This window comes from uncultured Candidatus Kuenenia sp. (assembly GCF_900696675.1).
Taxonomy (GTDB): Bacteria; Planctomycetota; Brocadiia; order Brocadiales; family Brocadiaceae; genus Kuenenia; species Kuenenia stuttgartiensis_A.
Window position 1 is genome coordinate 1 of the sequence record NZ_CAADGZ010000002.1, and the last position, 57,671, is coordinate 57,671.

At 42.9% G+C, this 57,671-nt stretch carries 45 protein-coding genes and 1 pseudogene (1 of these 46 running past the window's edge); 17 read left to right on the forward strand and 29 right to left on the reverse strand.

The genetic code is table 11. The features are described 5' to 3' along the window. Window positions 1-362: 362 nt before the first annotated feature. From QZT26_RS00490 to QZT26_RS00505, 4 genes are all read right to left on the reverse strand, one after another. Complete coding sequence (locus QZT26_RS00490) at window positions 363-1,388, reverse strand: ABC transporter substrate binding protein (protein ID WP_295099981.1); 1,026 nt, start codon at window positions 1,386-1,388, stop codon at window positions 363-365. 14 nt (window positions 1,389-1,402) lie between these two features. Further along, on the reverse strand, window positions 1,403-3,619 hold the full coding sequence (locus tag QZT26_RS00495; RefSeq protein ID WP_164994385.1) for a TonB-dependent receptor: 2,217 nt from the start codon (window positions 3,617-3,619) through the stop codon (window positions 1,403-1,405). A gap of 480 nt (window positions 3,620-4,099) precedes the next feature. Beyond that, on the reverse strand, window positions 4,100-7,798 hold the full coding sequence (locus QZT26_RS00500) for a mechanosensitive ion channel domain-containing protein (protein ID WP_295099982.1): 3,699 nt from the start codon (window positions 7,796-7,798) through the stop codon (window positions 4,100-4,102). A gap of 211 nt (window positions 7,799-8,009) precedes the next feature. Next, a complete protein-coding gene (locus QZT26_RS00505) occupies window positions 8,010-8,777 on the reverse strand; it encodes a hypothetical protein (RefSeq protein WP_169704061.1) in 768 nt (255 codons plus the stop codon). A gap of 553 nt (window positions 8,778-9,330) precedes the next feature. On the opposite strand from QZT26_RS00505, the gene QZT26_RS00510 reads away from it, so the two are divergent. From QZT26_RS00510 to argC, 8 genes are all read left to right on the forward strand, one after another. Then, on the forward strand, window positions 9,331-10,032 hold the full coding sequence (locus QZT26_RS00510) for a carbohydrate ABC transporter permease (RefSeq protein ID WP_164994388.1): 702 nt from the start codon (window positions 9,331-9,333) through the stop codon (window positions 10,030-10,032). Then, window positions 10,029-11,108 (forward strand): ABC transporter ATP-binding protein, encoded by a 1,080-nt coding sequence (locus tag QZT26_RS00515; RefSeq protein ID WP_295099985.1) that lies wholly within the window; start codon window positions 10,029-10,031, stop codon window positions 11,106-11,108. Before QZT26_RS00510 ends, QZT26_RS00515 begins: the two co-directional genes overlap by 4 nt. A gap of 100 nt (window positions 11,109-11,208) precedes the next feature. After that, window positions 11,209-11,469, forward strand: coding sequence for a type II toxin-antitoxin system HicA family toxin (locus QZT26_RS00520; protein ID WP_295099987.1), 261 nt, complete (start codon window positions 11,209-11,211; stop codon window positions 11,467-11,469). Further along, the gene (locus QZT26_RS00525; protein ID WP_295099989.1) at window positions 11,466-11,804 is read left to right on the forward strand and encodes a type II toxin-antitoxin system HicB family antitoxin; all 339 of its coding nucleotides are present in this window, start codon (window positions 11,466-11,468) and stop codon (window positions 11,802-11,804) included. Before QZT26_RS00520 ends, QZT26_RS00525 begins: the two co-directional genes overlap by 4 nt. Before the next feature lie 524 nt (window positions 11,805-12,328). Next, window positions 12,329-13,966 carry a chaperonin GroEL gene (groL, locus tag QZT26_RS00530; RefSeq protein WP_295099990.1) on the forward strand — a complete coding sequence of 546 codons (1,638 nt, stop codon included), beginning with the start codon at window positions 12,329-12,331 and terminating at the stop codon, window positions 13,964-13,966. Between the two features lie 194 nt (window positions 13,967-14,160). Next, window positions 14,161-14,613: an Hsp20/alpha crystallin family protein gene (locus QZT26_RS00535; RefSeq protein ID WP_099325071.1), complete on the forward strand. Its 453-nt coding sequence runs from the start codon at window positions 14,161-14,163 to the stop codon at window positions 14,611-14,613. Between the two features lie 38 nt (window positions 14,614-14,651). Beyond that, window positions 14,652-17,069, forward strand: coding sequence for an endopeptidase La (lon, locus tag QZT26_RS00540; RefSeq protein ID WP_295099993.1), 2,418 nt, complete (start codon window positions 14,652-14,654; stop codon window positions 17,067-17,069). 181 nt (window positions 17,070-17,250) lie between these two features. Beyond that, window positions 17,251-18,282 (forward strand): N-acetyl-gamma-glutamyl-phosphate reductase, encoded by a 1,032-nt coding sequence (argC, locus tag QZT26_RS00545; protein WP_099325069.1) that lies wholly within the window; start codon window positions 17,251-17,253, stop codon window positions 18,280-18,282. A 443-nt stretch (window positions 18,283-18,725) separates the two neighbouring features. Here argC and QZT26_RS00550 read toward each other — a convergent pair. The 12 genes and pseudogenes from QZT26_RS00550 to QZT26_RS00605 form a co-directional block, all read right to left on the reverse strand. Then, window positions 18,726-19,985, reverse strand: a pseudogene (locus tag QZT26_RS00550) (DEAD/DEAH box helicase family protein); the annotation flags it as partial. Window positions 19,986-20,035: 50 nt separating this feature from the next. Further along, a complete protein-coding gene (locus QZT26_RS00555; RefSeq protein ID WP_197705388.1) occupies window positions 20,036-20,299 on the reverse strand; it encodes a hypothetical protein in 264 nt (87 codons plus the stop codon). After that, window positions 20,296-21,732 carry an RNA-binding domain-containing protein gene (locus QZT26_RS00560; RefSeq protein WP_295099995.1) on the reverse strand — a complete coding sequence of 479 codons (1,437 nt, stop codon included), beginning with the start codon at window positions 21,730-21,732 and terminating at the stop codon, window positions 20,296-20,298. The genes QZT26_RS00555 and QZT26_RS00560 overlap by 4 nt, the downstream gene beginning before the upstream one ends. After that, window positions 21,729-22,610 (reverse strand): Fic family protein, encoded by an 882-nt coding sequence (locus tag QZT26_RS00565; protein WP_099325067.1) that lies wholly within the window; start codon window positions 22,608-22,610, stop codon window positions 21,729-21,731. Before QZT26_RS00565 ends, QZT26_RS00560 begins: the two co-directional genes overlap by 4 nt. Before the next feature lie 107 nt (window positions 22,611-22,717). Beyond that, complete coding sequence (locus QZT26_RS00570; RefSeq protein WP_295099998.1) at window positions 22,718-22,897, reverse strand: hypothetical protein; 180 nt, start codon at window positions 22,895-22,897, stop codon at window positions 22,718-22,720. A 16-nt stretch (window positions 22,898-22,913) separates the two neighbouring features. Next, window positions 22,914-24,074, reverse strand: coding sequence for a restriction endonuclease subunit S (locus QZT26_RS00575; protein ID WP_295100000.1), 1,161 nt, complete (start codon window positions 24,072-24,074; stop codon window positions 22,914-22,916). Continuing rightward, the gene (locus QZT26_RS00580) at window positions 24,064-25,104 is read right to left on the reverse strand and encodes a RelA/SpoT domain-containing protein (RefSeq protein WP_295100001.1); all 1,041 of its coding nucleotides are present in this window, start codon (window positions 25,102-25,104) and stop codon (window positions 24,064-24,066) included. Before QZT26_RS00580 ends, QZT26_RS00575 begins: the two co-directional genes overlap by 11 nt. Continuing rightward, entirely contained in the window at window positions 25,101-26,555 is a 1,455-nt protein-coding gene (locus tag QZT26_RS00585; RefSeq protein ID WP_099325063.1) for an N-6 DNA methylase, read from the reverse strand. Before QZT26_RS00585 ends, QZT26_RS00580 begins: the two co-directional genes overlap by 4 nt. Before the next feature lie 206 nt (window positions 26,556-26,761). Next, entirely contained in the window at window positions 26,762-27,628 is an 867-nt protein-coding gene (locus QZT26_RS00590) for a DMT family transporter (RefSeq protein WP_099325062.1), read from the reverse strand. Continuing rightward, window positions 27,625-28,113, reverse strand: a complete 489-nt coding sequence (locus QZT26_RS00595) for an adenosine-specific kinase (protein ID WP_164994393.1) — start codon at window positions 28,111-28,113, stop codon at window positions 27,625-27,627. Before QZT26_RS00595 ends, QZT26_RS00590 begins: the two co-directional genes overlap by 4 nt. Before the next feature lie 39 nt (window positions 28,114-28,152). Then, window positions 28,153-29,640 carry a pitrilysin family protein gene (locus QZT26_RS00600; protein WP_099325060.1) on the reverse strand — a complete coding sequence of 496 codons (1,488 nt, stop codon included), beginning with the start codon at window positions 29,638-29,640 and terminating at the stop codon, window positions 28,153-28,155. Next, window positions 29,637-31,142: a pitrilysin family protein gene (locus QZT26_RS00605; RefSeq protein WP_295100003.1), complete on the reverse strand. Its 1,506-nt coding sequence runs from the start codon at window positions 31,140-31,142 to the stop codon at window positions 29,637-29,639. The genes QZT26_RS00600 and QZT26_RS00605 overlap by 4 nt, the downstream gene beginning before the upstream one ends. 815 nt (window positions 31,143-31,957) lie before the next feature. On the opposite strand from QZT26_RS00605, the gene QZT26_RS00610 reads away from it, so the two are divergent. Beyond that, window positions 31,958-32,902, forward strand: coding sequence for a TlpA disulfide reductase family protein (locus QZT26_RS00610; RefSeq protein WP_099325057.1), 945 nt, complete (start codon window positions 31,958-31,960; stop codon window positions 32,900-32,902). Between the two features lie 169 nt (window positions 32,903-33,071). On the opposite strand, the gene QZT26_RS00615 is transcribed toward QZT26_RS00610, so the two are convergent. The 5 genes from QZT26_RS00615 to hisS form a co-directional block, all read right to left on the reverse strand. After that, window positions 33,072-33,524 carry a hypothetical protein gene (locus tag QZT26_RS00615; protein ID WP_197705387.1) on the reverse strand — a complete coding sequence of 151 codons (453 nt, stop codon included), beginning with the start codon at window positions 33,522-33,524 and terminating at the stop codon, window positions 33,072-33,074. A 20-nt stretch (window positions 33,525-33,544) separates the two neighbouring features. Further along, window positions 33,545-34,627 (reverse strand): tetratricopeptide repeat protein, encoded by a 1,083-nt coding sequence (locus QZT26_RS00620; RefSeq protein WP_295100006.1) that lies wholly within the window; start codon window positions 34,625-34,627, stop codon window positions 33,545-33,547. A 43-nt stretch (window positions 34,628-34,670) separates the two neighbouring features. Next, window positions 34,671-35,075, reverse strand: coding sequence for a tetratricopeptide repeat protein (locus QZT26_RS00625; RefSeq protein WP_099325055.1), 405 nt, complete (start codon window positions 35,073-35,075; stop codon window positions 34,671-34,673). 121 nt (window positions 35,076-35,196) lie between these two features. Next, complete coding sequence (gene aspS / locus QZT26_RS00630; protein WP_295100008.1) at window positions 35,197-36,960, reverse strand: aspartate--tRNA ligase; 1,764 nt, start codon at window positions 36,958-36,960, stop codon at window positions 35,197-35,199. Between the two features lie 214 nt (window positions 36,961-37,174). Next, entirely contained in the window at window positions 37,175-38,485 is a 1,311-nt protein-coding gene (hisS, locus tag QZT26_RS00635; RefSeq protein WP_099325053.1) for a histidine--tRNA ligase, read from the reverse strand. 908 nt (window positions 38,486-39,393) lie between these two features. On the opposite strand from hisS, the gene QZT26_RS00640 reads away from it, so the two are divergent. From QZT26_RS00640 to QZT26_RS00670, 7 genes are all read left to right on the forward strand, one after another. After that, window positions 39,394-39,603: an addiction module protein gene (locus QZT26_RS00640; protein ID WP_099325052.1), complete on the forward strand. Its 210-nt coding sequence runs from the start codon at window positions 39,394-39,396 to the stop codon at window positions 39,601-39,603. Continuing rightward, complete coding sequence (locus QZT26_RS00645) at window positions 39,600-39,896, forward strand: type II toxin-antitoxin system RelE/ParE family toxin (protein WP_099325051.1); 297 nt, start codon at window positions 39,600-39,602, stop codon at window positions 39,894-39,896. The genes QZT26_RS00640 and QZT26_RS00645 overlap by 4 nt, the downstream gene beginning before the upstream one ends. A gap of 88 nt (window positions 39,897-39,984) precedes the next feature. Continuing rightward, a complete protein-coding gene (locus tag QZT26_RS00650) occupies window positions 39,985-40,578 on the forward strand; it encodes a hypothetical protein (protein WP_164994398.1) in 594 nt (197 codons plus the stop codon). A gap of 105 nt (window positions 40,579-40,683) precedes the next feature. Next, complete coding sequence (locus tag QZT26_RS00655; protein ID WP_205713354.1) at window positions 40,684-41,031, forward strand: hypothetical protein; 348 nt, start codon at window positions 40,684-40,686, stop codon at window positions 41,029-41,031. Next, window positions 41,003-41,422, forward strand: a complete 420-nt coding sequence (locus tag QZT26_RS00660; protein ID WP_295100014.1) for a hypothetical protein — start codon at window positions 41,003-41,005, stop codon at window positions 41,420-41,422. Before QZT26_RS00655 ends, QZT26_RS00660 begins: the two co-directional genes overlap by 29 nt. A 30-nt stretch (window positions 41,423-41,452) precedes the next feature. After that, on the forward strand, window positions 41,453-41,767 hold the full coding sequence (locus tag QZT26_RS00665) for a hypothetical protein (RefSeq protein WP_295100015.1): 315 nt from the start codon (window positions 41,453-41,455) through the stop codon (window positions 41,765-41,767). Next, on the forward strand, window positions 41,752-41,976 hold the full coding sequence (locus QZT26_RS00670) for a DUF2283 domain-containing protein (RefSeq protein WP_295100016.1): 225 nt from the start codon (window positions 41,752-41,754) through the stop codon (window positions 41,974-41,976). The genes QZT26_RS00665 and QZT26_RS00670 overlap by 16 nt, the downstream gene beginning before the upstream one ends. Window positions 41,977-42,484: 508 nt before the next feature. On the opposite strand, the gene QZT26_RS00675 is transcribed toward QZT26_RS00670, so the two are convergent. The 8 genes from QZT26_RS00675 to ppcA all read right to left on the reverse strand — a co-directional run bounded on the left by QZT26_RS00675 (window position 42,485) and on the right by ppcA (window position 56,453). Next, window positions 42,485-44,503: an ABC transporter ATP-binding protein gene (locus QZT26_RS00675; RefSeq protein ID WP_295100017.1), complete on the reverse strand. Its 2,019-nt coding sequence runs from the start codon at window positions 44,501-44,503 to the stop codon at window positions 42,485-42,487. A gap of 206 nt (window positions 44,504-44,709) precedes the next feature. Further along, window positions 44,710-45,918 (reverse strand): ABC transporter permease, encoded by a 1,209-nt coding sequence (locus tag QZT26_RS00680; RefSeq protein WP_295100018.1) that lies wholly within the window; start codon window positions 45,916-45,918, stop codon window positions 44,710-44,712. Between the two features lie 370 nt (window positions 45,919-46,288). Further along, window positions 46,289-48,829 carry a hypothetical protein gene (locus QZT26_RS00685; protein ID WP_295100020.1) on the reverse strand — a complete coding sequence of 847 codons (2,541 nt, stop codon included), beginning with the start codon at window positions 48,827-48,829 and terminating at the stop codon, window positions 46,289-46,291. A gap of 327 nt (window positions 48,830-49,156) precedes the next feature. Beyond that, window positions 49,157-51,448, reverse strand: coding sequence for a glutamine amidotransferase (locus QZT26_RS00690; protein WP_295100021.1), 2,292 nt, complete (start codon window positions 51,446-51,448; stop codon window positions 49,157-49,159). 254 nt (window positions 51,449-51,702) lie between these two features. Then, window positions 51,703-52,263, reverse strand: coding sequence for a phospholipase D-like domain-containing protein (locus QZT26_RS00695; protein WP_164994401.1), 561 nt, complete (start codon window positions 52,261-52,263; stop codon window positions 51,703-51,705). Window positions 52,264-52,406: 143 nt separating this feature from the next. Further along, entirely contained in the window at window positions 52,407-53,825 is a 1,419-nt protein-coding gene (gene mtaB / locus QZT26_RS00700) for a tRNA (N(6)-L-threonylcarbamoyladenosine(37)-C(2))-methylthiotransferase MtaB (protein WP_295100023.1), read from the reverse strand. 287 nt (window positions 53,826-54,112) lie between these two features. Then, a complete protein-coding gene (locus QZT26_RS00705) occupies window positions 54,113-54,775 on the reverse strand; it encodes a DUF2959 family protein (protein WP_157820501.1) in 663 nt (220 codons plus the stop codon). A gap of 205 nt (window positions 54,776-54,980) precedes the next feature. Then, entirely contained in the window at window positions 54,981-56,453 is a 1,473-nt protein-coding gene (gene ppcA, locus QZT26_RS00710; protein WP_099325039.1) for a phosphoenolpyruvate carboxylase, read from the reverse strand. A gap of 812 nt (window positions 56,454-57,265) precedes the next feature. Between ppcA and QZT26_RS00715 the strand changes: the two genes are divergently transcribed. Continuing rightward, window positions 57,266-57,671 carry the 5' portion of a hypothetical protein gene (locus QZT26_RS00715; RefSeq protein ID WP_164994255.1) on the forward strand. The gene runs 26 nt beyond the window's last position, so the window shows 406 of its 432 coding nt (coding positions 1-406); it begins with the start codon at window positions 57,266-57,268; the stop codon falls past the right edge of the window.

Sequence of the window (57,671 nt, forward strand, 5' to 3'; positions counted from 1 at the left end):
CATTAAGTTAAGCAAACGGCCGCAAAAGTCCCACTTAATAAAGGGGGGGGGAAAAGGGGGTTGTTTTTGATCAAATAATTCATAGCACCTTAGTTATTTGAAAAATCCAAGTGGACATAAAAAGCAATGTAGCCCCTTTAGGGGCGGTCTGTTTGTAGCACAATAAAATTCAACAGGTAAATAGCTCCGCAGGAGCGGCCTGTATATGATTGACAGGAAGACAGGCCGCTCCTGATTATAGAGACAGGTTTCAAACCTGTCTCTACGATCTGTTATGGTATCCTATCTACAAACAGGTTGCTACTACGGAGCTTATCGGTAATACGCTTTTTTTAAAAACCAAAGTGTTACTCATTTTTAGATTACTTGTATATCACCACGTCGGGTAATGAAAAAAACTGCGATATATCTATTTTCAGCATTTCCGCTGTCCTGGCATTGATCGTGATTGTCAATTTTTCCGGTTTCATACAGCGTGGCGAATTTTGTGAGGGGTCATGCAATAACTCCTGCGCCATTTTTGCCGCCTGTTCACCCATCGAATAATACTCCGGGGAGATAGAGACCAGCGCACCGGTCCTGACAAGCGCACTCGAAGTACAAAATATGGGCAGGCGGTTTTCCGTTACCGCATCCTGAAATATGCCGATTGACTCCTTTGAAATCACGGTATCGTCCGGCACTACCCACAAAACGTCAATTTTCTTACGGAAATCGTCAAGCGCGGGTTTGATGGCATTTCCGGAAGTAACCTTTCTGGTAATAAACTTGTAGCCGTGCCTGCCGTCTAAAGACGTTAGTTCTGACACAATCTTTTCGGTTTTTGCCGGGTCATATATTATCCCGATCGTTTTTTGCGACTGAAACATCTTATTCACTACAGCAAATTGTTCTTCGAAAGGCACGCTGGAAGAGATGCCGTAGATATTTTCGCCGCTCAAATCCAGCAGTTCATGATTAATAACGGCGCAAAACAGCAGGGGTATATTGCTGATGTGTTTTCTTGCGAGCGTTGTTGCAAGGACTCCTATGGTGATGATGATATCCGGCTCAGGTTTGAGTTCCTGTATAATTTGGATGTCCCGTTTTCCTTCTTCAATGTCTCCTTTTAAATCGTACGTTGCCATGAGAGATATACCGTAATGACGGCACTGCTTTTTAAAACCTTTGGCAACGTCATTATATGCCGGAATATCCAGGCTTTTCACGATAACGGCGCGGTATCCGCTCCCATTTGCATTTGGAATAGCCCCTAACATTACGGCAGCAAACAATGCCAGAAAAAAAACGAAAACGGGTGCTATCTGCTTTGAAATGTTGCCAATAAAGGCGATTGAAAGGTGCGATGCGGCGTGAACCAATTCCTGTCCCTGTGTATGCATACCCATCCGGTTCCCTGGAGCTAAAATTGATAACTTAATCCAATAAAAAACGACCTCCCGGGACGGGGAAGGTCGCTTGACATGGATGCAGTCCCCGGGTCATTGTAATCCTTGTCGAGCAGGTTAAACACCGTGCCCTGTATTTCCATCGTCCTGAAAAATTCCTTGCCAATTACGGAAAGATTCAGCAATGCATATGAAGGCATGTCATCCCTTGCGTCATCAGCCTCCCTCGACCGCCTTCCACTGACAAATGTGTTTACGTTGGTGTTTATATATTTCCAGTAACGCACGTTTACCCCAAAGTTGCCCTTGTGCCGGGCGACGTATGGCAAATCGTTGCCGTTGTCATCATTAGGATCCTGAAACGAATAATTCATAAACAGGTAGTTGCCTCCACCAATATCCACATTCGTTTCCATTTCGACTCCATGCACGTGCCCGTCTCCATAATTTTCGTAACGTAAGGTGGTGCTGCCGGGAGTTAACGGCCGCTTGACGATAAAGTCCTGTATATCGTTGTAAAAATAATTTAAACCGCCCGTAACATATTTGTTAAATCTATAACTCAATCCCGCTTCATAGGTCTTGATAATTTCAGGGTCGAGGTCTTCGTTTCCCTGAAGTGCCGGATTGTTTTGGATGTACATTTCCATAAAATCCGGCGCGCGGAATGCCTCTCCGTACAGGAGTTTCAGCGAGGCGTTTTTCATAAACGCCCAGGTCAGGCCGGTGCGTGGACTGGTTGCCCCGCCAAAATCGCTGTACTGGTCATGGCGCACCCCCAGCGTTAAGTTCAGGGTGTCTGTCAAGTCCCAGGTATCCTGTAAATATACGGACAATATCCGGCGGGTCGCCTCTTTCAGATACGGGTAGGTATCTGAAAGATTTTGTACTGCGTCAAAGACTTCGTAGGTTGCAGGATTAAAGTTGCTTTGATAGCGGACGTTTCCCTGATTCACCCAACGATATTCCAGTCCTACGGTGAGGATGTTTTTATCAAATAACTCATAATCAAAGGGCACTTCCGCCCCTGCTATCCTTTCAATCTCACTGCCAATGCCAATAAAACCATCAGGAAATGATACCGTGGTGTCGTAGACGCCGTCCTTGTTTGTGTCAAAGGCGAGTACCGAGCCTTCCGGGTATGCTTCAATTTCAGGCCTGATATCGAATTGGTCATAATAAATTCTTGGCTTTATGGTAAGTCCCCCGTCAAAAATCTTTTTGTATCCTATTTCGCCGAAAACATAATTGTTTTCTATATCGGAATCATTGCTCAACACGTATTGGGGACCGACAAAGGTTTCCCTGTTTTTATTGTTATACCATCCATGAAACCACAGGTTATCGTACTCAACTTTGAGATTCATTGCGAATTCCTGCCGTTTATCATGCACATTTCCAGGCGTATTTGATGCCGAAGTGCCAAAAACTTCATCGAGCGTTGTCTGCACGTCTCTCTCTAACGTACCGCTAAAACCATCCGTTGACCGGTAATGAAGCATGCCGGAGATGTCAACCTTCCCGTATTTCTTGCCGAATATAACATTCTCCTCGTATGTGTTAAAACTCCCGTAGCCGCTGCTTATTCTGGCGCCGTCGATATCGCCTGCATCCTTAGTGATGATATTGATGACGGCCAGGAATGCATTTTCTCCGTACACTGCGGATCCAGGCCCTCGAATAATTTCTATCTTCTTTATATTTTGCACCGGGAAGTCATCAAAAGCGTTAAAGGAACTCCCCTTCAGGGGACTGTTTACAAAGTGTCCATCAAGCATCAGCCTTACCTTGTTTGCGGCCTCAAGGCCACGCACAGCCGGCACCACGTCGCCAAAATCAGGCAACTTAAGGATTTCAAATCCAGGCACGGTCCTTAAGATTTCCGCAAAGGTGCGGTAGCCCAGGTGTTTGATTTCTTCAGCCGTTATTACGGTAACAATTCCCGGCGCCTTGCTCACGGGTGTTTCATGTCTCGTGGCAATGGCTACCCCTTCGCTTTCAAGCCAGAGAACTTCAGAGGAATGCATATCTAATACCGAAGTATCAATACCACCGTTGGATGTTTGAGAAACCGGTTTTTGAGGCGTTTCCCACTGATGTGCCGTTTCCGTACCGGCAGCAAAAAGTGTCCCGGAAATGCCTGCAAGAAGAAAGATGAAAAACAGAAACGCCGCGATAATGTTTCCACATTCGTTTTTTTCAAAATTACGATTCATATTTGATTCTTTCAAATTCTCCGCCTACTTCCGAATGGTGTGATGTGAGAAGAGAGGTGTAAAGTAGAGATGACAGGAAAATGCTTTTTCAATCTGCGGTAGCATTAAACCAAAAATGAGTAAGATTTCAAATATTTTTATTCTTGTAGTTAAATTGAACATCAGAAAATATACAACAGTTTAGCCTTTTGAAACTGGAAATTGTCATTTGTATTGCGACGAACCGCATCGCACGACAGACGACTATCCATCAACCTTTTGTTTTTAATGCTGGTTTTTCAAAATGCAGAACTGTAAAGAATGGATTAGATGGGGCTTACGTAAAGTTTGTAGCATTGGGTTTTTTATCATTTGAATTTGTTTTGTATTTCGAATTTGGTTGCGGCCAGAGGCCGCGCCGGGAACTTAGTGGACTTAGATATCGGATGAGGAACGAGTCGTAACCGTTTATAGCAGATGCTTCGCCTCTACGCATTGAAATTCCTTAGCATTCCATCAGGTATTCTGCGGTTTTTCCTGTGTTTCTTCCCGTTTGTTGTTTTCATGCACCGTGTTGCTGCCGGGGAATGGCACATAGGAACGAATATGAATATCTCTTTGGGGAAATGCAATTTCTATTTTATTTTTGCGAAATACTTCATCGATGCTAAAACGCATCTCGCTCATGGCAAACCATCGTTTTCCGGGGTCATCCGCCCAATAGAATAATTTAAAGACAAGCGAGCTATCGCCAAAATCATCAAACCGTACATAAGGTTCAGGGAATTTCTTTACATTCTGATTTTGTGCGGCAATTTCTAAGAGGCATTTTTTTACGAGGGCGACATCAGACCCATAAGCAACCCCCACCTGAACACTGCCCCGCATCACGGAATCAGGCAATGACCAATTTGTCACCCTGCCTTCAACGAACTTTGAGTTGGGTATGGTTAAAACAAAATTGTCCGGGGTGATCATTGTGGTGCTTCGGGTGCTGATTTTTTCAATAGTGCCTAATGTCCCGTCGTCAAGGATTACCACGTCGCCCACACGCATTGGTCGTTCAAGTAAAAGTATGATACCGCTGACAAAATTACTTATGATGTTTTGCATGCCGAATCCGATCCCGATGCCAAATGCGCCGGCAAAGAAGGCAAGGCTGCGTAAAGGTATTCCCGCCAGATTGAACCCGATAAGCACGGCGATGGCTACGATAAAATATCGGATAAGGTTGGAGAACGAATGCTTAAGCCCTCGTTCCATTCCCAGCCTGGAAAACACCCTTTCTTCCATCAATTTTTTTATATAACGCGCAAGGAAGAAAAACGCAACCAATACGAGTATTGCAAAGATAATTCTCAGCGGCGTTGTGTACCTTCCCTCCTGCATTACGAAACGGTACAACAGGCCATTGCCAATGCTCCTGAAAATTATGCCTACCTGTGCAAAAATCTTCTGAATAAGATAGGGCGCGGCGGGAGAATCCACTGCATCCCGGAAGGTTCCCATCCATATCCGTACAATAACTATCGCACAAACAATGGAGGCGACGTAGTTTAATGAGATACCGTAAGCCGCAGTCGCCGCATTAAATTTCTTTTCTTCGGGGGTGTTCTTTTCTATTTTTCTCGCCGCAAAAAGTCTTTCTCTCATTCTGCTTATCCGGTAAAGCAGGAATTTCGCTATCCATAGAGCGATAATTGCGGCAACTATACTTTTTATACATGTTTTCAGCAGTACATACGTCAATATAGGATATCCCAGACTGCGTATCGCAAAAAGAGAGACGACAAACACCACAAACACCGGGTAAATAATGCCAATAATACGCTGAATGAGCCTTCCCAACTGGCTGTTCTTTCCAGGCAACAATTTGAAAAACAGGGATTTTTGGGTTGCAAGCCACAAAAGCAGGAGCAGCATTCCTATTCGATAGATGAACCAGAACAGGTCAATAACGTCTCTTTTGTACTGAAATACGGTAAGTACCGTAATAAAAGACAAGGAAATGAGGGAAAAGAGCAAAATGATGCTTAATGACTTGTAAATATGCTTTGGTGATATGTAGGCGAGTGAAACAACGAGTTTCCTGTGTCCCTTTTCCGGACCGAAAGACTCCACAAGAAAACCTTTCAGCGCCGTATAAAGAGAAATATATAATAGTATATACATCGCTGAAGTTGTTGACGGTATTTTTACAGGGAATAACGCGCGTATCAATATGCAAAGGACCGCCACCCAGAGCACAGTAATACTCTTATCCAGTATTACAAGCAGGCTGGGGAGCAACCGCGATTTAAAATAGGTAAAGGTTATTGATTCATGCAACTGTTGCAGGGTGTCTGTGCTCCATCGGCGTATATACCGGTTGGAAAAATAAAATAATGCTATGAGTGACGTCAATCCAAGGCATCTTAACCAGAAACGAACCGTATTTTTCTCAAGAGTAATATATGCCGCTGCGTTTTTCATATGGCTCTTTGCTGTTTCAAGAAGAGCATGAATACCTGAAGGAAGGTTTATAACATCAAGGTAAATTACGTCAAAGGTTTGGGTGGTTATCTGCACTTCATCCCTTTTCCATATGTTTGCCGCTTTCATCTGTTGTAATTTTTCTTTGACATTTGAAAGCACTGACATGCCATATTCCCTTATTTCCAGACGTTCATATAAAATATTTACTCTTTCCAGAACAAGAGAGAACTGTTCTTCCTGCGCCTTGATTCTTTGTTCCACATGATTAATTGCCTGCTGCGCCAATTCCTTATCGGCAAAAGAGGAAACTTCCTTTTTAATATTTGACATCTCTTCGCTGGAAAGGGCAAGTTTATCAGAAAGGAGTTTCTTCACCTGATCTAAGGAAACAATAAGGCTTTTTACTGAATTGACCGCCTCTGAATAACGCTTTTCCTCCGCAGCGACCTTCTTTTCCATTTCCTCGATATCTTTTGCCGTGGCGCCCTTACTCAGAAAAACGCCAATGTCTGCCTGTAATTTCTTAAGTTCGGTACGCCCTTTATATCGCTGTGCGCCTTCCGTAATAAGTGCGTCCTTCATTTTTGCCACCATACCGTTCTGTTTGTAGACTTCTGCCTCTAATTCCAGCACCCTCTTTTTTTCCGGGGAGGTGGTTATCATTTGCTCCTGAACAATTTCTTCTCCTTTCTTAGCAGCCTCCTGTATGGTTTTTTCCGTCTCTGCCCGGGTGACCTCCGCAGCCTTTTTTGTAACTTCTTCAACCTTTTTTGCGTACGCCAGCTCTTCCTGTTTTCTTTTCAATTCTTCTGTTTTCTGCTTTTCCTCCAAAAGGCCGGCTTTTTCTGCCAATAACTCCGCGTTGAATTCTGCAGACTTTAGCGCCTGAATTGCTTCATCATATTGAATTTTTGCTATCGTCAGTCTTTTTTTAAATATTGAAATCCATAGATTGCTTACCTCCTTTTGCCAGAACAAAACATTGTTTATCTTTTCCTGCACCAGACTTTCCAATGTACTGCCGGCAGTATCCGCTTTCAATGACTCCAGCACCTTAACAAGCCCTTGCATGATAACGGGCGCTTTAAGCCTGTAATCCTCCAATTCTTTTGTAGCAATGGCAATTAATGATTCTTTTTCTTTCATGCTTGCCTGCGCCGCTTTGATATATCCCTTTGCAATCTCAGCTTCCTGTCTGACAAGCGCCGCCTGGTCGGCAGGGGTTGCTGCAATTGTTTCATTTAACTTTAACGCTGAAGATAATAATGAAACGTAATTTGCATATATCCTTACCTGATGCTGAAGTGCTGCGATGAGATCCTCGCACTCTTCTAATTGCTCATTGCCCGCGTCAATCTTTTCTTTTAGGATGCCGATCTCTTTGTCTAACAATTCCAAATATTTCACATGCGGTTCTTCTGCCGGGTAGGTATTTTTTTCTTCCGTTAATTTTTTAAGGTAGGAAGATGTTGATTCCCGATCGCTTTGCAATTTCAAAATTGCCGTTTCATTTTCAGTAATAGTCTTTTCTGCGCTGACCTTTATTTCTTCGAGTCTATTTTTCGCCTTTTCAAGATCTTCGTTTTTTATTGCCGTACGCTGTCCCGTTAGTTTAATCTCATCTGCTTTTTTCTCAACGGCAACGGTTTGGTCCTGTGCCTGTGTATACAGGGAAGTCCACAGTAAACACATTGCCACGCATACAACAACTTTAATGGTGTACTTTTTTAAGGTTTTCAACTGAAAAAATACCTCCTATGGCTAAGTTAGGCTAAGGTTTCAAAAGCCAAAAACCCAACGGCATTCATTTTTACCCACCTCCGATCCCTCTCAAGAGGGGAATTTTATAAGTCCCCTCTTGGGAGGGGATTGAGGGGTGGGTTTGTTCATTATTTAACTGAAAATATTGAAATTCCTAAACATAAAACTATGGGTTCTGGTTGCAAACCTGTCACCCCTTAAATTCAATTTTATGAAACAATTTAGAGGCGCTATGATGCAGCATTATGCAGCCTATGGAATATAATAGTATAAGAATCGTCAGCCAATCTAAAAAAGGGGCAACTACATGCAGATCATAATAAGTAACAAATCCCAGCAAACCCGTCGCAAAAAGATTCCTTATAAAGAAAAAAGTATAGAACAACAGGGCAATAGCCGTATTTGCGAATACATATTTACAATATACATAAACAAAGATAAAGGGGTAACAGATTTGGAGAAGACAGCTTACGATGCCTAAAATATTTGAAATAGCATTGCCTTCAACAAAGACCACGTCGATTCCCGTTGACAATACATATTTCGAAAAAAGATATACTCCAAAACCTGCCACGGTTACCAAAAAAAAGTTTTTTACCCATCGGTAACACGCTTCTAAATGTTTGACCGCTTTAATGTACTGCGTATCCATTTTATTATTATTGCGGATTGTGACGTTGAGCGCATTTCTTACGTTATAGGACGTAAAAAAAAGGTACGCGATAGTAAGGGTAATTATGGTTGCTGCATCTCCGGCTATATCGGGGGGGCTTGGGGTATGTATATCATACCTGTTTGCGGGGTCATCCGCCTGGATAATATTAAAAAAGATAAATGCGTTTAGGGTATTTTCCGTAAAAAAACGCAGATTAATACCGATGAAGTTTGTGAAGGCGCTTAACCCCAAATCCTTTATTGCTAAATTAAGTATTGTGTACTTGTTATTAATTCCTTGCAACCTGAGCACCTGTTTCTTATCAAAGATATGCGATTTTTAATGATTACAACATGTTTCCATTTTTGGTTATCGGAAAACTGTTGCAAATATTAATGAATCGATTATAAAGTACACACTAGGGCTTTTCAATAGAAAGTATCTGCCAGACACCCTTTACACTGTTCAAATGCCGTCTTTTTTTCTTCTCATAAATATGCGTATTGTATATAATTTTACCTTCCTTGTGTCTTATAACGGTCACGATTAAGGCCCAAAAAACCCGATTACGTATCTTTATTTTTATAGGTAACATTTTAGTTTTTGAAAAATTCCAATAATCGCAAAGCAGGGGCGAGGCACTTGCCGTAAATTGTCATAAATGTGCTCATGCCCAAACGGGCAAGTGCCTCGCCCCTGCTTTCTTAAATGTGTAGGCAAGGCGGATAACATCCTTTATAAAATGCGAAAAAGATGCCTTTTTTTTCTATTTACCCTCATGGCGGTCTGTTGGAGCATAGGCCCGTTTGCATGGATTGTATTAACCTCCTTCAAACCCCCTTCAGAGATTATGCAATTGCCTCCCGTTTTCCCTGAAACGTATGTCCTTGACTCTTACAAAAACGTCCTCTTTAAAAGCCATTTCCCGTATTATTTGTTCAATAGTTTCATGGTCTCGCTTTCTACCGTATGCGTAGCCATACCATGTGCATTGCTCGCCGCCTACAGTGTTTCGCGTTTTTCGTTCAGAGGGAAAACGGCGATATTGTTTATGATTGTTGTTTTGTTTACCCTTCCGTCGATCTGTCTTGTTGCCGCCCTGTATAAACTTTTTTACACCCTGGGGTGGATAAATTTACCCGTTTCGCTTATTTGTGCCTACAGCGCCCACAACTTTCCATTGGCGCTATTTCTTATGATAAAATATATTGATAAAATACCCATCGAAATGGATAACGCCTCTCTCATTGACGGCTGTACCCATTTTCAGGCGCTTAGGTACGTTATTGCGCCAATTGCATTGCCGGGGCTGATTTCCACAGCAATTCTAACCTTTATTTTTTGCTGGAATGAGTTTCTGTTTGCCCTTACTTTTACCCTTGACGAATCCTCCAGGCTCGCTTCTGTAGGCATTGCCCTGTTCCAGGGCACATATGAGGTTCCGTGGGGAGATATTGCCGCAGCTTCAGTGATTGTTACCGTTCCGCTCCTTATTTTTTTACTTGCCTTTCAAAGGTATATCGTACAGGGCATTATTTCCGGAGCGGTGAAAGAATGAGAATTCACTTAAGAAATATTACAAAATATTACAAACACACCGCTGCGGTGAATTGCCTGAACATGGAGATACAAGACGGTGAATTCCTTGTAGTACTCGGATCGAGCGGGAGCGGAAAGACCACGACATTAAATATGATCGCGGGGCTGGAGACTCCCTCTTCGGGAGATATTTATTTTAATGATAACCTTGTAAATACTGTGCCTCCCGGCAAAAGGGACATTGCCCTGGTGTTTCAGAACTATGCCTTATATCCGCATATGAAAATATTTGACAATATTGCATTTCCTCTCAGGATACGAAAGGCAAAGGATCTAAATGAAAACGTGGAAAATACCGCCAGGATGCTGGGAATAAACAACTTATTGCAAAAGTATCCAAAAGAACTTTCCGGCGGCGAAAAACAGCGGGTTGCACTGGCAAGGGCGCTCGTGAGAAATCCGCAGGTATTTTTAATGGACGAACCTTTGAGCAACCTTGACGCACGCCTAAGAATTTCAGCGAGGGGGGAATTAAAAAAACTTCAAAAACAACGGAATGTTACCACCGTCTACGTTACCCATGATCAAACCGAGGCGCTCACACTGGGAGGCCGGATTGCTGTTATGGATAAGGGGCATCTGCAACAGATAGGGACTCCTTATGAAATATACAATGCGCCTCAAAACACCTTCATCGCTGGGTTTGTTGGCGCTCCGGCCATGAATTTTGCAGAGGTGCGGCTAATCACGGCAAGTTCTTTTGCCTTAGGGGAAACAATCCTTGAATCCCCGGTTCCCCCGGCAAATACGCCGCAGGTTATTCTGGGGATACGTCCTGAAAAATTGCAATGCGTTTCGCCGGATTTTAAAAACGCCATTAAAAGCATTGTGGAACATATTGAATACCTTGGGCATGAATCAGTATGCCATGTGAGGATCTCCCCGGATATACTTTGGTCAGTAAAAAATACCGAATCAACGGTCTCGGCTGGCGACCTTGTTGGCCTGGCATTTTCCCCGGATGCGGTTCATTGGTTCGACCAGTCAACAGGAATGAGAATCCTAGACAGATCTGTTAATACCATGCATACGTGAATATCTTTTTCAAAAAACTAAAGTGCTACGCAATAAGAGAAAACAGGAATAGCAACTATATTACAGTTGCACATTTTTATTTTGCTGTTATATTTATAGCATGAGTAAGGCTGAGAAATTATTGAGGCGTTTCTTATCAAAGCCAAAGGATTTCACCTATGATGATCTTAAAAGTCTTCTGGCTGGATTTGGTTATGAAAAGGCAAAGTCAGGCAAAACTGCCGGGTCGGGGGTAACCTTTATTAATCCGGAAACAAGGCATATTATAAGATTGCATAAACCACACCCGGGAGTTGAGCTTAAGAGATATCAATTGGATTATATAGAAGAAGCATTAAGAAATAAGGGGTTAATACAATGAAGGATGTTTTAACGTACAAAGGTTTCACGGGAACTGTGCATTTCAGCGCAGAGGATAAAGTTTTTCATGGGAAAATCGAGGGTATAGATGACCTTGTAATCTTTGAGGGTCATAGCGTAGAAGAACTAATAAAGGCATTTCACAATGCGGCGGATGATTATGCTGCTCTTTGTAAAGAAATGGGTAAAGTGCCTATAAAGTCATATAGGGGAAGTTTTAATGTTCGTATACCGCCAGAGATGCACAGAAAAGCAGCCGAGAGAGCTATTCAAAAAGGCTTGTCATTAAATCAGCTTGTTCAAACAGCAATAGAGAAAGAATTGGTACATAATTGATCACCTGAAAATAGAGGGACACTCCCTGATTAATTCTTAAAATACATGAAGTGTCCTATCCCGACCCAACTTTGGGCGATGGACGAAGGACGAACATCGTCCATCATCTATCATCCGTCGTCCATCATTAGAATGGAAAGTACTTACAGCAGGCAATCGGCAAATTGTAGACTGTGGATTGCCAACTGCCGACTGTTTTTGCCGGTAGGTTTCGCGCAAAGCCTGTTCATCCGCCGAATACCATTTGCCGACCGCGTAATCCTGTCATATTGACACATCTAAAAGGGTGGTTTTAAGCAAAACACTGTCACAATGGCATACTCTTGTTTATGTAATCCGTAAAGATTTTTTTGTGCAAAAAACTTTTCACATATCCTATTGTGATTAAATAAGTTAATTTGCAGGGGAAAAAGAAGTCAGCTGAGGGGCGGCAGGCATTGTTCGGCATACTGTTTGCTCCGTTAATTCAGCCGTTAAAAGATTTATTAAAGTCAGCAGTACATACATTTGGAGGAAACTTTGTTATGTCGGCAAAAAAAATTATTTATGATCACGACGCGCTGGAGGCAATCAAGATTGGCGTAAAACAATTAGCAGATGCGGTAAAGGTAACGTTGGGACCGAGGGGACGTAATGTTATTATTCAAAAAAGTTTTGGTTCGCCAACGATTACGAAGGACGGGGTAACTGTTGCGAAAGAAATAGACTTGCCCGACCACATGCAAAACATCGGTGCGCAAATGGTAAAGTCCGTTGCCGCAAAAACGAGCGATGTTGCCGGTGACGGAACAACCACAGCTACGGTGCTTGCAGAGGCAATATTTGTAGAAGGGCTTAAGAATGTTACTGCTGGAGCCAACGTAATGGCGTTGAAGCGCGGCATAGACAAGGCCGTTCAGTGTGTAGTGGACAAGCTGCGGCAGATGAGTATTCCGGTAAAGGGAAGAAAAGAGGTTGAGCAGATTGCCACGGTAGCCTCTAATTACGATGCTGAAATCGGTAAAATTATCGCCGACGCTATGGATAAGGTCGGCAAAGATGGCGTGATTACGGTAGAGGAAGGCAAAAGTTTGCAAACTGAAGCGAAATGGATTGAAGGATTGCAGTTTGACAAAGGATATCTCTCTCCTTATTTCGTCACGAATCCTAACACGATGCAATGTGTTCTGGAAGACCCTTACCTGCTTATTCATGAGAAAAAGATAACCACCACCAAGATGCTGGTGCCGATATTGGAGAAAATTTCTCAAACAGGCAAACCTCTTTTGATTATTGCCGAAGAGATAGAAGGCGAAGCCTTGACCTTGCTTGTTGTGAACAAGCTTCGTGGGTCGCTGAAATGCGCTGCAGTTAAGGCGCCGGGTTTTGGTGATAAACGCAAGGCGATGCTGGAAGACATCGCTGTCCTTACCGGCGGCCAGGCTGTTTTTGAAGATTTGGGTATTAACCTTGAAACGTTAGAATTAAGCGACCTTGGCCGCGCAAAGAAGATAGAAATCGACAAGGAAAATACAATCATCATCGAGGGCGCCGGTGAAAGCAAAAAAATCAAGGATCGTATTGAACAGATAAAAAGGGAAATCTCGACTACCACATCGGATTACGACAGGGAAAAGCTTCAGGAGAGGCTTGCCAAGATGGCTGGCGGCGTGGTAATGATCAATGTAGGCGCGGCAACGGAAAGTGAAATGAAGGAAAAGAAGGCGCGTGTTGAAGATGCACTCCATGCAACCCGAGCTGCCGTTGAAGAAGGCATCCTTCCCGGCGGAGGCGTATCACTTCTCAGGTCTATTTCCCCCCTGAATGATCTTGCCCTTACAGGCGATGAAAAAATAGGCGTTGATATCCTTCAGAGGGCTTTAAGGGCGCCATTAAGACAAATCGCAGCGAATGCAGGGGTTAGCGCTGCAATTGTCGTACAGAATGTTGAAAATGCGAAAGGAAATGACGGCTATGATGCGGGGGCAAACCGGTATTGCGATATGGTGAGCGAAGGCATCATTGATCCGACGAAAGTGGTGAGAACCGCACTGCAAAATGCAGCGAGCGTTTCCACTTTGCTGCTTACAACAGACGCCATAATAGGCAAGATACCGGAGAAAAAGAAGACCCCTCCAATGCCTCCTGGCGGCGGCTATGGTGGTTATGGAGATATGTATTAATTTTTTTACGTTTTTACCGGCATCACAAAAAACCCCGCTTTTGCGGGGTTTTTTATTTCGGCAGAATTTGGCGCTAATGCCAGTTTTATCATTATTTCTTTGCAGATGCTTATGCTGCAAATTCTCTTGTACTTGAAAATGAAAATTGTTATATTGACATCGTTTTCCTTTTGACTTGGAGGTTTCATTCTAAAATGATTTCAAATGATAACGACACTTATTACAAAGCCGATGCAAAACAAAATAAGATAGAACAAATCTTAAGCGAATTTTTTTCTTTTGCCGGGAAAGAATATTCTTTCGATTCAATGTCTCCCTGGAAACCCCAGGCAGATATTTACGAAACACCTGAAGACATTATTGTAAAAATGGCCATTCCTGGCACTAAACCGCACAATGTGCAGGTTTCTTTTTCAAAAGACACCCTTACGATAACTGGTCACAGAACTGACGACTCACCTCACGAAAAGATATGTTTCTATCAGGTAGAAATCAGGTATGGATATTTTGAAAGAGCATTTTATATGCCCAAACCAGTTGATACAAATAATATAAAAGCCTCATACAAGGAAGGTTTTTTACAAATAATCCTGCCAAAAATTCAGCAAAAAGAGCCGGAAGCATTTGCCATAAAAATTAACCTTTAACCATTCCCTGTATTGCCGGAGAGGAAACAATACACAACATGACAAATAGCGAAAATAATAACCATGGCGAAGACCAGGAGCATCCTGTACTTACGGTTGAAGAAGAAGTACAGGACAAAATAGAAAGAATAAAAATACCACATGAAACCCCTGTGCTTCCAGTGAAAGACACCGTTGTATTCCCGGGAATGGTCGCGGCGTTAAGCGTTTATACCGATAGGGATATTAAACTCCTGAACGATGTTTTAGCCGGGAACCGATTCCTGACCCTGACCGCGCAGAAAGATAAAGATATTAAAGTGCTAAAACAATCCGATATCTATGAGTGCGCCACGGCGGCTGTCGTTCTTCAAATGCTGCGCATGCCCGATAATTCTGCAAAAATGCTTGTCCAGGGACTTCGCAGGGTAAAAATCGGGGAATACGTTCAATCCGATCCTTATTTTAAAGCAAAAATCAGCGCTATCGAAGATATCATTGAAGACGATAGAGAGACAGAGGCACTGGCAAGAAATGCGGCGGACCAATTTGCGCACATGATCTCCATGATGCCATCACTGCCCGAAGAATTGAAGATAGCTGTCGTTAATATTGAAAATCCCAGCCGTTTAGCGGATCTTATTACTTCGCATTTAAATGTTAGCGTGGCGGAAAAACAAAAGGTGCTTGAACTGGCAAACGTAAAATTGCGTTTGCAAAAAGTTACTACACTGATTGCCAGCGAATTGGAAGTCCTGGAAATGGCTACAAAAATCCAGTCTCAGGTAAGGAACGAAATGGAAAAGGGACAGAAGGAATATTATCTGAGGCAGCAGCTAAAGGCGATTCAGGATGAACTGGGCGAAGGCGACGAACGTTCAATGGAGATAAAAGAATTAAAGGAAAAAATCGAAAATGCCAAAATGCCTGCCGAAGCAAAAAAAGAGGCCGAACGAGAGCTTGAACGGCTTGCAAAAATGCATTCTGCTTCGGCGGAATATACGGTTTCAAGGACATACCTGGATCTGTTGATTGCCCTTCCATGGTCGGTTTCTACAAAAGACCAACTGGATATTAAAACGGCAAGCACAATATTGGATGAAGATCACTACGATTTAGAAAAATTAAAGGAACGGATCCTTGAATATCTTGCGGTAAGGAAACTCAAGGATGATATGAAGGGGCCGATCTTGTGCTTTGTCGGACCGCCCGGCACAGGGAAAACCTCTGTTGGGATGTCAATTGCACGTTCGATGGGCAGGAAATTTGTCCGTATGTCCCTGGGAGGAGTAAGAGACGAGGCGGAGATAAGGGGTCACAGGCGCACATATATCGGTGCATTGCCGGGCAGGATCATACAGGGACTGAAAAAGGCGGAATCAAACAATCCGGTATTCATGCTGGACGAAATTGACAAACTTGGCGCTGATTTCCGCGGAGACCCCTCAGCCGCCTTGCTGGAAGTGCTTGACCCTGAACAAAACCATGCCTTTTCCGACCATTATCTCGACGTAGCGTTTGACCTTTCAAATGTAATGTTTATCACCACCGCAAACATATTAGATACGGTACCGCCTGCACTGAAAGATCGTATGGAGGTGTTGGAACTTTCAGGATATACTGCGGAAGAAAAAATATCCATCGTGAAAAAATTCATCCTTCCCAAGCAGCTAAAAGCCCACGGCCTCAAGGAGGAGCAGCTAACGATTACAGACGATGCAATAAAGATGGTAATCACTGATTACACACGGGAGGCAGGATTGAGAAACCTGGAGCGTGAAATCGCACACCTTTGCAGGAAAACGGCGAAGAAAATCGCTTCCGGAGAAGAGACGTCGGTAACCATAAATGCGGAACAATTAAATACGCTTCTAGGGCCAATCAAGTTTTTCTCTGAGGCGGCGGAACGAACCACTGACGCCGGAGTTGCCACCGGTCTCGCGTGGACGCAGGCCGGCGGAGACATACTTTTTATTGAGGCGACTTTTATGCCAGGCACTGGGAAACTCACCCTGACCGGATGTTTAGGGGATATTATGAAAGAATCTGCCCAGGCAGCAATGAGCTATATCAGGTCAAAACTCGAAAGCCTGAAGATTTCATTTAAGGATTTTGATAAATACGACTTTCACATTCATGTTCCTGCGGGAGCTATTCCAAAAGACGGACCTTCTGCCGGAGTAACAATGGCTATGGCGCTTATCTCACTTTTGAAAGGGACGCCAATCCTCTCTAATGTGGCAATGACGGGCGAAATCACGCTGCGCGGAAGGGTTCTACCCGTTGGAGGCATAAAAGAAAAGGTACTGGCAGCCAAGAGGGCAGGGATTACAACGGTTGTCTTACCGAAGAGAAATGAGAAAGATTTAACCGAAGTTCCTGAAAATACAAAAAAAAGATTGAATTTCGCATTTGTAGAAAGGGTAGATGAAATGCTGCCAATTGTTTTCGGCGCAGAAGAGCCAAAAAAAGGATAAAGTTTATTAGCAGGATTTGAGGAAGTCTATTCTTTATGGAGCGAATAATACTTAAAAACAGGCATAGGCAATCTACAGTCCACAATCCACAATCCACAATCCACAGTCAGCAATCGGCAGTTGGCGGTTGGCGGTTGACCAATGCCAATGACTGTTTTCGTTCTTGCAGGGAGATACAGCTATGTTAAACATTGGAATTATTGGTGCTACTGCTTACACCAGCCTTGAACTCATCAAAATCCTTCTTCGCCATCCGGAAGTGAAAATTTCCTTTCTCGGTGTGAGGAGAACAGACCGTCCTAAAATTTCCGATATATTTCCTTCATTGCAAGGTCAAATCGAATTGCCTTGCAATAGTATTCAGGAAAAAGAAGTCCCTGATAACCTGGATGTTGCCTTTATTACCCTGCCGCCCACGATTTCAATGAAATATGTGCCGCATTTTATTCAGAAAGGAATAAAGGCAATAGACTTCAGTGCTGATTACCGGTTTCAGGATAGCGCGTTGTATGAAAAATGGTATAAGGCCCGGCATACCGATAGCACCGGCATAACAAAAGCCGTCTACGGCCTGCCGGAGCTTTTTCGCGATAAAATTAAAAATACTCAATTAACGGCAAATCCTGGATGCTACACTACCGCAACCATACTGGCATTAGCGCCATTGCTTGCGAAAGGTCTTATAGAACCCGATGATATCATTGTGGATGCAAAGTCGGGCGTTTCCGGGAAAGGACGAGAAGCACGGGAAGACACACACTACTGCGAATGCAACGAAAATACCGAGGCATACGCTGTGGGCGGCCATCGCCACAGTCCTGAAATAGAACATATACTATCCACCCAAACCGGCAAATCCGTATCCATCCAGTTTGTTCCCCACCTCATCCCCATGAACAGAGGCATATTATGCACTATTTACTGCAACCCCAAAATAAGGACAGGCGCTTCAGCTCTGAACGATGAGGCAGCATTGAATATCTATAGGGAATTTTATCAAAAAGAACCCTTTATCCGCTTAAAAGAAAACAACACCCTGCCGAAAACAAAAGACGTAAGCCACACAAACTTCTGCGATATTGCGGTAAAGGTAACAGAAAAAAGGATAGTGATTCTTTCTGCCATCGATAATTTAATCAAGGGCGCCGCAGGCCAGGCAGTACAAAATATGAATGTAATGTGCGGATTTAAAGAAGAAACTGGATTGAAATAGATAAAATATACGTAATAGTTCGGAACAATTGACCTCTTTGAAACCGGCAGCTTTCCAAACATATTCTGTAAAAACTCTTCTGCGGAGATCGGCCTTCCCTCGGCGCTCCAAAATGAAGTGGCTATCATATGCTGAATTTCGCGCTCCTTACCATCGCGCAGTTTGATTTTTACCTTTTGTTTCCTGTTACAGATGCATGGGGCATTTCCACAAACAGAACAGGGTTCGGTCGGTTCTTTTATACAGATACAAGGCCGTTCACCACATTCCGGACAATGTCCCTGCGGTTTTTTTACACAGGTACACGGACTGTAGCCGCACTTAGGGCAGGAATCATCAACAACAGGCTCGCCATCCCATTCAGGGTCGGCAAAATGATGGTAGGCATCGACAAAATCATAGATTGTGAAAAACTCTTTCCCATCAAATAGCCGTGTGCCGCGCCCCACAATCTGCTTAAACTCGATCATAGAATCGACCGGACGCATGAGGATAATATTGCGGATATTACAGGCATCCACACCGGTAGATAGCTTTTGCGAGGTAGTCAGAATAGTCGGGATAGTCTTTTCATTATCCTGAAACTCGCGCAAATACTGTTTACCCATCGCGCCATCATTGGCGGTAACACGGGCGCAGTAATTTGGTTCCTTGCTCTTTTTGAATTGATTGACCAAATCGCGCACTGCCAGCGCATGGTCCTGGGTAGCGCAGAAAACAATAGCCTTTTCGTTCTGATTGATTTCCGAGAGAAATATTTGCACCCACCTGGCTTCGTGCTCTTTAATCTCGATAATCTTATTAAAGTCTGGTTCTGTGTAAATTTTGCCTTCTTCTATTTCACCTTCAATAATCTGATCATCCGAGGTATAAATATAATCGTCCAGCGTGGTCTTGATCCGCTTTACCTTGAACAGCGTCAGAAAGCCGTCGTTGATGCCCTCTTTGAGCGAATAGATATACACCGGCTCTCCGAAATATTTGTAGGTATCCGCATTATCTTCGCGTTTGGGCGTTGCGGTTAAACCAAGCTGAACCGCAGGAGAAAAGTATTCCATGATGCCGCGCCAGTTGCCTTCGTTGTTCGCCCCGCCGCGATGGCACTCGTCGATGATAATGAAATCAAAATAGTTTGGAGGATATTCGCCAAAACACCCTTCGACAGGTCGATGTGGTGAGCCTGCCGAAGGAGCCTGCCCTGAGCCTGTCGAACCCCCGCTCATGAAGGTCTGGAAGATGGTAAAGAAAATGCTGCCGTTGGTGGGCACACCGCCTTTTTTGCTGATTTCTTTAGGGTTAATCCGCACCAACGCATCTTCAGGGAAAACGGAAAATGCGTTAAACGCCTGATCCGCCAAAATATTTCTATCAGCCAAAAACAAAATCCGCGGCCTGCGCGAACCGTCGCGCTTTAAGTTCCAGCGAGTCTGAAACAGCTTCCACGCAATCTGAAAGACAATAAAGGTTTTTCCGGTACCTGTCGCCATGGTGAGCAAAATACGCTGTTTATCTTCGGCAATAGCGGCCATGGTATTGTTGACCGCGATTTCCTGGTAGTAGCGCACACTCTTCGTGCCGCCCACATCCTCAAACGGCACCTGATTAAACTTGTCCCGCCACCGATTTTGCGTGGCGAAGGTTTTATTCCAGAGTTCATCCGGTGCGGGAAAACCAGCAACCAAACCTTCTCCGCCGGTTTTCATGCAGATTTGATAAATCTCTTTACCGTTGCTGGCAAAGGTAGTATCCAATTTTAACTTTTCGGCGTAGTTCTTGGCCTGCGCCACCCTTTGCCCACGACAAACTCATCGCTCTTGGCTTCGACAACGGCCAGTTTGCGCCCCTGATACACCAGCACATAATCGGCAATCAACGGCTTGGCACGCCCGCCGCCGGTCTGGATTTTGCCGGCAGTGATATTGTATTCACGCAATATTTTTGACCCGTCCACCACGCCCCGGCCGCTTTCTTTGAGCTTAGGGTCAATCAGTTCCGCTCTGGTTTCCGCTTCGTTCATAGGTTCTCTCGTTTCTTTGCAGAGTAATACTTCTGTTTCGGGCTTGTCAGTTTATCGGGTATAGTCGGGTGCAGCAAGCCCTTATCAAGAAGCGGCTGTAAGATTTCTAAACGAAAATGTTTTCTGTCTTTGTAACCGGTAAACTCCTGTATTTCCTCTCTTGTTCTTGGGTTAAGACAGTAATTCATTATTTTTTTTGTCCGTTCGTCTTCCCCTGTAGCTTGGGGGGTAGCTTGAGGGGTAGCTTCCCCGGTAAGCGGCAGGATGAATTTGAAAATATCCTGTTCTATGAGTTGCGGATCGTGGCCGCAATAGGCCTTGCAATACTTAAACAGATTCCTAACACCAGACCCAAGCTCATCCGCCCGTCCAATTTCCCTGAATAATCGCGCAATAGAAGGATTTTTTGGATAGGGCGTAAAATGTGACGGATCAATCATGCCATACCCGTGAGGTTTATTGCTGTTCTCCGTGAAAAGTTTTTCTCTATCAATGACGAACTTCGCTGGAAACGCATTGGCATACTCGCGGTGGATAAGGATATTGCTGATTACTTCCCGTAAAATATGGCCGCGCAGGCTTATCCTCTGGCCATTTTCCAGATAAAACGGATCGTTCAGATGTTTCTCTCCAAATCGTAGCAGGCGGTCATAACTTTCGATGAGATTCGTGCGGATATCGTCACGGTCGTCATAACGGTCGATGTTGTCCCGTCTCAGAATGGCATCGATTCTGAAATGCGGCACTACCGATAGAATGGTCTCGTCTTTTCCAAAGAGCAGTATTGCGGCAAGCGTAAAACCGTCTTTCCCGGTTTGAAAATCCTTCCTATACAACTGAACGCTTCTCAAAAGGTCAAGGTCACTCATAGCGCCCCATGGGTGGTTTTCCGACTGGAGCAAAGCCATTTTTCGAACTCTTGCTATAACATCAGGCCGCAGATCGGTAAGTTCAGTATATGGGTAAATAGTGTTTTCTGAGTAGCCGATCTGCTTTCGCAGGTAAAGTGCGGATACAAGGTTGTGGTTGTCCGTGATATTGAAATCACCGTCTTCATTCCGGTCGTATATTTTTCCGTTACAGCGGTGAACCTGGGAGCTTTCGGGGATGTAAATGGAGAGAATGGTTTTCCCGTCGATTACGGCCTCATCCATTGAGAGATAAAACGACGGGCTGATTTTCTGTGGATTATTGACGGCTGTCGTAAAATCATTTTTGATCTGGTGGAGGCACTCAGGGACTATACCGGTTATCACGCCGTCATCTCTAACGCCAAGCAGAAGCTCGCCGCCGAAGCGGTTCAGGAAGGCGCACACCGTCTCGTAAATATCTTTGTTGAGGGCGGTATTACACTCCTTGAACTCAACGGTCAACCCTTTGCCCTGCTTGATAATGGCTTTTATCTTTGAATAGGGGTGTTCCGCTTCGTTCATGGTTTGTAATCTCCAATCTTCCAAACGCCTTTTTCAAAAAAGGCTTCTATAGTTTGGCGATGTGCTTTATTTATCAAATTAGAGTGCGATACTTTATGCTTTTTTGCATATTCAGCAAGCGTCATAATGTGCGCTCCTTCCAGATACGCAAGTCTCTTGTGATAACTATTCGTAAGCGCTTTGCCGACTATTTCCTCCATGATTTTGGCAGTGCCTTTTTCGTCAAACTCCTTAAACGCCTCGTAATACATCTTCCTGTCAATGAATTTAATATTCATCGGCACAAAGCCTTCCCGTATAAGCAAATAGTTATTTATTACCCTTCCGATACGGCCATTGCCATCAACAAACGGGTGGGTGTGTTCAAAGGTAAGATGCAGCCGCGCAATACGTTTTATAATATTTTCATGGCTGGCGGCGTTATATCCGGCAAGCATTTTTTCCAATCTTCCTGCCACTTCTTTTGGGTCTGGCGCTATGTGGTTTGCAACCCTAACCCACTCACCGTCCTTGCGAAATCTGCCGGCGATATCATCCCTGATATTCGCTATAAGCATCTTGTGAAGCGATAGCATAACCTCAAGGGTAAGCTCTTGTTCTTTGGCCTTGATATTGATGTAAGAAACTACCCGTGCGAGATTTTTTGCTTCAAAGATTTCTCTTTCCGTGATGTATCTGTCTAAATGTATCTGCAAAAGGATTTTTTCAGTTTCTTCAAGGGTGAGGGTGCTGTTCTCGATGGCGTTAGAGTTATACACCTGCTCGGCAACCTCCGCTTCGCTCAATAAATCCAAAAGCGATTGTTTACCGACCGCCGCAACATAATACCGCTCTCTCAAGCGATTGATTGAATTAAAAACATGTAAGATTTTTGCCATAGCTACAGTATAAAATCTTTCACTCTTTTGTCAATATAATCGTGAAAATCTAAGGGAAAAACAGCCAATTTCACGGTATTCAGTGGACAATTGATAATTGACAGCGGTCATGTGTCCATTCCTTGTTTAGTTGAGTTGATGATGCGGGTTAACAGTTTCAAGAGTTTCTTGTTGTCGTTGATGGCCGACGCCGCTTCGCTGATATTCAGGCGCTGACAACGTTCAGGAGCCGGTCCACTACCCGCACCGCGAACGTAAAACGACTTCTCTTTGACCACATTGCTCATTTTCAATCACCCATTCTCAATTTTCCATTGTCAATTGTCCTGTGAACGCCTTTTGCAATACCGATTTTTTCAATTCGTCCAGGTCTGCGAGCTTTTGCCGGTAAATGGCCTCGAGCTTTTTGGTTTCGGCGGAAAGCGCATCGAGTTTGGTGACGATGGATTTTTGGTCTTTTAATGATTTTGGAAATTGTAGTAACACCTCTTCTAATGATGAATTTGAAATGACTGGTTGTGCTGCTTGCCTTGCATAATTTCGTAGATTCTTTAAGTTCAATAAATATGCAAGAAACGCATTATCAAAATCATATTTACAATCTGTTATTTTGAATCCATTATCAGTGAGCCAAATAGCCTCTTCTATATGCCTTACATTTCCGCATAAAGCTCCGACTCTACCTACAATTACATTGCTCCCTGATAGATTAAATTTATTATACATCCCCGCGATTCCATTACCACCATAAACAGGATACTTTCCATTCTCAATCATCATTTTGCTTGTTATATTATCGCCACTTTTTAATTTAAAGCATCCCCCCAATGTCTTCTCTTCCCACCCGTCCCCCGGATTGGCAAAGACACTCTGCAGATACGACGCAAAAAGCTCGCGGGCGTTTTGCAGATTCTTTTCGGTTTTTTCTTTTGCTGTGGCGATGGCGGCAAAAGCCTCCTCCAGAATGGCAACGATACGCTGTTGTTCGGGGAGGGAATTGGGATAAGGTATTTTTTGGTTTTCAATAAAGTCTTTCGGCACTCGTTTATGGCCAACTGCGCCAGTCATCGCTTTTTTGCCGTCTTGCCTGAACTGGTCACGAGCTAAATAGTAGTACAAGTAATCAGGTATTACTTCGCCACGTGATCGAAAAATAATATATTCACTTGAGCCGAAACCAATACCATTCTTTAAATTGCGAGCAATTCCAATTTTGCCATTTTCGAAACAAGGCGTAATTTTTGCGAGAAGCACATCATTATCGGAAAAATACGTATAGCTTCCAGATACTTCTTTCAGCGGTCTTTCCTTTGTTGCAATAAAATTCTTTGTCAATATTCCCAAATCTTCCATAGGCACAAACGAGACAATGTCATCATCATTCAATCGGTCTCTTGCTTCTTTTTTTGGTGGTTTGATTTCACAAACCTCGCCGAGTTTTTTTATTTGCCAGTTAGTTTTCATATTTTTCAATTTCCTTGTTCACTATGTCTAGGAACTTTACAAATTCTTGTGTGTCCAAGAAATAATTAGGATACAATTTTCCTAGATTATTAATATCATCTACTGATACAAGTACAACTTCCGTATTATTATCATTCAAGTATTTTTTTTCTAATTCAGAATATTCACTATTTGCTTGCTCTAACTTTGAGGCAGTGAATCTTTTTACAGTCAATGTCTTATTCTTAAAATTCAAGGATATAAGAAAATATTTACCTTTTTTATTTTCATCGTTCTGATCTGAAATCCTTGTTACCATTGAAAATCCTTGTAATTTGTCGCGCAATTTTAATTCATCTATTCTATTTACTGTATTTTTGAATAAAGAAATATCCATTTTTTTGTTTTCCAATAAAATAAATACTTTACTTATTTCTTTAAATAAATCTAATAGTTCTTTATCCCCAAAACTTTGTTTTAATGGTTGCCTGAGGTACGTGCCTATAACTTCAACTGCCGTCGCCCATGCGTGATGTATTTTTGTTCTAATCTGTATTTCAATTCGACACTGACTCGCATTAGGAGCATTTTTATTATATTTATAAATCAAATGAATGCTTCTGTATCCACTTTCTTTAGGGTTATTAATATAATCTATTTCTTTTAAAAGAATAGATTTGAAGGCGATTTGTGTCTCGCCAGCACGTATTAGATCTTTAAGCTTATATACTTCGCCAAGATTATTCAGTACGATACGCAAACCACCCACATCCTGCATCTGCGATAAAGACATCTTTTTCTGGATTTTTAATTTATTGACAATTGATGGTGCTCTTTTTAATCGTTGTGAAATTAGTACATCACCAGAAATAATTTCAGACTTTCTTTGCAAAGACACTCTAAATACAATAAGAGGGTGGATATGTAATGATCGAAAGTTTTCTAGAATTTCTATAGCTTGATCCTTGTTCATCTTTTGATCAGGCACGCCTGACAAAACACCACCAGCTTTATCAATCTGCCTTTTTGAATATTTTAGAATAGCTCTCATAAAATCCTTAAAATATTTTTGAAAATCATTTCACTCTCTTCATCCAGCGCCTTCATCTCGTCCAAAATTATTCCCGGTTCACGTAGCGCGGGTTCATCTTTTTTATGCGGATTCTTCACCGACAGGCCGAATGTGGTTTTATCTACATCGGCCACATTCACCGACCATGAGTTTTCCGAATTGGCCTTGGTCTTTTGTAATTCTACAAACTCCGCCAGATCGTTTTCGTTCAACGGGTTGGTCTTGCCGAGTTTTCTGTCCAGATTGAGCTGATAAAACCAGACGTTTTGAGTTGGTACGCCTTTTTCAAAAAACAGCACCACTGTTTTGACGCCCGCACCGGTAAAGGTGCCGCCGGGCAGATCCAGCACCGTATGCAGATTACAACTTTCCAATAACAGTTTGCGCAAAGATACGGACGCATTATCAGTGTTGGAAAGAAAGGTATTCTTAATCACCACACCCGCTTTTCCGCCCGCTTTCAGGATTTTGATGAAATGCTGAAGGAACAGAAAAGCCGTTTCGCCGGTTTTGATAGGGAAGTTCTGCTGCACCTCGGTGCGTTCCTTACCGCCAAACGGGGGATTGGCAAGGATGACGTCGTAACGGTCTTTTTCCTGGATATCGGCCATGTTTTCCGTCAGCGTGTTGGTATGCACGATGTTGGGCGCTTCGATGCCGTGCAGAATCATGTTCATCGTGCCGATGATGTAGGCGAGCGACTTCTTTTCCTTTCCGTAGAAGGTTCTTTTCTGAAGTGTCTCCGCATCTTTGGTGGTTAGGTTCTTGCTGGTTTTCAGATATTCAAAAGCCTCCGCCAGGAAGCCCGCCGAAGCGACCGCGCCGTCATACACCTTGTTGCCGATGGTGGGTGCAACCACCTTCACGATGGTTTTTATGAGCGGACGGGGCGTGTAGTATTCGCCGCCGTTTCTGCCGGCGTTGCCCATATTCTTGATTTTGTTTTCGTACAGGTGCGACATCTCATGCTTCTCAGCGTGGGAGCGAAAGCGGAGTTCATCGATACGATTAATGACTTCGCGCAGGTTATAGCCGCTCTGAATCTTGTTTTTCAGCTCGCTGAAAATCTCGCCGACCTTGTATTCGATGGTGTCGGCGCTTTCGGCTGACGTTTTGAATTTTTTCAGGTAAGGGAACAGCTTGTGGTCAACAAAGTCTTTCAGGTCATCGCCGGTAAGCGCCTTATGATGATCGATCTTGCCGTCTTTGCCTTTGGGCACTGCCCAGACTTCCCATTTGTATTGTTTGTCAATAATACCTTCATAGTATTTACCGGCAAGCTCTGCCGCGGTTTTCTTATCCTTCTCAAAATCATCCAGATATTTCAGGAAAAGAATCCACGAGGTCTGCTCCACATAGTCCAGTTCGCTGCTGCAACCGGCGTCTTTGTGGAGGATGTCGTCTATATTCTTGAAGGTTTGTTCAAACAAGGCGGTTTCTCCCGGGTAAAAATATTTTCACTTGCCGTCCGGCATTAAACTGCATAATTATGGTATAGCAGAATTCTGACGTCATAGCATGAGACTGGGACTGCCACACGAGCAATCCTGACCACGGGGAATCTTAGCTGTTTTTCAACATTGAGTCAATAACTACGTATGGTGTCCCCCGAATTCCGGAACAGCTCAGGGCTGCCCTAAAACAAGAGAATAACAATAACTCCTGCAAACATTACCATCCCCCCGACAAGTCGTTCGGCAATATTTTTTTCTTTAAACAAAATTGCCCCATAGAGAATGCCGAAAAGCAGACTCGTCCTTTTCACCGAGATGAAATAGGGGACTTCTGTTAATGTCACCGCGTAGAAGTGGCTGACCGTTGAAAACACGATCAACAATCCTATTAAAATAAAGATAGCGAGATGAGAACTCAACGGCTGTCTTATTTTGCCATTATTTTTCCACAGAAGAAGAGGAAAAAGAACTAACGACAGGAATGGAAAATAGGTTGCTGAAAAAAACAACGGGCTGGAATGCTGGATCGCCAATTTCCCCAAATTGGAGGTAATGCTGTAGATAAAGGCGACAATGATCATGTAAACAGAGCCGCGTTCCCTCAAAATTGCCTTAAACGGCTGCAATATTCCCTGCCGGCTCATTTTTACATTAAGCAAATACGCACCCAATGTGACAAGCAGTACACCGATAATGCCGTGCTTATGCAGCCTTTCGCCAAGGATGATATTTGAGGTTACTATTAAAAACCCCGGACTTAATGCAAGGAAAGGCAATGTCATTGACAACGGTGAAATTTTTATCGCCTTCATATACAATATGAGTGCGGTTGTCTCCAACGGGACAAGGAAGATGAGAATAAGAAAAAAGATGTGGTCCAGTGTTGGTATTTCTATGAAAGGCAGGAAACACAGCAAAAACGGAGAGGCAAATCCAATGCGCACCCATAAAACAATATACTCGTTTTTTTCTTTTAGAACCTTTTTGCTCAGTGCATCAGCGGTTGCCACGCAAAATGCACAAAAGAGAGAAATGAAAAGCCAGTTCAAGGGAGCTTATATCCTATTTTACGCAATAGTTGTCTTCTGTCCCTAATATCTTTTTCAGTTTCGGTCCCCGCCGGACTATATCCGTCAACTACGCCGATTATGCCGTTCCCCTGCACTGTTTTGGCCACAATAACCTGAAGGGGATTGGCGGTAGCACAAAAAACAGTACACACCTCTGGACATAATTTCAGGGCATTTAATACATTTATGGGATATGCCTCTTTCATTAGGATTACAAATGTATGGCCTGCGGCAATGTTTTTCGCATTTCTTGCGGACGTCTCCTGCAGATATTCATCGTTCCCCTCGATTCTTATAAGCCTGGGGCCGGAAGCTTCGCAAAACGCAATGCCAAATTTTATTCCCGGCGCTGCATTTATAAGGGTTTCGTAAATATCCTCTGCCGTTTTTATGAAATGGGCCTGGCCGATTATTATATTTGCCCTTTCCGGCAGCTCCATTGTTATCGCCATTGTTTCAACCATGGTTTATTCAGCCTCGTTTTTTGCGGGTATTTCCGGAGCTTACTCCAACAAGACCTCGTTGACCTTGCCGAAAGTGTCAAGCGGTTTGTCAAATTTATCCTTATTTCCAACAACAAGGATGCAGATTTTGTCCGGGTGTAAATATTTTTGTGCCACCCTTTTTATGTCTTCAACAGACACTGCCTGGATATTATTCTCATACGTTTCCAGATAGTCCAGCGGCAGGCCTTCGTATTCAATATCTACCATTTGCGCAACAATGCTCGCGCTTGTAGTAAAACGGAAAACAAACTGATTTAAGAAAGTCTCTTTGGCATGCGTTAATTCTTCATTGTCTACCGGTGTGGTGCGCATTCTTTCGATTTCCTCCAGCGCAATTGAAATAGCGCGATTGGTGGATTCCAGTTTGGTCTGGCACATTACATAAAACATGCCAAGGTCCTGAGATGTTTGAAAACTGCTAAATGCTGAATAAGCAAGCCCTTCATCGGAACGTATCCTGCTTGTTATTCGGGCATTAAACCCTCCGCCGCCAAGAATAAAATTCATAATCTCAATGGGGAAATAGTCAGGGCTCCTCCTGTGTATCCCCAGGTGCCCCATGATGACGTTTGCCTGATTGATGTCTTTATATACGTAGTTTACCGATTTGTTTAGTTCGTATTTGACCTTTGGTATATCAGGGATAATGTTTTTCCCCTTTTCCCATCCCTTAAAAACCTCATTCAATTTACTAATCATCGCTTTTCGGTCAAAATCGCCGGAAATGCCAATTATTATATTGTTCGGACGGAAAAATTTTTTATGAAATGCAATCATGTCGTTTCTCGTAATTTTTTCTATGGATTCCAGAGTGCCGTCCACTCTTCTGCTGTACGGATGACTGCTTTCATAGAGTATCTTGCGAAATTCTCTCCCTGCGATTTGCTGTGGCCGGTCGTTTTCCCTTCGGATGGATTCAATGGTTTCATCCTTTTCCATCCTTATTTTGTCTTCGGGAAATGCGGGATTTCTCAGCACGTCGGCAAAAATCCTAAGCCCTTTGTCCATGTCTTTTTTAAGCACGGAGAGGCTTGCACCGCCTGACTCTCTGCCTATAAAAGTCTCCACTGAGGCTGCTATGAATTCCAGTTCCTCATTCATTTTGTCAGGCGGCATGGATACCGTGCCACCGCTCCGCATAACATCTCCCGTCAAACTTGCCAGCCCGGCCTTTTCCGCTGGTTCATAAATAGCCCCTGTTCTGATTCGCGCCGTTACATTTATAATCGGTAAATCATGATTTTCCAGCAAGTAAAGGATTACGCCGTTATCCAACACCAGCCTCTCTGCCTTTGGAGGGTTAAAGCCGAGAGGTGCAAATTTAAATTTTGATAATATCCTTGCTCCTTCGGATTTAGGCTTGCCGGAGGAGGGGGGTACCTCTTTTTGGTGCTCCGCACGTAGTGTCCGGAAATTGTTTATAGAAAAAACACATACGAAACAGACTACACATATAATAAGATGCTGATATCTTTTTATGCTCACTTTGCACTCTCCCCATTTTCTTTCTTAACCAACATAGCAACGGTACGGTTTTTCTTTATCAGATATTTCTTTGCAACCCTTGTGACATCCTCGGAAGTGACTTCGCTTACTTTTTCCAGAAAGGTGTTAATATACCTCCAGTCGGAAATAATCTCATAATACCCTATCTCACTGGCAAGACCGGAGGCACTTTCCAGCCTTCGTATGAAGCTTGCCTCCAATTGATTTTTAATCTTTTGCAACTCCCATTCAGATGGAGGCTTGGTTTTGAGCAATTCTACTTCCTCATAAAACGCCGCCTCTACCTCTTCAACGGTATGGGGGGCTCTGGGGGCGGCATAAAAGGTAAAGGTTTCCGGAAATCTTCCGACGCCAATGCCTGCATTCGCCATTACTGCAATGCGTTTTCCCTCGATCATAGATTTATACAAACGCGATGTTCTTCCGTCAGAAAGAAGGGAACTCAATACATCCAATGCATAGATGTCGGGGTGGTCTATTCCCGAAATGTGATATGAAATAGCCATATAAGGGTTCGAATCAAACTCCACCTCTATCCGCCGCTCTCCCTTTTGCTCAGGCTCAGCGGTCTTAACTTTTGGCGGGTCAGGCTGGCGGGGAATATCGCCAAAATATTTTTCAATCAGTTTTATTGCATCATCCTGCTTAAAATTCCCTACCATCACAATCACGGCATTATTCGGGGTATAATATTGTTCAAAATACCCGGCGGTTTCCGCCTTTGTTAGATTTTGAATATCTGAACTCCATCCTATTGTGGGCAAACGATAGGGATGCGCAATAAATGTTACCGCATTAAGTTGTTCTATTAATGCGCCAAACGGGCTTGTTTCCGTTCTTGTCCGCCGCTCTTCCATTACAACGTCACGTTCGGAATAGAATTCCCTTAATACGCGGTTTTTCATTCGGTCTGATTCGATAAAAGCCCACAACTCCAGTTTATTTGCGGGAATGTTGCAGATATAGAACGTGCCGTCAGAAGATGTTGCAGCATTTAATCCGACCGCACCATGTCGCAGGTAGAGGGAAAATATTTCATCCTTTACCGCCAAATCCCGCAGTCTTCCCCTTGTCGTTTGCAATTCTTTTTCTAATGCGGCAATTTTTTTCTTGTCATGGAGTTCTTTTCCGGTTTCCCATGCAATTTCTGCTACCAGCGCGTCTTCTTTTTCAAGCAACGGTTTTTCGACAGCATAATCTTTCGTTCCAAATATTTTTGTTCCCTTAAACATCATGTGCTCGAAGAGATGAGAAACGCCGGTAATACCAGGCCTTTCATCCACAGAACCTACCCGGAAATTAATCCGAAGGCAGACAATAGGCACCTCGTGTTTCTCCAGCATGAGCAGCTTCAGGCCGTTCCCGAGAACGTGTTCCTTTACGTCTAATTTGAGCGGTTCGGCATGCGCCTTCAGTGAAATAAGAAAGATGACTAAAAAATTCACGATTGCAAAAGATATGAGACGTTTCGTTTGTATCATTTTATACGTACTCCCGGTTATTCATCTGATAAAAATATAGATAATGGTTTTAAAAATATCGGATTATAAAAAACATGGCATCCGTGACAAAAATCTTTTTATCGAAAACATGAACACTGTCTGTAAATATCAAATTAATAAGAAAACCACCAGTTTCATTCTAAAAGGAAAGACGGCTTTTTTGCAACGTAAATTTTAAAACACACCTTTTCTATAAGCATTGTAAAAAACGTAACAAGTTCGTTTTTTAAAAAATTCCAACGATAGCCGCGTTTGTCATATAGTGTTAATAATTTTACCGAAAATGAGTCTTGAATAAAGGATGTATTCTGTGTTAGCATAGCCCGCTGTCTTGTATTCTTTTTTAACGTAAGGATTGCGGGAACTTTTCAAATTCATAGCATGTTAATACGAACGTGTAAAATATTTCCCCCCTCCTTCCCTTATTTCTTTTCAATATAAATCAGGCTTTAGGCGGCTTTCTGAAAAATAGATTTATTGTAACATTTTAGTTTTTTTAAAAAGTAAGGGCGAAGCATTTGCACGTTTGGGTATGAACGCATTCATGACAATTTATAGCAAATGCTTTGCCCTCAGACTGTTGCCATGTTTTGTATCCTTGCTGACATAGAAGGCAAAGCTGCAAACCCAAAATAGTTCAACCGCGAAGAACATGAAGGCCGCGAAAAAAACCCGCAAAAAATAAGCTTTCACCGTGTAGTACTATAGCAACTGCAATTCTTGAATTGCCGCTATATTACAGGCGTTATTTTTTTAACATCACATTATCCATAGGGACTTTAGGAGTTTATACCATGAAGAAAAATTGTCTTTTTGTTGTAACAATAATTTCGGCACTGTTTTTTTCTTTTGTAAGCCAGGTATCTTTTGCAAAGGAGCTTGCACATAATCAGGAAGCTGCAAAACAACTTGAATTGCTAAGAAAAAACCTGAGCGGGTTAACGGAAATGAAATTAAAAGATGCTGAAAATTTCTACAAAGATTTCCTTAAGGATTTAAAAAAACTGGAAAAAAAATACGAGGGAACCTGGGAGGGTCTGGAAGCAACCTTTTTTATCGGTAATGTGTACAACATGACGAGAAAATTTGATGAGGCGGTAAAATGCTTTGATACTGTATTGAGTCAGGAAGGGGTCGACAAAAATTTTAAGGCGCGAACGCTTTATTTTAAAATACAGGCCCTTCTGGGTAAGGGTGACGTTGTAAATGCAAAAAAAACTATTGCGGCATTAAAAGAAATAGAACCACAGGCTGCCGCCAGTTTTAGAGGAGACTTGAGCAACACTACACAAATGGGTGTGGAAGCCCCAATGTTCAGCGTAAAGGATGTAAATGGAAAGACTGTTAACCTGGCGGACTACAAGGGCGAGGTTGTTCTCTTGTTTTTCTGGGCGACATGGGCAGAACCATGCATCCAGGAATTTCCGAAGATCATGAGAATGTACACCAATTTGGGAAGTCAGGGGGTGAAATTCATAGGAATAAGTCTGGATAATGATCTTGAAAACCTTATAAGTTTTATGCAACAAGAACGGTTTGATTGGCCGCAGATATTTGACGGAGAACAATTTAAAGGTGAACTGGCCCAACTTTATAATGTGCAGAATTTACCCTTGATATATGTATTAGACAGGAAAAGCAAGGTACGCTATATTGGAAATGAAATTCGTGGAATAACAATGACTGTTGCAGCAATCCTTTCCGAAACCGAATCTGAGGATATACCTTCATTCAGGTAGGGGCGATAAGAGCTTTTACTCTGCGGAAGGAAGCATACCGGGGTGCATACCGCTTTTATAAAAGAGCGGTATGCACCCCTTTTTAGTTGCAGCAAATGCTTCGCCCCTACACTATGAGGCAAACATCGCTATTATTGGAATTTTTCAAAAAACAACGGTGTTCTGAAGATTACGGAAATCCCTCTATGCCAAGTTGTTTGCTGAATTGTATTACCAGAAGTAAAATACCAAATACAATAATCGCAATTATTAATACCCAGTCTTTTTTCTTCTTTTTTACCTCGCCGGATTTTCCAGGGAAGACGATGGCAGATGCTTCTTTTATCGATTTCTTCACTTCAACTGCCGGCGGCGCATAAACCGTCTGAAGCGGTGTTTGCCCCTCAGATTGTTGTTGAGACATTAGACGTTCTTCTTCCTTACCAGCAATGTGTTGCGGAAGAGTTTTTTTGCCCTTCTGAGGCCTTGTTTTTTTATAGAGGTTTTTAGATGAGGGAGTATATCCGGTTTTGGGCTCTCTTTCACCGACCTCTTCGTGAGAAGAAGTCAAAAATTCGCCGCAAAAACGGCACTTAATTGCTTCGTCCTTAATTTCTTCTGCACAAAAAGGGCATAGTTTCATAGTTTATATCCTTATTATACTCAGGCGTTTCCCTTGTCGTTACTTCTCGGTTTAGAGAAATAAATGCATAGCGCCGCAGCAACGCATAACCAAATTTGAATTACCACTACATAATATACTGCACCCTTTACCAGTTTTGCAAAATAAGATTTTTCCGTTGCTCCGTCGCTTCTACGGAAAGGATTTTTAATCAAAAATGAAGCCGTGGATTTTAATTTTCTAATGAAACCCTTCAGGGTAGGATCGTCGCCTTTGTAAGATTTTTTATATTTGGCGGCAGACTCCGTATCGAGATGCGGTTTATATTTCAGTTCAACCGACGGACTTTCCGGTCTTAAAGGCCTTGTTTCCGGTACAACCGGCGGAGATTCCGGCGGAACAACAACAGAAGGCGATTGTGCCTCTTTTTTTTGCGGTTTCACAGGCACTACGGCAACGGGTTCCGGTTGCTTTTTCACCTCCGTTTTCGCAACTTCGGCCACGGGTTCTTTTTCAGCCGGCTTGGATTCCGTCACATGCGATTCCGGCGATTTAGTTGTTCCCGATGGGGTTATTTTTTCCGGCGCTGGCCTTGCCACTTGTTTTGTTTCTGCCGGTTCTGCTGGTTTCTCTTCCTTTTCTTTCGCAGGTTCCTTTTCTTTCGCAGGTTCCTTTTGTGCGGGAGCCGTTGGTTTTACCACCTGAGGCGAACCACCTGACATTGACTGCATACGGTCTTCTATCAGTTTGCGGTATTTTAGGAGTTCCTGTTCGGCTTTTTCACTCATGCCCAGTTTTTTATATGCCAGCCAGAGCCGTTGATATGCCTCCACATAATTAGGTTTGATTTCCGTCACCTTCGTAAATGCTTCAACGGCTTTTTGGAATTTTTCCTGGCGGAAGTATATGCTTCCCATCCCAAAATGAGCCTCTGGGTGATTGGGATTCAAAGTTATTACCTTTTCCAGCAATACCAGAGATTCATCCAGTTTCCCCAGCTTGTACAGATTGTACGCATCCAGGTAAAATTTGTTTGCTTCGCTATTTGCGTCGGCAAAGACAGAAGACATAGTAAAAATGCCAACAAATATGAATATAGGAAATAGTCTTAAATAGTTCTTCATAAAAAAATGTTAACACTTTTGCAAAAACTATACAAATTAAATTTTATTCGTTTCCTTTCAATTTTTCATAAGAACCTAAAGCCTTTTGTGCTTCTTCCTCCATACCCTTTTTCTTGTATACCTTATACATTTCCTGATAAATACTTATAAGGTCTGGTTTCATCGTTAGCGCAATTTTCAATTCCTGCAAAGATTCATCGGGCAGGTCTTTTTTGTTGTATATCATGCCCAACGCGGCATGCGCCTCCGCAATGTGAGGATTATTACGCAATGTCTCTTTCAATAAATGAATGGCGTCGTCGTATTTCCCCTGCTGCACATATTCTCCAGCCATTTGCAGGTACGATAATGAATGGTGTTGGCGCTTCAAATATATATAAAAGCCAACTGAAGTTAGCAGCACGACAAATGACGCGCATAGAATCATAATAAGCATTTTTTGTTTCATAAATATTATTCGGCGTATCCTTCCTTTTTCCTGAGGTCTTTTCTGAAAAACCAGGACATTCTCCCTTTAGCGAAAATATCATCCTTTCTATAAAGGTTCATTTTAATACCCGGCAAAATATTCAGGCAAGGCTTATGCCCAGTTCTTTTAATTGTTGCGGGTCTGCTTCAGAAGGGGCTTCCGTCATGGGACAGGTAGCTTTCTGTGTTTTTGGAAATGCGATTACTTCCCGGATATCGTCAAGGTGCAACAACAATGCAATCATGCGGTCAATTCCCAATGCAATTCCGCCATGGGGCGGTGCTCCGAATTTTAACGCATCCAGCAGAAATCCAAATTTCTGATACGCATCGTTATCGTTTATCCCCAGCAGGCGAAACACCCTTTTCTGTATTTCAGGGGAATGAATACGAATACTGCCTCCTCCAAGCTCCACGCCATTCAGCACGAGATCGTATGCCCTTGCCCTGACTTCCAAGGGTTTTTCCTCCAGGAAAGGAATATCTTCAGACCGGGGCGAGGTAAACGGGTGATGGAGGGCCACGTAACGTTTCGCATCTTCATTATATTCGAACAGCGGGAAATCAACAATCCATACAAAATTAAATTCCTCTGCATTGATAAGATTGTTTTTATGACCAAGATGCGTCCGGAGATGCGCCAGGGATTGGGATACGACCTTTTCCTTATCCGCAACAAACAGGAGCAAATCACCGGCTTTAGCATTCATGTGCTGCTGAATTTTCTGCAATATTTCCGGAGGAAAAAATTTAGTTATTGAGGAAACCAGACCTGTTTCTTCCACTTTGAACCAGGCCAGCCCCCTGGCGCCAAACTGGCTTACAAATTCCGTTAATTCATCTATATCTTTTCTCGAATAATGCCCGCACCCTGCCGCGTTTATCGCCCGCACCTGCCCGCCGGAGTTAATTGTCTCTAAAAAAACCTTAAAGTTTGATTCTTTTACAATGTGAGAAACATCCTGTATCCTCATACCGAATCGTAAATCAGGGGCGTCGAATCCATAGGACGCCATGGACTCCTGATACAATAATCTGGGGAACGGCAGGTTGACCGGTTTCCCCACAACCTTTTCAAAAATCGCAGCAATCAGCCCTTCGATAACCTGTATAATATCCTCCTCATCCACAAAAGACATTTCCATATCGATTTGGGTAAACTCCGGTTGCCGTTGTGCGCGGAGATCTTCGTCCCGGAAACACCGGACGATTTGAAAATAGCGGTCAAACCCTGAAACCATAAGCACCTGCTTAAATAGTTGCGGAGATTGCGGTAAAGCATATACCTTGCCATGATTCACCCTGCTGGGAACCAGATAGTCCCTGGCGCCCTCGGGGGTACTCTTTGTCAGTACTGGCGTCTCAATATCAATAAAACCCCGTGTGTTAAAATATTCACGTATAGTCTGGCACACCTTATGGCGAAAAATTAAATGCGTTTGCATTTCTGAACGTCTCAGGTCCAGATAACGATATTTCAGCCTTAATTCTAATGAAACGTTGGAATTGTCAATGATTTCAAATGGCGGCGTTTCGGATTTATTAAAAATTTCAAGCTCATCGGCAAGCACCTCTATCTCGCCGGTAGCTAAATCCGGATTGACGGTACCGGCGGGCCTGGCAGCAACCTTTCCCTTTATTGCGATAACGTATTCAGATCTTAATTGATGTGCAAGTTCACATGATTTATTTGCCGTGTCAGGATTAAAAACCACCTGGGTAATTCCCTCTCTGTCCCTGAGATCGATAAAAATTACTCCTCCGTGGTCCCGAACGCTATCTACCCATCCCATCAAAACTACCGTTGAATCGACCTCTTTTAAGCGCAACTGTCCACACGTACACGTTCGCTTTAATTTAGACATGTGTTTACTGCCTCCTGTGGATTACAAATTTCTCATTTAAAATGGTCCGAAAAAAAATAATGTGTCTTTATTGCAAGGAAGATTCAGGGCGGGATTTTTGTTGTGAAGAGAGGGTTGCAATACCGTTGATCTTTATCTAAAAATTCCTTTTTGCTGTATCGCGTGTCTTGCTATTCTTTAACTACGGACGTGAGACTAAATTGCGCTTGCCGGTTTATCGTTTTTGAAGGAACCAATTGAGTATCTCATCCTGCCTTACGATAACCTCTTCGCCCGTTTCCATTATTTTTACCTTAACATTACCCCTTTCCAATTCATCAGGCCCCAGCACCAGAACGTATTTTACCCCCAGTTTATTTGCAACACGCATTTGTGCCTTCGGACTCCTCCCTTCATAATCCAGATCCGCGGAAATACCGGACTTTCTCAAAAGGTTGAGCAGGTAAAAGCAATGCTTTTTGATCTCCTTGTCGATAGAAACGATGTAAACCGTTGGCGCAGGCTCGTTAATTTCGAGATGAACAGGCTGTTTTTTTTTGTTTAATACATTTTGCATCGCAAGAATAGTTGCCTCCATTCCTATCGCAAACCCGACAGCACCGATGGAAGGCCCTCCCATATCGGCGATCAGATTGTCGTACCTCCCGCCGGCGCAGATTGCATCGCGGGCACCTAATGAAGAATGGGTAATTTCGAAAACCGTTTTCGTATAGTAATCCAACCCTCTCACAAGATGCGCATCCGCAATATAAGGGATGCCTATTCCCACCAAGGCTTCTCTGACGCTATTTGCATGAATACGGCATTCTTCACAGAGATAGTCATTCACAGGCGGCAGTTGATGTGTTACTTCCTTGCATTTTTCATTCTTGCAATCAAGTATACGAAATACATTCCTGTGAAGCCGTGATTGGCAAAGTTCGCATAATGCAGTCTCGCGCTCGCAGAGGATGTCCTTTATGATATTTCTGAATACCGGCCTGCATTCATTACAACCTATTGAATTGATCTTCACATTGTAACCTTTCAACCCGATACGCTCAAAAATCCTCACTGCAACACCAATCGTTTCTACGTCGAGTAATGGGTCGTTTGCGCCAACCGCTTCTATCCCCATCTGGTGGAACTGGCGAAGTCTGCCTGCCTGAGGGCGTTCTTTCCTGAATTGCGGACCGATGTAATAGTACTTTTGAAATTTTTTTGTTTTGTGCAGTTCATATTCCAGATATGCCCGCATAACAGGCGCGGTATTTTCAGGACGCAATGTTATGCTCGAATCTTCACTGTCTGAAAAGGTATACATCTCTTTTTCCACAATATCAGTCGCCTCGCCTATGCTTCTTACAAAAAGGCGCGTGTCTTCAAAAACCGGGGTGCGGATTTCATAGTATCCGCATAATTCGAACTCCTGACGGCCCGCCTCCTCCAGTTTCTTCCACAAATCCCAATTGCCTGGCAAAACATCTTCAGTGCCTCTGGGGGCTTTAAATACATATCCTGATTTCTTATCGGTTTCTACGTTCATGTTTCATTCTCAACGTTTATAAATTTTCGTAAACAATCAATTCTTTGCTTTTATCAAAGCTTTCTTATACTGTATTTCAATACGGGTAAAACTTTGCCTTCTTCATATATCACCAAAGATGATTTAACGCAAGTCCCTTTCCATATACAGCGCTTCATACTGAAAACTCACGGGCATTTTATTCGCCGGATTCCCGTGTATCACTATCGTCATGTTTTATGAAAAACTACCGCATTCAAAGATCTCACAACAGATAAAAAACTTCTTTAATCTTCTCCTGATCTGTAGAAATCCGTACTACTATCCATCAACTTCTTGTTTTTTATGCTAGTTTTTCAAACTACACAACCGTAAGACATTGATTAGATGAGGCTTACGTAAAGTTTTGAGTATTGGGTTTTTTGTCATTTGAACTTGTTTCATATTTCGACATTCGTATTTCGAATTTGGTTGCGGCCAAAGGCCGCGCCAAGTAATCTGTGGATTATTTATTTTCACTTCACTCTGTGACTTTTAGGCCATGGATGTTTCATTTTACTTTGCGATTGTAAAAATGCAAGCGAAAGCTGTTTCGGTCACTCTACCGGTCATTCAGTGGTATTGAATATATCGTTTGATCCAATCACCGTATGATCGTTCTTTATGGATGGATATAATAATGCTTAAGCCTCATTATATCTTTCGCTTCATCTGGCAACCTCCCCCTTTTTTGTTTGACATCTTTTTCTCCTATCCTACAATGTATAAGAAATAAAATTATAAAGTAATTTTTTAAAAACTACGCGACAATTTTACCTGATAATAGTGTTTTTCTCAAGCCATCAGGGCAATTGATTGTGATAATCAATGGTCCTGTTTCAAAATATTGTGAGTCAAATACTGTTAAAATATAAACGGAGGAAGTAACGATGACAGCTTATTTACGTAATCTCCCGATTGAAGAGAGGATAAGACTGGTTGAGGATATCTGGGATAGCATTGCTACTGATCAAGCGGCATTGCCATTAACCGATGAACAAAAAGAGGAACTTGACCGACGCTTGAATGCTTACGAATCGGAACGACTTAAAGGCCGCTTAGCCGGTGAAGCAATATCTGACATTAGGAAACGATTGTGAGTCTTAAGGTTTATCTTCGACCAGAAGCTGAAGCAGATATTGAAGATGCTGCGACGTGGTATGATAGGCAACGTAAAGGTCTTGGCCAAGAGTTTCTTGATGACGTTCTTGTTGCATTAGATACAATCTCAGAAAATCCGAATATTTACCCCGTAGTGCATAGGCAAAGTCGCCGTGCTGTAGTGCGCCGATTTCCTTTTGGGATATTTTATCGAGTCGATGAAGACTCGGTTGTGGTACTTGCCGTTATGCATGGCAGTCGTCATCCACGGCACTGGAAAAAAAGAACATAACAAGGCAAATTCGGCCGACGCCAAAAAGCGGCGCGGCTGATTTGCGACGTTGGCTGAAAACCTATAAAAGGAGGAAAGTAAAACATATATGAATATTCCAGATACAGAAAAAAAGATTAAACAGCACATTTCAAGTTATAAAAGCTCCTTGAATAAAGAAAAGAAAACTTATGGTTCAATCAATGACGGTGCTGGTAAAAGATATTTGCTTTTCTGTCTTTATTTTTTACTCGGTGATCCGAAAAAATCATCGACATACATTGAATGGTACGAGAATGAATTCCCAGATGATAGCGGAGAACCGATTCAAATATTATGTTGGGCAATTATGCTGTATCAAATGGGTAAAACTGGTGAAGCAAAAATCAAATTAGCTGAATTAATGCTTTCAAATTTATACTTTATACCAAAAATCATTGGTATAGAGATACCTGAATACAACATGTGGCACTCTTCAAACGACTGCGAAAGCGATTATTTTGAATATACCCCCTCGCAAATCCTTGACAATTTGTCCGTTACAGAAATCAAATGGATCTCACAACTCTATAACTCTTCAGAATTCATAAAGATCAGAAACCGATATGTTGAAATCTTCACTGTACTTAAAGACGTTAAGGATGTCGCATGTAGACGGGTTTTACTTGAAGAATCCTATCAATTGCTGAGTATATTAACGTGATTCAGCTAACAAAAAAATGCACTTGGCCGGAACTAGCAGCGCGTTTTTTTCTTTAACACACCGGGGCCGGCCAGTGATTTTAACCGTTAGACAGGCAGGCCATCTATGGGATTTACGCTCGACAAAGTCGTACCGTGGGGGCGTTCGTATGACGAATACATCCGCATGTTCGGCCTCACAGAGGGCGATCTGGAGCTTCGTGTTCTCGGCTGCGGTGATGGCCCTGCCGCATTCAATTCCGCACTGAGCAAGTGCGGTAGTAACGTCGTCTCAGTCGATCCGATCTATGTTTTTGACACTGCGCAGATTAGAAGCCGCGTCTCTGATACTTATGAAGCCGTGATGACACAAATGCGCAAGAACAAAAACGACTACGTTTGGGGGGGGAGCTATTCCGTCAGTGGAACAACCCGGGAATGTTCGCATGTCAGCAATGGAAATTTTCCTTGCTGACTTCGAAACAGGAAAACAGGAAGGCCGATACATTGCAGGGGAGTTGCCGTCGTTACCTTTCAAAAGCGGACAATTCGACATCGCCTTATCGTCTCATTTTCTATTTTTGTACAGCGCCCACTTATCGGCGGAGTTTCATCTTCAGGCTCTTCAAGAAATGTTGCGTGTTGCTCGCGAAGTACGTGTGTTTCCACTGCTTGCGCTCGATAGCACGCCATCGCCCCACCTTGATTTTGTGAGCAAACATCTTGAGAATCACGGCTTCGGCGTTGAGGTCAAGCGTGTACCTTACGAGTTTCAGCGAGGTGGCAATGAAATGCTGGCTATTAAACCTGTGTATAACCCTGTATTCGAGAGAGACTGCGCAAAAGCGCACAGCTCCTCAATTTGAACATTATGGCCCTAAAATAATAAAAATAAAATGGAAATCATTAAAGATTACCAGAATCGAAATATAAGATTTACTGGTGACAGAAAAGACCATATTGAACAAGATCATCCTGAAATGCTAAATCAATATGATAAAATAAAGGACTCACTTAAAAGTCCTTTCATGATCGTAAGATCGAAAACGGATAATGAAGTAGAGTTGTTTTATAAAAAATACTCCAGAACCCCTGTAACCGAAAAATATCTCTGTGTTGTCATAAAATCATGGATTGATGACTCATTTATTATTACTGCATACTTTACATATACAATAAAAAAGGGAGAAATATTATGGGAAGAGAAATAAAAGTATGGTACGACCAGGAAGGGGATTACCTTGAAGTGTTGTTTGATAGGAAAGAAGGTTTTTTTAAAGAAACCGAGAATGATGCTGTTATGGAAAAAGTAGATAAGACTGGAGAAGTTATTGGTTTTTCAATATTAAAAGTAAGCGCTTTAAAGGCACAAAAACCCATTTCCTTAATTCTTAAACCTGATTATCAAAAAAGACTATAACAAATAGTTCTACCTAACCTGCTAGATATTTGCGATTTTTCAAAGTCAAAATTGTAAATAATATTTTTAATAGTTCTTTACTTCTTTACTGCAGGAAGCTGGTAACACTTTAGTTTTTTGAAAAATGTATTACCTATAAGCTCCGTAGGAGCGACCTGTCTCTTGTAAATCCATATTAAACAGGTCTGCCTGAATACGGACAGGCCGCTCCTGCGGAGCTATTTACTCTATTGAATTTTATTGTGCTACAAACAGACCGCCCCTGACTGGGCTACATGGTATTTTTTCTATACCGTGAATTTTTCAAAAAACTAAAATGTTACGAAAAAGTGGATAAATCTTGCATACAGGTGCATTCCTGATTTTTTGTAACTTCCGCTATGTTTTAATGAAACGTTGCAGTAGTGTTAACCCTGACAGGGTTTGAAACCCTGTCAGGGTTGTTTCGTCCTGACCTCATCATTAACGGTTACAAAAAAACGGGAATGCTCCCAGTGTTACCCTTTTTCTACCATTCCATGGTTTGCCGGAGTTCTTCTATCTCTATAACCGGTTCGGGGTTTTTCATGCCTTCTCCGGTTTCGGTTTCTGGTTTCGGTTTTATTTTTTCCTGAGTATCGAATTGCATCTCAAAGAGCTTTTTGTACAGTCCATTATTCGCAAGAAGTTCCTGATGAAGACCTGCCTCGACGATCCTTCCATTTTCCAAAACAACAATCCTGTCTGCATGGAGAATTGTTGATAATCTGTGGGCAATAATGAATGTTGTTCTGTTTTTTACCAACCGGTAGATGGCATTCTGGATGAGCTGTTCCGTTTCCGTATCTACGGAGGAAGTAGCTTCGTCCAGGATCAGTATTCTTGGATTTGCAAGGATGGCCCGCGCGATTGCGATGCGTTGTTTCTGTCCCCCTGAAAGTTTTACCCCACGCTCTCCTATAATGGAATCGTAACCATTCGGGAGCTGCATGATAAACTCGTGCGCATTTGCAGCTTTCGCAGCATATTCAACGTCTCTATCCGATGCGTCCGATCTTGCGTAAGCAATGTTTGTTCTTACCGTGTCGTTAAAAAGAAAGGTTTCCTGAAGCACCATCGCCATTTGTTTTCGCAGAGAATGCAGGGTGACGTTTTTAATATTATACCCATCAATAAATATGTCCCCCTTTACCGGATCATAAAACCGTGGCAGCAGTTTGGTCAGCGTGGTCTTTCCGCTCCCGCTCGGCCCTACAAAGGCAATCATCTGGCCAGGGCATGCAGTTATATTAATGTCCGTTAACACCTCTTTGTCCTTCCCGTACATAAAGTGTACATGTTTGAATTCCACAAATCCCTGTACCACCGGCAATGGCCGGGCATCCGGAGCGTCTTGCAATTCTACGGGCGTATCAAGCGCTTCGAAAACACGTTCGGTTGATGCAATGGCGCGCTGCACCTGATTATAAAACCGCGTCAGCCCGGTAATAGGACCATACATCATTTGCAGGTAGGGAAAGAAAATAACAAACGTTCCCGCAGAAAGCTGCCCCTGCAACACCTTGTATCCTCCCAGACAGATAACAGCCACTGCGCCGGTTTCCGTTATGAAATCAACCGCCGGCCGCAGGGTATTCACAAGCCTCAGAATCCGGACGTGAAGAAAGTAGTTCTCGTAGTTTTTGTGCTTAAAACGTTCCAGTTCTTCCGTCTCTTTCGCGAAACCCGCTATAACACGAATGCCGGATATATTGTCCTGAATAAGTGCGTTGAGATCGCCGGTCTTTTCACGTAACAAGCGGAAAACCCTTCTGATTCTTTTCCCGAAATTATAGGTACAGAGTGAAATAAAAGGGCATACAAACAAAACGATGCAGGTAAGATGCCAATCCAGTTTCATGCAAAAATAAATAATCCAGAAGAATTTGAACATATCGGTAATGAACGTAATCACCGGACCCACAATCGCCTGTTCCAGTGAATTCACATCGTTCATAATTCTGCTCATAATGTCGCCGGTTTTGTTATTTTCGAAATAACTCAGGGGGAATTGCTGGATATGGCCGTAAAGCTGATTCCGCATGTCATACACAAGCCGCTGCCCAAGCTCTGAGGTAATATACCCATGCGCCAGTGATATACAACTGCTTATTGCGTGCAACACGAGAAAACCCGAAGCAAGGAATACGAGCGTAACCATAATGGCATTATGCTCCAGAAACCAATGGTTATGAATATATCCGGACATTTTCAGCAACGGTTTTGCCATGGGAATGGAATATTTCTTTTTAATAACCGGTTCATCGCCAGGCGTGTTTGCATTTTGTGCGGATAGAGACAACGCATGCGTTGTCTCTACATTCCTATTCGCATGGCGGTCTGCCATTCTTATTTCGTCAACCGCTATTCCCAATATTTGAATAGGCAACACGGCAACAAAAGCGCTGATTATTGAAAGCAGCAGAATGACAATCACCCGCCGCCAATATGGCTTCAGGTAGCATAACAATCTTACGTATGTGCCTTTTGAATGGAAATCTTTTTTCATAGACAGCTATTATAAGCAAAAAATATCCTTTTGCGTAACACTTTAGTTTTTTGGAATTGCTATACATATTTTCGTGCAACATGGGTGGCACGGACAAACTCTGTTTGTCCGTGTGGGGATTGGATACAGGCTCAGTTCAATATTCAATGTTCAATGCACATGAGCGGCAATCTGAGAATTGAATATTGAACATTTTGTAACACTTCTTATTCGTACCTGAGCGCTTCGATAGGATTCAGCCTTGATGCCTTTCTTGCGGGATAGTATCCAAAAAAGATACCTACTATATTGGAGAAGAGAAATGCTATTGCCACTGGCAATGGGGTGAGCATCGAAGGCCATCCACCGTAGACTGAAATAGCCTTTGAAAAGACAATGCCGGAGATTACCCCAATAATTCCGCCGATGGAACTCAATACTGTCGCCTCTATCAGAAATTGAAGAAGGATATCCCTTTCCTTCGCCCCAACCGCCATCCTGATGCCTATTTCCCTCGTTCTTTCGGTGGTGGAGACAAGCATGATATTCATTATCCCGATACCTCCCACAACTAAAGAAACAGACGCGATACTCCCCAGCAGTATGGTCATTGTGCGGCTGGTTTCCGTCATTGTAGATGCATATTCAACCTGGCTGATAATCCGGAAGTCATCTTCATCCCCAGCCCGCAGCCGGTGGCGCTCTCGCAACAGATCGGTAATCTGCCCGATAGCCCTGAAACGTCCCGTCGCGGTATACGAAGAAGCAAGGATAGCGCTGACATGTGTAACGCCCATAATCTTTCTCTGAACGGTGGTATACGGCATAAGCACGGTATCGTCCTGGTCTGTACCCATCGGAGACTGCCCTTTCGCCTTTAATACACCAATTACTTTGAACGGGATATTGTTAATGCGTATCCACCTGCCCACCGGGTCGAGAGACCCGAATAAATTCCCGACAACCGTTTGCCCCAATACGCATACCTTTGCCATTATCTTGACGTCCTGCGATCTGATAAACCTGCCTGCCTCCAGCTCCCAGTTCCGTATAATCTGATAATCCGGGTGAATGCCTACAATGCTTGTTGACCAGTTTTGGTTTCCATATACCACCTGGGAAGCCGTTCGTAAATTCGCCGATACATGGCTTACCTCCCGGCATTCCTTCGCTATTGCCGCTACGTCTTCCGCAGTGAGGGTAATGGTTCCTTCCGTTCCCCTGGCGGCGGTGTGAGAAGTGCTGACAGGGATAATAATGAGTACGTTTGTGCCCAGGCTTTCTATTTGTTTCTCAATCAAGTCCTTAGCACCCTGTCCAATACCTACCATGACAATTACCGCCCCCACCCCGATAACAATACCAAGTATTGTAAGTGAGGAGCGTAATTTATTCCTTAATATGGCGCGTAACGCTATTTTTAACAAAGGCGGCATGCCGCAAAAAACCTTTCATTAAGTTGCTCTTCGTATTAAAACATAGGAAATTTCGCCATTAAATACATAGTGCGGCAAAGCCGTGACCAAAGAGAGTTTAACCACCTTGTCATTGCGAGGTTGCTTCGGAAAAGACCCTCGCAATGACATGCTGTGACCCTTGTAATGACATGCTGGATCCCTCGCAATGACAAGCTTGGACACCTTGTAATGACATGCTTTTGTCAATGCGAACTGTCCCCGGTTTGTCATTGCGAGGGTCTTTTCCGAAGCAACCTCGCAGTAAACACGCTCTTAACCACGTAGCAGCCCTTCGGAGTGAGAGATAAAGCCAGAGTGAAAGTCTCACTTTCACTTTTGACTTGAGTGGTTAATCTTCTTCTATTGTTACGGGTATTTTTTTCTTCAGATTGTTCGATTTAAACATAACTTTTGCTTTGCCTCTTTTGTTGGCGGTTATCGCAAAGACAGCCTCTCCGTTTGCATCCGTAGTTTCTTTCCTGGATGACAGGTGTAATGACCGCTTGCCCTTTGTCACCTTTGCTTTAATACTGGCGCCTTCTACAAGGCAGTTATCATTTCCTGTGATTTTCACATATACGTCCTTGCCTTCTCCAACAAATAATGAAATTTTATCAGGTGAAACCTGCATGGAATCAGCCTTGCACCCTTCTTTTGGTGTTGGTGTAGGCGTAAGTGTGGGAGTTGGAGTTGTTTTTGGAGTAGGGCTTGCAGTTATGTCTGGGGTAAGGGTTGGAGTTGGAGTTGGGGTTGTATCGTTACTGCTGTAAGAAAACAATCCGATTGCCGTGCCTGCCAGAATATCGTCAAATATCAATACGTTAACATCTTCATGTGAATCGTTGCAGGACGAGCCAAAAATAGTCCATGTAACGCCGCCGTCTGCGGTTTCATAAATACAATTACCCACTGCAGCATATGCATTGTTCGCATCGGAAGGGTTTACCGTAACAGAGGTGAAATCTGTGGATGTTGCGGAAGTAGGGGTTACCGTTTGCCATGCCCATGTAGAACTGCCCGACGGTTTCTCTCCTTTATAAACGCCCCCTTTTGTTGCAATATAAACTGTTACATCCCCGGAGATGGTAGTTCCGTCTATGGACGTTACAACTTCATTATCAATATTTGTTCCGGTAGATGGAGTCCAGAAACTATTGGTTAAGCATACGGAAAGCCTCCAGCGAAGTCCTGTTTCCGCACTGTTTTCCCCGCCAACTCCAGCCCAGACTTCACTGTCAGTTACCCAAAGTGTGTTGACCGGAAAATCAATAGTTGCGCCAGTGCTGTTTATGGTATCGGCAGTCCAGGTAGCGCCGTCATCGTCACTATAAAATATTCCCCCGTTTGCGCCGGTTTCCCAGTTTGTGCCTGCAATGTATATCCTGTTGCAGACGGAAGGCACAAAACCAATTGCGGTAATATTTGAATGATCCGGGCGTGTAGAACCAAACTCGCTGGTATGATCTTCTGCCTGGAATACCTTTGCCCATGCCGGTGAAGTGGATGTGCCTGTTGTTGTCACATAAACCCTTCCCGCATTATTGCCTACGAATACTATTGAGGGGTCATTTGGATTTATGGTTACTTCCGTTACCGGAGGCCCGTCAGTCTCAGGAAACATAGGAAAAATCCAGTCTGAAGAACTTGCTGTTGATGAGGAATCTGTGGGGTCGAAATTGACTGCCCTGCCGACGCCGCTTTTTGAGGCAATCCATAGTTCTTTATGGGTGGAAGAGTATTCATAGAAATCGATATCATTTAAGACAACGCCTTCTATTCCATTGTTATTTCCAATTTCCGAGACGGCTGTCCATGTGCCTGAATTATAATTAAGCTCTCCAATAGCCCAGTCAGTTGCCATGTAAATGTTGGTTGTATCATTGGGGTTAATATCTAATGCCCCATCATTAACATGGGTATCTACGGTATATGAACCAACCGTTGAGGAAAGGATAGGCGCATGAGACCATGAACCGGATGCACCGTCCAATACAGAAGCGCTGATAAAGACACGGTTGTTATTAAATCTAATATATTGAGGGAATCCTCCCGGAAAATTATCAGCGCCGGAACTCTCAAAATCCCATGAAGAAGTCCAGGGGGAGTCCCCGGTTGTTGTCTTATAAACCTGCGGGTTTGCTGAACCGCCTGCGATGAAAATAGTGTTAACGTCTGTAGGGTCTACGCCGATTATTTCAACCTCAACGGAACCTGAACCGGACGCAGGGCTTGTCGGCAGTGTAAGCGCCGTTGCAATTAAAGGCGAACCGTCCAATTTGTATGGCGTTACAACGCTACCGCCGGTTCTTACCATAACAAACATAGTATCCGCATCATAGACAGAAAGAGAGGTGATTTCAGAACCGGAGCCAAAAGAATACAGCAAGGTAAAAGAATTGCTAGTTCCGCCGGTATTTCTGTAAACATCTCCCTGATAAGTGCCGGCGTATAAGCCTGAACTATGGGCAGTTAATACCCCAGGAGCAGAAATAAAGGTTGCAATATTCCCCCAGCTTCCATAACTACCACCGCTGTCGCTTGCATATATTTGTGAGGCGCCGGTACTGTCGCTGATGATCGCATAAATATCATTTTCATAGCCGGAGACAAGGTTTGTTTCAATCTCTGAACACTTGCCGGTGATATCGGGATAAGTGACCGCTTCCCATGAAGAAGAAGTACTCGTATTCCATTTGTATACCCCTTTGATGCTATCAATACCAATAAGAATTTCCGTTGTGCCTGAATTATCATATGATGTAATATCCTGTACCTGAGCGCCATATATGCCTAGGTTTACTTTTTCCACGCCGGCAGCAAAGGCAAAATGGGTACATATAATTAAGGTAAATAAAAAAGAAACACCGAACATAGACATACATTTTTTCATATTTTTTTCCCTTCCTTTATTTTTGTGAATAATCACATAAAAACTCGTTATAGAATATAAAGCACATGGCAGAGATTGTAACGATTAATGCAGAAAAGTATATGATATACGTCACATTTACACCCAAAAAAAACTAAATTGTTACGAATAATTGGGTTTGTATTTTCTTCTCGTCGATGGCCTTTACTTTGATGTGACGCAGAGCGTAGGAACGAGAAGGTGTAAAAACAGAGATCATGCCACTTCCATCACGCAATGGCAAGGCACGCCTTGCCACTACACATCATGCCCATTATTGGTTCTGGATTGACTGCAAATGCATGGCGTTCAGCTTAGGCCGCTGCGTTTTCTTATCCACCAATCAAAGGACACGATTGATATAATGATCACAAAAACGTACCCTTTGTCCCAGAGCGAAATTTGCTTTTTTCCGACAAGTTTTGTAATGGGCGGATTTTCTATGGAAATTTTTCCCCTGATATCCTTTTGGGGCAAACTGAAATATTTTCCCCCGGAAACCTCCGCCAGTTTCATAAGCAATTCCCTTTGGATCGAAGTGTCCTTAAATTCTTTATCCGTTTTCATAATATTAAACACGGTATGTTCCTGCCCGATCTCCCCGCTGTCATTTTTTGCAATTGTTTTGATAATATAAAACCCTTCCTCTTCGTATTTAAAATTAAAGGTATATTGTCCATCGCTCCCGGTCATTCCTTTGTTAACGAAAATGCTTTTGCCGGTAAATTCATTTGTTACGTCTATCTCCAATTGCACCCCTTCCCATGGCTGGTAGCTTTTTTCCAAAACCTTTATATTTACTTGTACTTCTTCCTGCGGAAGGAACGTGTCCTTGTTTATCGTTATGTGGATTGGATTGAACAGGGGGTCTTTAATAAGCCATTTGATGGTATTTTGCCAGAATTTCATATAATATCTGTTGCTGCCCCCTCTCCCCACTGATAGAAAATTCCATCGCCAAAGGGAATCGGCGGTAATAGCCATGCATCTTCCCTCCCCGACATCGCGAACAGCAATGAGTGGAGGCTCTCCCTGTGATGGATATGTGGCCAATACTACAGCGTCAGCCTTTGGTTGTGTCGTAATATTACAGCCATCAAGTTCCGGGAGATTTTCCCATATGGAGAGGTTTCTGTCGTTATTTATATCAAGGGTTGTCACTGGGTGTCGTTGTCCGTTTTCTGTAAGAGCTGCGCGTAATCCGGCTGTTTCCGTAAGGTCTTTGCCGGACGTAAGGTAAACCGGCAGAATTTCTTCTATAGAGGTGCCGTCATACCCTCCCTGTGTAAAAGACAAGTCCCCCCCCATCATGAGAAAGCCGCCGCCATGGTCCTTTACGAATGTTTCAATGTTGCTTAAATAGTAAGAAAACCGGTATATCGGGGAATCGTAAGGGCGGTAGTCAAAGTTTTGAAATATCACCAGGTCAAAACTGTTAAGTACCTCTGTGAAGAGTTCGTCCACGGGGAAGGGAATAAGGCTGAGTTCATCATTGCTTGCGTTGGAAATATCATTCGGCGTCCGCAGGATGAAAAAAGAAACAAGGTCAATGTTCGGGTCGTTCTTCAGCGCTTGTCTCAAAAAACGTTCGTCCCATGAGGGCCTTCCGCAAACATGCATTACCCTGATCTTGTCCCGCACTATCTTAACAAGAAAGCTTACCTGATTATTTTCAGTAATTGCTTCCTTCGGCTGAACGGGAATCGATACGGTATAAAGAAAGGTTCCTGTTTTGTATGGAGTAAATGAGAGGGTGACGTTGTATTCACCTTCTTCATTGGCAGTGATAACCTTTGTAGAAATAATGTCGCTCCCTTCTTTAAGCGTAACGGGTAGTTTCAGGTTGTTGTATCCCATCACCTTTATCGTGGCGTCTACCTTCCATGGGTTTCGCGCAAAAGTAAATGTGTTGTAGGAAATGCTGCTTAAAGCAACATCTCTTGCCTCCATATTCTCTGCGGGTGCAAAGGTAAAAAAGGGGGAAGAAAATTCTCTTGCAATGCCTGCTATAACCTCCGAGGCATTTACATTCGCCGGGCGTTCCACCGTGTCTTTCCCGTCTGAAAAAAGGAAAAAAGCCTTCACATTATCGTCTTTGTAACGTTGTTGTAAATATTTCAGAGTTTGCGCAAAATCCGTATCTTCTCCATCTGGAGTAATACCCGTCCTGATATCTTTATAGGAGGTTTCCGTTGGGATATCGGAAAAAGTGAAGAAATTTACGTCAAAAGAACTTTGCAGTTCCTTGAAAAAAGCATCATTCTCCGTAAAAAAATTATCAAGCAACTGTGCCCGGGTAACCGCAATATCTCCGCATTTAAGAGACATGCTTTTCGAAGCATCGAGAAGGCAAACCACCTTATTTTTCAGCTTCAATACCTCTTTTTGCTCCAGGTGTGGTTGAAAAAGGAGAAGGACTATCAGCAGGGTTCCTGCCAGCCGTAAAGAAAATAAGAGTATGCGCCGGGAAACAGGCCGGATATTTTTGATGCTCGACCATGAAAAAAAGAGAATCGCTATTGCAATTATAAACACCATCGCACGGAGGCCAAAACCTTCAAGCCCGGTAAAAATTAGGTTCCATTGGGTAACATTTTCCATGCGTGTCATTATACTATCAATTCGCTTTTATTGTAAAATGTTTTCGATGAAAAAGAGATTTGCCGTCGATAATAATGAAACATAGTGGGGAGGGCTTTGTGCTTATCAGTAATATCTTTGCATTTTTGTCAAAATATTTAATGGTGAAATAAGATACTCGTGAAATTCGAAATACGAAGTAGGAAACAAATTCTAATGACAAAATGATTTGAAATTCTAAACAAGCGCCATTTATGATCAATAAGCAGTCTCGGTTAATCCCTTGGGATCTTATTGAGTTTCGCAAGAAAAGACTCCGCTACGCTCCTGGACTTGATCAGGACGGAGGCCTCGTGGTTTTTATTCAAGGCGCTGTACGTCCAGTTTGTACTACCAAGAATGGTGACGTAATTATCGATAACCAGTATTTTGCTATGAGTGATATTTTTAACACTGTCGTAAAAAACAGGAACACCCTTTTCTTTGAGAAACTCGTATGCCTTCGGACTCTTTTTTTCCACCGTTTTGCCCTTGGCTCCTTTTTCCCAGAAGGCAATGTTTTTTTCAAATATTACCGTTACGGCTACGCCTCGTTTATGAGCGTCGACAAGCCCATCCAGCAGTTGATATTCCTTGCTTTTCGGGTATTTCGGGTTGATGTTTGCAGAGTACATAACGCAAAAAATGGAGTTTTTGGCGTCTTTCATCGCCCTGTGTACGTGAAAATAGTACTCCTGGTCCACCAGAGGAACAACATCATCTGCCGGCAACGCAAATAAAATGGAGGGACAAAAAGTACAGGTGAAAAATATAATTACAATGAATAAATATTTCATACAGGAGTCCTTTTTACAATCCACAGTCGGCAATCTACAGTCTACAATTTCCACCCACTGCACCCCCGCCAGCGGGGGACAAAGGATTGCCGGCTGCTTATTGCTGATTGCCGACTGTAGACCGCCGACTGCTTATTGAGTAGTTAATTATTAAGTTTGCCAAAAACATCCGACCGCTCAATCCTTTCTATCTGTACCGGCACAATGGAATTTTTCAGTGTATCAGGGCCATCGAAGAGCACCTTTATATATCTCTCCGTATATCCACATAATTTATTCGTCTTCGCATCTCTTTCCCATTCAACAAGTACTTCGCCAATATGATTAAGAAATTGTTTTTTGTACGCATATGACAGCGTGTCGGCATGCGCCTTCAGCAGGTCTTTCCTTTGTGTGATACTCGGTGAAGCACAGTGGTTTTGCATACTTGCGGCAGGCGTCCCTTTTCTTATGCTAAACGGGAATATATGCATGCGGCTGTAGCCTGCCTTCGTGCAAAAATCAACAGTATTTTGAAAGTGCCTCTCCGTTTCCCCCGGGAAACCGACCATGACATCCGTAGTAATGGCGGGTAATTTGATGTTTGAGCGAATAATGTCCAGAATTTCCTGATAGTAAGCAGCAGTGTATTTCCGGTTCATTCTTTTGAGAATCAGGTCATCGCCGCTTTGTAATGGAATGTGAAGGTGGGGGCATATGGTTTTTCTCTCTGCAATGAGGTGCATGAGTTCCGGAGTTATTTCGTTTACTTCAATAGAACTTAATCGGATCCTTCCCAAACCGGAAAATTCGCTCAACCTTTCAAGAATTTTTACAAGTGAAATGCCGTCAGACATTTCTTTGCCATAGGCGCCAAGGTGAATTCCCGTGAGTACGATTTCTTTGTAGCCATTATGGATAAGGCGTTTTGCCTCGTCATGAATATCCTGCAATTTCCTGCTCTTGATTGCGCCGCGAACATAAGGAATGATGCAATATGAGCAGTACATGTCACAACCGTCTTCTATTTTCAAAAATGCCCTGGTATGCCCATGAAAACGGCTGATATTCAGGCGGTAAATCGAATCTTTTTGGAACGTATTGTTTTGTAAAAGGTATGGCGGTAATGAAGTGATTTGCGGGATACAAGGATCATCGTTTCCGACGATGATTTCTGCCAGGGATGATTCATCTGCCTTTGTAATGACATGGCTAACGCCGTCGATTTTCTTTATTGCCGCGGCGTCTGATTCCGCATAACAGCCGGTGACGACAATGGAGGACTTCGGGCTTTTCTTCTTCAGGCGTTTTATATAATTACGGGATTTCTCATCGCTTGCAGAAGTTACCGTACATGTATTGATTACATAAACATCTGCCGCCATTTCAGGGGATATTTCCATAAATCCCTTTGCGATAAGGGATTCCCGAAGCGCCTGTGTTTCATACTGATTTACCTTGCAGCCGAAGGTTATAAAAGCGCACGTCTTTGAATGGTTTGCAATCATGTAACATTGGTTTCCCGCTATAAATGCAGCGCGAAAAGTCTCTCTCTTTCTTGCATTAATGTAACTATTCAGCATAAACGATACACGGCTCGTTCCCAAACAGATACTTCACTATGTTCAGTACAAGGTTTGGGAACGAGTTGCGCTCTGATCTCCGGTAGTTTAATAAATTACGCTGAATAGTTACATATATTCATTATCTTTAACTGTCAAAATACATTTTTTTGTAACACTTTGGTTTTTTGAAAAATTCCAATAATCATAGTGGGGGGCGAAGCATTTGCTACAAATTGTCTTAATTCGTTCATACCCAAACGGGCAAATGCTTCGCCCCCTGCTTTTTCAAAAACTAAAGCGTCACGTTATTTCACTATTGAATTGATGAATGAGTCGGCAATTCCAATGGAAATTTCTATCTCTTTAATCAGGGATAGGACTTCATCTTCAAACAGGGCAAGCTCATCCTGCAAAGAAACAATCGACTGTGTATTAAGATTATGTTTCAAATACAGCACCTGGTCACGGAAATTGATGAGTACCGGGTCCATTTTTCTCTCAATATATTTCATGGAATTTATAAGATGCTCATATTGGCCTCTTTTCTGCGCTAATTTTTCCTGGCTATCTTGCCTGAGCGAATTACTTACATAATGCTCTAACTCCATTTCCCACTCATTGAAAAAAGCTTCTGCTACTTTTTCTATCGATTTAATATGTGAACTTAGCAACAATGATTTATCACGGCATCTCTCATATTCTTTATTCAACGTATTATATTTTTGCTCATACGTGCTGCCTTCAGCATCAGCAAACGACCTGGATCCAACCAGTGCAGATTTGAATTGTTCCTCTGTCTCTTCAAGAATATTTCTTGTATCTTTTACCCGATTTGTAAATATATCCCTTTTGTGGTAACCAACCCTTTCCATTGTTTTATAATATGTAGTCTGACAGCCGGAAAAATTCAGTAAAACAAAAAACAGAAAAGTTAAGGAATATATACAGCCTACGTTCAAACGGTTCATATTTTCTCTCCTTCCGTCAAGCGCCGTATTTGGCATTTTACTCAAATTGCTTTACAGGCGGTGAATAGGTAAATTAATATACAGGCCGTGCGGATTTAGCCTGTGGAATAGATCGGTTGTCCGTATTAAACCTGTGCGATGTTGTGTAGCATATTCCCCGGTAAATATTTCTTTTGCCAAAAGGCATTCGTAACATCGACTAATATTATCCAAGGAATCCCCTCACCTTTCCAGCGGAAATAATGTTTTCAGAAACGGTTTCCTCTTTTTTTGAAAGCAGGGCATTGATGATTTGGGTGGTATATTCGCTATGCAGGAGATTTTCTACATAGTTTGTCACGCCCAATGCTTTTTCAATATCCTTTGCAATTTTTGGAGATATTAGTTTTTTAACGTCTTCATTGTAGTAGGACGCAGCTATCGAAATATCTTCAAAGAAACCGGGATACGCTGTTTTAAGAAATGAGAGGTCTTTCCCGGTGAGGGCGTGCAGCCCTAACAATTCAGGCGGTAATCCAATCGAATACAAGGCGGCGCAAAAAGATATTACCCTTGGCAGGGTAATCCCCTCCACGTTTCTTGAATACCCAAAGAGCCCGATATGCAGCTTGCGCATCCTTCTCCTGGGAACAAACCGCGCTATATCACCGATCAAAGGTGCAAGCTCCTTGATTTGCTCCCGGTAAGCGGACGATAATCTTTTCGTAATATCCAATGCGGTTTCTTCGTCAATTACCACCGGCGGCTTTCTTTCCTGATTATTGATTGTTTCAACAGCCTTTCTGACTACTTCCTCATCGTAGTCATACTTAAAGGCAGATTGTATGGTAAACGTCTGAACGCTCGGGTATTCATTGAGGCATTCTTTCACGTTAAACGGCGTCATGTTTCCCCGAAAAAGGTTGGAGCCTACGCCAAGAATGGGATATATCGGAATTTTAAGCTTTTCCTGCAACAGGTTTAATCTTTGCAAGGCGATTTTTACCACCAGTACGGCAGGCAGAAAACCGTAGTTCAGCGCGGGATCAGAACGTCCGAGGAAAACTCGCTGATAGGGAAAGTTTTTATCTTTCAAATAATCCTGTACTATGGCATCGGCAGAAAGCATATATTGGACATCTTCAACCAGGGGAATAACCTCTATAGTCTCCGGCATAAACTCGCCAATCCATTCCCTGATGGTAATATCTCCGCTGAAACATTTCTTATACTGTTTGCCCACCACAAAATCATGATAATAATGATATACGCGGTTTATGATATCAGCGTTGGTCGTCATGGGAATAATAACTTCAAAAATAGGCGGCACCGCGCCATCTCCGTAAAATATCCTGGCGGTATCGTAGGAACGCGGGGCGCTTTCCAGGGTTTCAAGAAGTATTTTTGCCTCACTCATCTCATACGCCGGATTCGGCGCGCGCAAGGTAATAAACAGATCCTTGCCAATCCTCTTGTTTTTGAAAAAATTTTCATACCGCGTGAGCAACTTCTTGATGACAAATTCATCCACTTCCTTCCCTTCGCAATCCCACATCTGTTCATCACATCGCAAATGAGAAAACACATAATATGCCTCTTTTATTTCATCTTCGCCATGAAAAGGGGCTCCCTCCGTAAAAAACGGCATTATTACATTGTCGGGATGCTGCGTACTCATTGTTCTCGGTATTTTTCTCATTTTTGTGGCCTTTCAGGACAAATTTAGGTATCCGGTAACTTTCTAACCCGAACGAATCAAAAAAATGGTAACACTTTAGTTTTTTGAAACCGTAGGGGCGAAGCATTTGCTTGTTTGTGTATGAATGCATTTATGATAATTTACAACAAATGCTTCGCCCCTATACTATGCGGCAAACATCGCTGTTGTTGGAATTTTTCAAAAAACTAAAGTGTTGCCAATTTGTGAACCCGTAATGTATAAAATACCCCAGGTTCCCTCTAAAAAGAGGGGATATAAGGGGTGTGTTTTAATACGAATGCAAAGATGTACAGCCGTGCGTCTTTACTCTAAAATAATGTTTCGGGGTTATTAAGGGCAGCCGTTCTGTGATTTTTGACCAAGGAATCATATCATTTTCCCTCTGCAATGGCAATGCCTTCTCTTAAATTCCCAACATGGAAAAGCCGGAACCAGGCTGGTACAAAAGATGAAAGATGCGTTTGTTTAGCATATCATAATATTTTGTCATTAGAATTTGTTTCGGACTCCACAATGCTCTTTAGCGGAAATCTGGTTTTTTGAAACTTGAAATTGTCCTTTTTAGTGCGACGAACTTCGTCGCACTACATGAATTTGGCGCCGGGGATTTGGCTTATTGGGTAGGTTTGTGTATTGAAGGAATATAATGCCTGAGTATTTTGCACCTTCAGAAAATAGTAATAAAGAGAAACACAGCTTATCAAAACATCTGCATCAAACGGCAATGTTTGCGGAATACTTTGCATGTCACAAAAACTACAAACAAATTTTCAAGATAGCAGCGTTGTTGCATGACCTTGGCAAGTATCAACAGGCATTTCAGGACTATCTCACAAACGGCGGGAAACGCGGCAGTGTGCCTCATGTTTCATGGGGTGCCCGGTTATGCACTACTTTGTAGAATCATTGAGGCATCAATTGCAATTGACGGGCATCATAAGGGCTTGCCGGACAAGTCAGCGTGGAAGAGTGATACCGAGCCTTTCAATCGAGGAGAAGTCTCTGGATTTGAAAAGATTAAACGGGATTTTATTCGTTATCCTTGCCAAATAGTCCTTCCTTACATAAACATCATAGACCAGACCTCTGTGGCAGAGCTGCTTTATGATCTGGGAACACTGGCGCGGATTGCCCATCTCCCGTTGCAATACAAAGAGGCGTTGATTTTGGCGAAAGACAGGAATATTCCGATTCCTG

Excerpts from the sequence above, each read along its gene's own strand:
- QZT26_RS00490 (WP_295099981.1), bottom strand. The coding sequence starts at position 1,388 with ATGGGTATGCATACACAGGGACAGGAATTGGTTCACGCCGCATCGCAC.
- QZT26_RS00515 (WP_295099985.1), top strand. The coding sequence starts at position 10,029 with ATGAGAATTCACTTAAGAAATATTACAAAATATTACAAACACACCGCT.
- QZT26_RS00520 (WP_295099987.1), top strand. The coding sequence starts at position 11,209 with ATGAGTAAGGCTGAGAAATTATTGAGGCGTTTCTTATCAAAGCCAAAG.
- QZT26_RS00525 (WP_295099989.1), top strand. The coding sequence starts at position 11,466 with ATGAAGGATGTTTTAACGTACAAAGGTTTCACGGGAACTGTGCATTTC.
- groL (WP_295099990.1), top strand. The coding sequence starts at position 12,329 with ATGTCGGCAAAAAAAATTATTTATGATCACGACGCGCTGGAGGCAATC.
- QZT26_RS00535 (WP_099325071.1), top strand. The coding sequence starts at position 14,161 with ATGATTTCAAATGATAACGACACTTATTACAAAGCCGATGCAAAACAA.
- lon (WP_295099993.1), top strand. The coding sequence starts at position 14,652 with ATGACAAATAGCGAAAATAATAACCATGGCGAAGACCAGGAGCATCCT.
- argC (WP_099325069.1), top strand. The coding sequence starts at position 17,251 with ATGTTAAACATTGGAATTATTGGTGCTACTGCTTACACCAGCCTTGAA.
- QZT26_RS00555 (WP_197705388.1), bottom strand. The coding sequence starts at position 20,299 with ATGAACGAAGCGGAAACCAGAGCGGAACTGATTGACCCTAAGCTCAAA.
- QZT26_RS00560 (WP_295099995.1), bottom strand. The coding sequence starts at position 21,732 with ATGAACGAAGCGGAACACCCCTATTCAAAGATAAAAGCCATTATCAAG.
- QZT26_RS00565 (WP_099325067.1), bottom strand. The coding sequence starts at position 22,610 with ATGGCAAAAATCTTACATGTTTTTAATTCAATCAATCGCTTGAGAGAG.
- QZT26_RS00570 (WP_295099998.1), bottom strand. The coding sequence starts at position 22,897 with ATGAGCAATGTGGTCAAAGAGAAGTCGTTTTACGTTCGCGGTGCGGGT.
- QZT26_RS00575 (WP_295100000.1), bottom strand. The coding sequence starts at position 24,074 with ATGAAAACTAACTGGCAAATAAAAAAACTCGGCGAGGTTTGTGAAATC.
- QZT26_RS00580 (WP_295100001.1), bottom strand. The coding sequence starts at position 25,104 with ATGAGAGCTATTCTAAAATATTCAAAAAGGCAGATTGATAAAGCTGGT.
- QZT26_RS00595 (WP_164994393.1), bottom strand. The coding sequence starts at position 28,113 with ATGGTTGAAACAATGGCGATAACAATGGAGCTGCCGGAAAGGGCAAAT.
- QZT26_RS00605 (WP_295100003.1), bottom strand. The coding sequence starts at position 31,142 with ATGATACAAACGAAACGTCTCATATCTTTTGCAATCGTGAATTTTTTA.
- QZT26_RS00610 (WP_099325057.1), top strand. The coding sequence starts at position 31,958 with ATGAAGAAAAATTGTCTTTTTGTTGTAACAATAATTTCGGCACTGTTT.
- QZT26_RS00615 (WP_197705387.1), bottom strand. The coding sequence starts at position 33,524 with ATGAAACTATGCCCTTTTTGTGCAGAAGAAATTAAGGACGAAGCAATT.
- QZT26_RS00620 (WP_295100006.1), bottom strand. The coding sequence starts at position 34,627 with ATGAAGAACTATTTAAGACTATTTCCTATATTCATATTTGTTGGCATT.
- QZT26_RS00625 (WP_099325055.1), bottom strand. The coding sequence starts at position 35,075 with ATGAAACAAAAAATGCTTATTATGATTCTATGCGCGTCATTTGTCGTG.
- aspS (WP_295100008.1), bottom strand. The coding sequence starts at position 36,960 with ATGTCTAAATTAAAGCGAACGTGTACGTGTGGACAGTTGCGCTTAAAA.
- hisS (WP_099325053.1), bottom strand. The coding sequence starts at position 38,485 with ATGAACGTAGAAACCGATAAGAAATCAGGATATGTATTTAAAGCCCCC.
- QZT26_RS00640 (WP_099325052.1), top strand. The coding sequence starts at position 39,394 with ATGACAGCTTATTTACGTAATCTCCCGATTGAAGAGAGGATAAGACTG.
- QZT26_RS00650 (WP_164994398.1), top strand. The coding sequence starts at position 39,985 with ATGAATATTCCAGATACAGAAAAAAAGATTAAACAGCACATTTCAAGT.
- QZT26_RS00655 (WP_205713354.1), top strand. The coding sequence starts at position 40,684 with ATGGGATTTACGCTCGACAAAGTCGTACCGTGGGGGCGTTCGTATGAC.
- QZT26_RS00660 (WP_295100014.1), top strand. The coding sequence starts at position 41,003 with ATGTCAGCAATGGAAATTTTCCTTGCTGACTTCGAAACAGGAAAACAG.
- QZT26_RS00665 (WP_295100015.1), top strand. The coding sequence starts at position 41,453 with ATGGAAATCATTAAAGATTACCAGAATCGAAATATAAGATTTACTGGT.
- QZT26_RS00670 (WP_295100016.1), top strand. The coding sequence starts at position 41,752 with ATGGGAAGAGAAATAAAAGTATGGTACGACCAGGAAGGGGATTACCTT.
- QZT26_RS00675 (WP_295100017.1), bottom strand. The coding sequence starts at position 44,503 with ATGAAAAAAGATTTCCATTCAAAAGGCACATACGTAAGATTGTTATGC.
- QZT26_RS00680 (WP_295100018.1), bottom strand. The coding sequence starts at position 45,918 with ATGCCGCCTTTGTTAAAAATAGCGTTACGCGCCATATTAAGGAATAAA.
- QZT26_RS00685 (WP_295100020.1), bottom strand. The coding sequence starts at position 48,829 with ATGAAAAAATGTATGTCTATGTTCGGTGTTTCTTTTTTATTTACCTTA.
- QZT26_RS00690 (WP_295100021.1), bottom strand. The coding sequence starts at position 51,448 with ATGGAAAATGTTACCCAATGGAACCTAATTTTTACCGGGCTTGAAGGT.
- QZT26_RS00695 (WP_164994401.1), bottom strand. The coding sequence starts at position 52,263 with ATGAAATATTTATTCATTGTAATTATATTTTTCACCTGTACTTTTTGT.
- mtaB (WP_295100023.1), bottom strand. The coding sequence starts at position 53,825 with ATGCTGAATAGTTACATTAATGCAAGAAAGAGAGAGACTTTTCGCGCT.
- QZT26_RS00705 (WP_157820501.1), bottom strand. The coding sequence starts at position 54,775 with ATGAACCGTTTGAACGTAGGCTGTATATATTCCTTAACTTTTCTGTTT.
- ppcA (WP_099325039.1), bottom strand. The coding sequence starts at position 56,453 with ATGAGAAAAATACCGAGAACAATGAGTACGCAGCATCCCGACAATGTA.